Origin of the sequence: Massilia oculi, from assembly GCF_017582745.1 — a bacterium.
GTDB classification, from domain to species: domain Bacteria; phylum Pseudomonadota; class Gammaproteobacteria; order Burkholderiales; family Burkholderiaceae_D; genus Telluria; species Telluria oculi_A.
Genome location: NZ_JAFVIM010000017.1, coordinates 52,705 through 108,188, shown reverse-complemented (window position 1 = coordinate 108,188; position 55,484 = coordinate 52,705). Strand labels below are relative to the sequence as shown.

The 55,484-nt window shown below is 65.5% G+C and carries 55 protein-coding genes (2 of these 55 only partly in view); 15 read left to right on the top strand and 40 right to left on the bottom strand.

What is annotated here, in order from left to right:
• From J3U95_RS19000 to ndk, 18 genes are all read right to left on the bottom strand, one after another.
• Positions 1-280: the start of a PEP-CTERM sorting domain-containing protein gene (locus tag J3U95_RS19000; RefSeq protein ID WP_208280224.1), read on the bottom strand. 353 nt of this gene lie to the left of the window's left edge; the window shows 280 of its 633 coding nt (coding positions 1-280); it begins with the start codon at positions 278-280; its stop codon lies beyond the left edge, outside the window.
• A gap of 120 nt (positions 281-400) precedes the next feature.
• Positions 401-997, bottom strand: a complete 597-nt coding sequence (locus J3U95_RS18995) for a MarC family protein (RefSeq protein WP_005666267.1) — start codon at positions 995-997, stop codon at positions 401-403.
• Positions 998-1,122: 125 nt separating this feature from the next.
• Positions 1,123-1,662 (bottom strand): phosphoribosyltransferase, encoded by a 540-nt coding sequence (locus J3U95_RS18990; RefSeq protein WP_005666264.1) that lies wholly within the window; start codon positions 1,660-1,662, stop codon positions 1,123-1,125.
• A 24-nt stretch (positions 1,663-1,686) separates the two neighbouring features.
• Positions 1,687-3,003, bottom strand: coding sequence for an adenylosuccinate synthase (locus tag J3U95_RS18985; RefSeq protein WP_208280223.1), 1,317 nt, complete (start codon positions 3,001-3,003; stop codon positions 1,687-1,689).
• A 3-nt stretch (positions 3,004-3,006) separates the two neighbouring features.
• On the bottom strand, positions 3,007-4,161 hold the full coding sequence (locus tag J3U95_RS18980; protein ID WP_208280222.1) for an ATP phosphoribosyltransferase regulatory subunit: 1,155 nt from the start codon (positions 4,159-4,161) through the stop codon (positions 3,007-3,009).
• Between the two features lie 253 nt (positions 4,162-4,414).
• Positions 4,415-5,293 (bottom strand): protease modulator HflC, encoded by an 879-nt coding sequence (gene hflC / locus J3U95_RS18975; protein WP_208280221.1) that lies wholly within the window; start codon positions 5,291-5,293, stop codon positions 4,415-4,417.
• Positions 5,293-6,579, bottom strand: a complete 1,287-nt coding sequence (gene hflK / locus J3U95_RS18970) for an FtsH protease activity modulator HflK (protein ID WP_208280220.1) — start codon at positions 6,577-6,579, stop codon at positions 5,293-5,295. The genes hflC and hflK overlap by 1 nt, the downstream gene beginning before the upstream one ends.
• 3 nt (positions 6,580-6,582) lie before the next feature.
• Entirely contained in the window at positions 6,583-7,794 is a 1,212-nt protein-coding gene (hflX, locus tag J3U95_RS18965) for a GTPase HflX (RefSeq protein WP_229519951.1), read from the bottom strand.
• A gap of 32 nt (positions 7,795-7,826) precedes the next feature.
• Positions 7,827-8,066 (bottom strand): RNA chaperone Hfq, encoded by a 240-nt coding sequence (gene hfq, locus J3U95_RS18960; protein ID WP_005666255.1) that lies wholly within the window; start codon positions 8,064-8,066, stop codon positions 7,827-7,829.
• A 157-nt stretch (positions 8,067-8,223) separates the two neighbouring features.
• The gene (gene der, locus J3U95_RS18955) at positions 8,224-9,561 is read right to left on the bottom strand and encodes a ribosome biogenesis GTPase Der (protein ID WP_208280218.1); all 1,338 of its coding nucleotides are present in this window, start codon (positions 9,559-9,561) and stop codon (positions 8,224-8,226) included.
• Between the two features lie 8 nt (positions 9,562-9,569).
• Positions 9,570-10,724 carry an outer membrane protein assembly factor BamB gene (gene bamB, locus J3U95_RS18950; protein WP_208280217.1) on the bottom strand — a complete coding sequence of 385 codons (1,155 nt, stop codon included), beginning with the start codon at positions 10,722-10,724 and terminating at the stop codon, positions 9,570-9,572.
• 84 nt (positions 10,725-10,808) lie between these two features.
• A complete protein-coding gene (locus J3U95_RS18945; RefSeq protein ID WP_208280216.1) occupies positions 10,809-11,489 on the bottom strand; it encodes a YfgM family protein in 681 nt (226 codons plus the stop codon).
• Positions 11,490-11,537: 48 nt separating this feature from the next.
• Positions 11,538-12,890, bottom strand: coding sequence for a histidine--tRNA ligase (gene hisS / locus J3U95_RS18940; RefSeq protein WP_208280215.1), 1,353 nt, complete (start codon positions 12,888-12,890; stop codon positions 11,538-11,540).
• Positions 12,891-12,908: 18 nt separating this feature from the next.
• The gene (ispG, locus tag J3U95_RS18935) at positions 12,909-14,195 is read right to left on the bottom strand and encodes a flavodoxin-dependent (E)-4-hydroxy-3-methylbut-2-enyl-diphosphate synthase (protein WP_208280214.1); all 1,287 of its coding nucleotides are present in this window, start codon (positions 14,193-14,195) and stop codon (positions 12,909-12,911) included.
• 21 nt (positions 14,196-14,216) lie between these two features.
• Positions 14,217-15,275, bottom strand: a complete 1,059-nt coding sequence (locus J3U95_RS18930; RefSeq protein ID WP_208280213.1) for a helix-turn-helix domain-containing protein — start codon at positions 15,273-15,275, stop codon at positions 14,217-14,219.
• Positions 15,276-15,322: 47 nt separating this feature from the next.
• Positions 15,323-16,144: a type IV pilus biogenesis/stability protein PilW gene (pilW, locus tag J3U95_RS18925; RefSeq protein ID WP_208280212.1), complete on the bottom strand. Its 822-nt coding sequence runs from the start codon at positions 16,142-16,144 to the stop codon at positions 15,323-15,325.
• Entirely contained in the window at positions 16,144-17,313 is a 1,170-nt protein-coding gene (gene rlmN, locus J3U95_RS18920) for a dual-specificity RNA methyltransferase RlmN (RefSeq protein ID WP_208280211.1), read from the bottom strand. Before rlmN ends, pilW begins: the two co-directional genes overlap by 1 nt.
• 126 nt (positions 17,314-17,439) lie before the next feature.
• Entirely contained in the window at positions 17,440-17,865 is a 426-nt protein-coding gene (gene ndk, locus J3U95_RS18915) for a nucleoside-diphosphate kinase (protein ID WP_005666240.1), read from the bottom strand.
• Positions 17,866-18,121: 256 nt separating this feature from the next.
• Here ndk and J3U95_RS18910 point away from each other — a divergent pair, with 256 nt between their 5' ends.
• Positions 18,122-18,808, top strand: coding sequence for a Bax inhibitor-1/YccA family protein (locus J3U95_RS18910; protein WP_208280210.1), 687 nt, complete (start codon positions 18,122-18,124; stop codon positions 18,806-18,808).
• Between the two features lie 46 nt (positions 18,809-18,854).
• On the opposite strand, the gene J3U95_RS18905 is transcribed toward J3U95_RS18910, so the two are convergent.
• The 8 genes from J3U95_RS18905 to J3U95_RS18870 all read right to left on the bottom strand — a co-directional run bounded on the left by J3U95_RS18905 (position 18,855) and on the right by J3U95_RS18870 (position 29,147).
• A complete protein-coding gene (locus J3U95_RS18905) occupies positions 18,855-20,447 on the bottom strand; it encodes a PQQ-dependent sugar dehydrogenase (RefSeq protein ID WP_370662085.1) in 1,593 nt (530 codons plus the stop codon).
• Positions 20,448-21,860: a 23S rRNA (uracil(1939)-C(5))-methyltransferase RlmD gene (gene rlmD, locus J3U95_RS18900; RefSeq protein WP_208280209.1), complete on the bottom strand. Its 1,413-nt coding sequence runs from the start codon at positions 21,858-21,860 to the stop codon at positions 20,448-20,450. It lies immediately after the preceding gene.
• A 147-nt stretch (positions 21,861-22,007) separates the two neighbouring features.
• Positions 22,008-23,030 carry an RNA polymerase sigma factor RpoS gene (rpoS, locus tag J3U95_RS18895; protein WP_208280208.1) on the bottom strand — a complete coding sequence of 341 codons (1,023 nt, stop codon included), beginning with the start codon at positions 23,028-23,030 and terminating at the stop codon, positions 22,008-22,010.
• A 7-nt stretch (positions 23,031-23,037) separates the two neighbouring features.
• Positions 23,038-23,907: a peptidoglycan DD-metalloendopeptidase family protein gene (locus tag J3U95_RS18890; RefSeq protein WP_208280207.1), complete on the bottom strand. Its 870-nt coding sequence runs from the start codon at positions 23,905-23,907 to the stop codon at positions 23,038-23,040.
• A gap of 54 nt (positions 23,908-23,961) precedes the next feature.
• Positions 23,962-24,828 carry a protein-L-isoaspartate(D-aspartate) O-methyltransferase gene (locus J3U95_RS18885; protein WP_208280206.1) on the bottom strand — a complete coding sequence of 289 codons (867 nt, stop codon included), beginning with the start codon at positions 24,826-24,828 and terminating at the stop codon, positions 23,962-23,964.
• Entirely contained in the window at positions 24,825-25,574 is a 750-nt protein-coding gene (gene surE / locus J3U95_RS18880; protein ID WP_208280205.1) for a 5'/3'-nucleotidase SurE, read from the bottom strand. The genes J3U95_RS18885 and surE overlap by 4 nt, the downstream gene beginning before the upstream one ends.
• A 424-nt stretch (positions 25,575-25,998) precedes the next feature.
• Positions 25,999-28,530, bottom strand: coding sequence for a tetratricopeptide repeat protein (locus J3U95_RS18875; RefSeq protein WP_208280204.1), 2,532 nt, complete (start codon positions 28,528-28,530; stop codon positions 25,999-26,001).
• Between the two features lie 8 nt (positions 28,531-28,538).
• On the bottom strand, positions 28,539-29,147 hold the full coding sequence (locus J3U95_RS18870; RefSeq protein WP_208280203.1) for a toll/interleukin-1 receptor domain-containing protein: 609 nt from the start codon (positions 29,145-29,147) through the stop codon (positions 28,539-28,541).
• 176 nt (positions 29,148-29,323) lie between these two features.
• On the opposite strand from J3U95_RS18870, the gene J3U95_RS18865 reads away from it, so the two are divergent.
• Entirely contained in the window at positions 29,324-30,298 is a 975-nt protein-coding gene (locus J3U95_RS18865) for an NADPH:quinone oxidoreductase family protein (protein ID WP_208280202.1), read from the top strand.
• Positions 30,299-30,301: 3 nt separating this feature from the next.
• Here the strand turns inward: J3U95_RS18865 and yoaA are convergent, their stop codons facing one another.
• Together yoaA and J3U95_RS18855 are read right to left on the bottom strand one after the other, a co-directional pair.
• Positions 30,302-32,350, bottom strand: coding sequence for a DNA repair helicase YoaA (yoaA, locus tag J3U95_RS18860; protein WP_370662084.1), 2,049 nt, complete (start codon positions 32,348-32,350; stop codon positions 30,302-30,304).
• A gap of 31 nt (positions 32,351-32,381) precedes the next feature.
• Positions 32,382-32,582: a YdcH family protein gene (locus tag J3U95_RS18855; RefSeq protein ID WP_005666222.1), complete on the bottom strand. Its 201-nt coding sequence runs from the start codon at positions 32,580-32,582 to the stop codon at positions 32,382-32,384.
• Positions 32,583-32,763: 181 nt separating this feature from the next.
• On the opposite strand from J3U95_RS18855, the gene J3U95_RS18850 reads away from it, so the two are divergent.
• A complete protein-coding gene (locus J3U95_RS18850; RefSeq protein ID WP_208280201.1) occupies positions 32,764-33,549 on the top strand; it encodes a PP2C family protein-serine/threonine phosphatase in 786 nt (261 codons plus the stop codon).
• A gap of 7 nt (positions 33,550-33,556) precedes the next feature.
• On the opposite strand, the gene J3U95_RS18845 is transcribed toward J3U95_RS18850, so the two are convergent.
• The 6 genes from J3U95_RS18845 to J3U95_RS18820 all read right to left on the bottom strand — a co-directional run bounded on the left by J3U95_RS18845 (position 33,557) and on the right by J3U95_RS18820 (position 41,529).
• The gene (locus J3U95_RS18845) at positions 33,557-34,255 is read right to left on the bottom strand and encodes a hypothetical protein (RefSeq protein ID WP_208280200.1); all 699 of its coding nucleotides are present in this window, start codon (positions 34,253-34,255) and stop codon (positions 33,557-33,559) included.
• A 14-nt stretch (positions 34,256-34,269) separates the two neighbouring features.
• A complete protein-coding gene (zapE, locus tag J3U95_RS18840; protein ID WP_208280199.1) occupies positions 34,270-35,367 on the bottom strand; it encodes a cell division protein ZapE in 1,098 nt (365 codons plus the stop codon).
• Positions 35,368-35,471: 104 nt separating this feature from the next.
• Positions 35,472-36,908, bottom strand: a complete 1,437-nt coding sequence (gene lpdA, locus J3U95_RS18835) for a dihydrolipoyl dehydrogenase (protein WP_208280198.1) — start codon at positions 36,906-36,908, stop codon at positions 35,472-35,474.
• A 15-nt stretch (positions 36,909-36,923) separates the two neighbouring features.
• Complete coding sequence (locus J3U95_RS18830) at positions 36,924-37,277, bottom strand: PspC domain-containing protein (RefSeq protein ID WP_109346952.1); 354 nt, start codon at positions 37,275-37,277, stop codon at positions 36,924-36,926.
• Positions 37,278-37,337: 60 nt separating this feature from the next.
• On the bottom strand, positions 37,338-38,591 hold the full coding sequence (gene odhB / locus J3U95_RS18825) for a 2-oxoglutarate dehydrogenase complex dihydrolipoyllysine-residue succinyltransferase (protein WP_208280197.1): 1,254 nt from the start codon (positions 38,589-38,591) through the stop codon (positions 37,338-37,340).
• An 82-nt stretch (positions 38,592-38,673) separates the two neighbouring features.
• Positions 38,674-41,529 (bottom strand): 2-oxoglutarate dehydrogenase E1 component, encoded by a 2,856-nt coding sequence (locus tag J3U95_RS18820; protein WP_208280196.1) that lies wholly within the window; start codon positions 41,527-41,529, stop codon positions 38,674-38,676.
• Positions 41,530-41,839: 310 nt separating this feature from the next.
• Between J3U95_RS18820 and J3U95_RS18815 the strand changes: the two genes are divergently transcribed.
• Genes J3U95_RS18815 through J3U95_RS18795 form a run of 5 tightly spaced genes read left to right on the top strand, consistent with a single transcriptional unit; the run spans position 41,840 to position 46,245 of the window.
• A complete protein-coding gene (locus J3U95_RS18815) occupies positions 41,840-42,511 on the top strand; it encodes a PepSY-associated TM helix domain-containing protein (RefSeq protein ID WP_208280195.1) in 672 nt (223 codons plus the stop codon).
• A gap of 25 nt (positions 42,512-42,536) precedes the next feature.
• Complete coding sequence (locus J3U95_RS18810) at positions 42,537-43,049, top strand: DUF2271 domain-containing protein (protein ID WP_208280194.1); 513 nt, start codon at positions 42,537-42,539, stop codon at positions 43,047-43,049.
• Between the two features lie 24 nt (positions 43,050-43,073).
• On the top strand, positions 43,074-43,889 hold the full coding sequence (locus J3U95_RS18805) for a DUF4198 domain-containing protein (RefSeq protein WP_208280193.1): 816 nt from the start codon (positions 43,074-43,076) through the stop codon (positions 43,887-43,889).
• Positions 43,890-43,894: 5 nt separating this feature from the next.
• Positions 43,895-44,905 carry an FAD:protein FMN transferase gene (locus J3U95_RS18800; RefSeq protein ID WP_229519940.1) on the top strand — a complete coding sequence of 337 codons (1,011 nt, stop codon included), beginning with the start codon at positions 43,895-43,897 and terminating at the stop codon, positions 44,903-44,905.
• The gene (locus J3U95_RS18795; protein ID WP_208280192.1) at positions 44,902-46,245 is read left to right on the top strand and encodes a sulfite reductase subunit alpha; all 1,344 of its coding nucleotides are present in this window, start codon (positions 44,902-44,904) and stop codon (positions 46,243-46,245) included. The genes J3U95_RS18800 and J3U95_RS18795 overlap by 4 nt, the downstream gene beginning before the upstream one ends.
• A gap of 62 nt (positions 46,246-46,307) precedes the next feature.
• Here the strand turns inward: J3U95_RS18795 and J3U95_RS18790 are convergent, their stop codons facing one another.
• A complete protein-coding gene (locus J3U95_RS18790) occupies positions 46,308-46,652 on the bottom strand; it encodes a KGG domain-containing protein (RefSeq protein ID WP_208280191.1) in 345 nt (114 codons plus the stop codon).
• A gap of 260 nt (positions 46,653-46,912) precedes the next feature.
• Here J3U95_RS18790 and J3U95_RS18785 point away from each other — a divergent pair, with 260 nt between their 5' ends.
• The 6 genes from J3U95_RS18785 (at position 46,913) to J3U95_RS18760 (ending at position 51,038) form a co-directional block, all read left to right on the top strand.
• Positions 46,913-48,409 (top strand): ATP-binding protein, encoded by a 1,497-nt coding sequence (locus tag J3U95_RS18785; RefSeq protein ID WP_208280190.1) that lies wholly within the window; start codon positions 46,913-46,915, stop codon positions 48,407-48,409.
• A complete protein-coding gene (locus tag J3U95_RS18780; RefSeq protein WP_208280189.1) occupies positions 48,406-49,068 on the top strand; it encodes a response regulator in 663 nt (220 codons plus the stop codon). The genes J3U95_RS18785 and J3U95_RS18780 overlap by 4 nt, the downstream gene beginning before the upstream one ends.
• A gap of 63 nt (positions 49,069-49,131) precedes the next feature.
• Entirely contained in the window at positions 49,132-49,542 is a 411-nt protein-coding gene (locus J3U95_RS18775; protein ID WP_208280188.1) for a hypothetical protein, read from the top strand.
• A gap of 41 nt (positions 49,543-49,583) precedes the next feature.
• Positions 49,584-49,757, top strand: coding sequence for an oxidoreductase-like domain-containing protein (locus J3U95_RS18770; protein WP_208280187.1), 174 nt, complete (start codon positions 49,584-49,586; stop codon positions 49,755-49,757).
• A gap of 62 nt (positions 49,758-49,819) precedes the next feature.
• A complete protein-coding gene (locus J3U95_RS18765; protein ID WP_208280186.1) occupies positions 49,820-50,284 on the top strand; it encodes a DUF421 domain-containing protein in 465 nt (154 codons plus the stop codon).
• Between the two features lie 151 nt (positions 50,285-50,435).
• On the top strand, positions 50,436-51,038 hold the full coding sequence (locus tag J3U95_RS18760; RefSeq protein WP_208280185.1) for a CHRD domain-containing protein: 603 nt from the start codon (positions 50,436-50,438) through the stop codon (positions 51,036-51,038).
• Here J3U95_RS18760 and gluQRS read toward each other — a convergent pair.
• From gluQRS to J3U95_RS18740, 4 genes are all read right to left on the bottom strand, one after another.
• Positions 51,010-51,939 (bottom strand): tRNA glutamyl-Q(34) synthetase GluQRS, encoded by a 930-nt coding sequence (gene gluQRS / locus J3U95_RS18755; RefSeq protein ID WP_208280184.1) that lies wholly within the window; start codon positions 51,937-51,939, stop codon positions 51,010-51,012. The two genes, J3U95_RS18760 and gluQRS, sit on opposite strands and share 29 nt — an antisense overlap.
• Before the next feature lie 4 nt (positions 51,940-51,943).
• Entirely contained in the window at positions 51,944-52,435 is a 492-nt protein-coding gene (locus J3U95_RS18750; protein ID WP_208280183.1) for a nuclear transport factor 2 family protein, read from the bottom strand.
• Positions 52,436-52,515: 80 nt separating this feature from the next.
• Positions 52,516-52,923 (bottom strand): nucleoside diphosphate kinase regulator, encoded by a 408-nt coding sequence (gene rnk / locus J3U95_RS18745; RefSeq protein ID WP_005666172.1) that lies wholly within the window; start codon positions 52,921-52,923, stop codon positions 52,516-52,518.
• A gap of 336 nt (positions 52,924-53,259) precedes the next feature.
• Positions 53,260-53,934 (bottom strand): thiol:disulfide interchange protein DsbA/DsbL, encoded by a 675-nt coding sequence (locus J3U95_RS18740; protein ID WP_208280182.1) that lies wholly within the window; start codon positions 53,932-53,934, stop codon positions 53,260-53,262.
• Positions 53,935-54,072: 138 nt separating this feature from the next.
• Here J3U95_RS18740 and J3U95_RS18735 point away from each other — a divergent pair, with 138 nt between their 5' ends.
• Positions 54,073-54,822, top strand: coding sequence for a hypothetical protein (locus tag J3U95_RS18735; RefSeq protein WP_208280181.1), 750 nt, complete (start codon positions 54,073-54,075; stop codon positions 54,820-54,822).
• A 12-nt stretch (positions 54,823-54,834) separates the two neighbouring features.
• On the opposite strand, the gene gltA is transcribed toward J3U95_RS18735, so the two are convergent.
• Positions 54,835-55,484 carry the 3' end of a citrate synthase gene (gene gltA, locus J3U95_RS18730; protein ID WP_208280180.1) on the bottom strand. It continues 652 nt past the right edge of the window, so 650 of the gene's 1,302 nt are visible here — the last part of the coding sequence; its start codon lies beyond the right edge, outside the window; it ends in the stop codon at positions 54,835-54,837.

The following is a 55,484-nucleotide window of genomic DNA, read 5'->3' as shown; positions in this document are numbered from 1 at the left end:
CCGCGTACAGCCAGAAGCTCAGATCGTAGCGCTGGCCGATCGTCGTCGGCAGGACCTGGGTGGCGAAGCAGGAGAACCCGGGCCCGAAGCAACCGGTACTGAGCGAGTTGACGCCGCTGTGCGCACCGCGGCCGGCGTTTCCCAGAAACCAGCCATCGGTGAGCTCCCAGGCGCCATCGTTCAGTTCAAAGCTGCCGTCGCGGACGATATTGGCGCTTGCCGGCACGGCGAGCGCCACCAACAGCAGGATTGCCGCGGCGACACGCATTACGGAATTCATCGAGACCTCCTCTGAGCACATCGGGAAGTTAACGATGATTGATTTTCGCGAGGTCGAAGTCAAGGAAGGCCATCTGACCGGAGTCAATGCGGTGGCGGGCACCTGTCGCCCGCCGCCTGCTCACAGGCTCTGCACGAACTCCCGGATACCGCCCAGCAGCATTTCGATCGACATCGCCGTCAGGATCAGGCCCATCAGGCGCTCGAAGGCGGTCATGACTTGCGGGCCGAGTTTCTGCTGCAGCTTCTCGGCGCTCAGGAACACCGCCAGCCAGACCACGCCCACGGCAGCCAGCGCGGCGACGTGCACCATCGTGTCGGTGAAGCTGGTGGACGAGAACAGCAGCACGGTGGCCAGGGCCGACGGGCCGGCCAGCGCGGGAATCGCCAGCGGCACGATGAAGGGTTCGCCGCCTTCGCTCTTGCCCAGCACGCCGTCCGGGTGCGGGAAGATCATGCGGATCGCGATCATCAACAGGATCACGGCGCCGCCGATGCGCAGCGCGACGGGGCTCAGGTGCAGCGCTTCGAGGAAATGCTTGCCGAAGAACATGAACACCAGCAGCAACAAAAAGGCGATGCCGCATTCGCGGATCACGATCTTGTTGCGGCGCTCGATCGGGGTGTCTTTCAGGGCGGCGGCGAACAGGGGGACGTTGCCGAAGGGATCGGTGACGAGGATGAGCAGGATAAAGGTCTGGAAGAAGCTTTGGGTCATGGCTTGTTATTGTTGGGATGCCAAAAATTTTGGTGACGCAATATTATCAGTTCATCGAAGACCAATAAAAAAAACAGGGAAAGGCTTTCACCCTTCCCTGTCTTGCGCCGATCGTGCCGATCGAATTACTTCTCGAATTTCTTCAGCCACGCCGCCAGCTGATGCGGACGCAGGCCGTCATACTCTTCGAACGGCTGGTGGATCCACGGATTGTGCGGCAGGTCGTCCAGGTAGTAATCAGGACGGATCGACGAGGTGCCCTTGACCCAGATGACGGCCGACTTCACTTCGGTGACGTCCTTGTAGTTCTCGGTCAGGTGCTCGCTGACCTTGCGCAGGGTGACGCCCGAATCGGCCAGGTCGTCGACCAGCAGCACACGGCCGGCCAGCGGGCCCTTGGTCATGGTCATGTACTTCGAGATGTCCAGGTCGCCCTGCTTGGTGCCGGCTTCTTCGCGGTACGAGCTGGTCGACAGGATCGCCAGCGGCACGTCGAAGATGCGCGAGAACACGTCGCCAGGACGCACGCCGCCGCGCGCCAGGCACAGCACCTGGTCGAACTTCCAGCCCGATTCATAGACCTGCAGCGCCAGGCGCTCGATCAGGCGGTGGTATTCATCCCAGGAGACCCACAGGTCCTTGTCGGTCGATACGGGGGTATTCATCTTCTACTCCAGATTCTTCTTGGTTTATGCTGCGAACGGGTGACGCAGGACGATGGTTTCTTCACGGTCCGGACCGGTCGACACCATGTCGATCGGTACGCCAACCAGTTCTTCGATGCGCTTGATGTAGGCGCGGGCATTGGCCGGCAGCTCTTCCATCGACTTGGCGCCGACGGTCGATTCGGTCCAGCCAGGCATTTCTTCGTACACCGGCTCGCACAGCGCGGCTTCTTCGGCGCCGACCGGGAAGATGTCGACCGCGCGGCCGTCGATCTTGTAGCCGGTGCAGAGCTTCAGCGATTCGATGCCGTCCAGCACGTCCAGCTTGGTCAGGCACATGCCCGACACGCCGTTGATCTGGACCGAGCGGCGCAGCAGCGCGGCGTCGAACCAGCCGCAGCGGCGGGCGCGGCCGGTCACGGTGCCGAATTCATGGCCGATGCGCGACAGGTGCTCGCCCACGCCTTCTTCGGTCGACAGTTCGGCCGGGAACGGGCCCGAACCGACGCGGGTGGTGTAGGCCTTGGTGATGCCCAGGATGTAGTGCAGCATGTTCGGGCCGACGCCGGCGCCGGCGGCGGCATTGCCCGCCACGCAGTTCGACGAGGTGACGAACGGATAGGTGCCGTGGTCGACGTCGAGCAGCGAACCCTGCGCGCCTTCGAACAGCAGCTTGCCGCCCTGCTTGTGGGCCGCGTACAGCAGCGACGACACGTCGGCGACCATCGGACGCAGGCGCGGCACCAGTGCCATCGCGTCGTCGTAGGTCTGCTGGAAGTCGATCGCTTCGCCGCCCAGGTAGTTGACCAGCACGTGGTTGTGGTAGTCCAGGTTTTCCTTGAGCTTCTCGGCGAAACGCTCGGCGTTGAGCAGGTCGGCGATACGGATCGCGCGGCGCGCGACCTTGTCTTCGTAGGCCGGGCCGATGCCCTTGCAGGTGGTGCCGATCTTGTTCTCGCCGCGCTTGGCTTCGCGCGCCTTATCGATGGCGACGTGGTACGGCAGGATGATCGGGCAAGCCTCGGAGATCTTCAGGCGCGACACGACTTCGATGCCGGCGGCCTGCAGCTTGTCGATCTCGCGCATCACGTCCGGCACCGAGACCACGACGCCGTTGCCGATGTAGCAGGCCACGCCTTCGCGCATGATGCCCGATGGGATCAGCTGCAGCGCGGTCTTCTGGCCCTTGATCACCAGGGTATGGCCAGCGTTATGGCCGCCCTGGAAACGCACCACGCCAGCGGCGTGGTCGGTGAGCCAGTCGACGATCTTACCTTTGCCTTCATCGCCCCACTGGGTGCCGATGACAACGACGTTCTTTGCCACGTTAGTATTTGACATCACTTAACCTAAGTTTTTGAGAATCCAATTTCCGTTTTCGAGGACGAGCACGCGGTCGCACTCGAACTCGTCCTGAATATTGTCGTGACCAGGCATGCTCTGGATCACGACTTCGCCTGCCTTGCGCAGGTCAGCGATTTTTTCCTTCAGCTCGGGGGCATTGCCCCACGGCGCGCGGATGGAATGCTTGCGCTCGGCCGTCGGCAGCAGCCGGGCCAGTTCGCGCAGGTCGAGCGAAAAGCCGGTCGCCGGACGCGCGCGTCCGAAGGCCTCGCCCACATGATCATAGCGGCCGCCACGGGCGACGGCGTTCGGCAGGCCCGGCACGTACAGCGCGAACATGGCGCCGCTTTCGTACTGGTAGCCGCGCAGGTCGGCCAGGTCGATCGCGACGTCGGCGCGGCCAATGGCGCCGGCGGCCAGCGCGGCCAGCTCGGCCAGCGCCCGCTGAATGCCCGGCAGCGCCGGCAGCTGTTCGCGCGCCTTGGCCAGCACCTCGACGTCGCCGTACAGGTGCGGCAGCGCCAGCAGCGCCTGGCGGGTCTGCGGATAGTAATTCTTCGAGATCTCGTCCAGGCCCGGCGCATCCTTGGCGCGCAGCAGGCAATAGAGCTGGGTCTCGTCGCGCTTGGCGGCCGGGTCTTCGTTCAGCAGTGCGCGCAGCACGCCGACGTGGGCCAGGTCCAGGCGCACATTGGTAAAGCCCGCCAGGGCCAGCGAACCGAGGGCCAGCTCCTGGATCTCGGCGTCAGCTTCCAGGCCGGCATGGCCATAGATCTCGGCGCCGATCTGCACCGGCTCGCGGGTGGCGTGCAGGCCCGAGGGACGGGTATGCAGCACGCTGCCGGCATAGCACAGGCGCGTGATCGATTCGCGGTTCAGCAGGTGGGCGTCGATGCGCGCCACCTGGGTCGTCATGTCGGCGCGCAGGCCGAGCAGGCGGCCCGACAGCGGGTCGACCACCTTGAAGGTCTTGAGGTCGGTATCTTCGCCGGCGCCTGCCAGCAGCGACTCGGTGTATTCGAGCAGCGGCGGCATCACCAGCTCGTAGCCGTAGAGCCGGAAGTTATCGAGCATTAGGCGGCGCAGCTCTTCGATCTTGCGCGCTTCGGACGGCAAGACATCGGCAATATTCTCAGGCAATAGCCAGTTCGGCATGGGCAACAGATGGGAGTTGGGATAATTAGTTGCGACTGGCAAGGGCGACGACGGGCGTGCCAGCGCATGGCGCGAACGCCGAATCGGTGATTTTACCCGAAAACAGCGCGGGTGAGGCATGGAATGCTGGTTCGACAGCTTGCCGGGTTAACAATCTGCCACGCCCGGCATGCCTATACAAGCCGGCAAATCCCATGAAAAACGGGCTCCCGTTTTGCGGGAGCCCGTCCTGGGCAACGCCTGGAGGGTCGACTTAACGCCCCGACGCCGCCGGCTGCTTCATGTACTTGAAGAACTCCGAGCTCGGATCCACCACCAGCACGTCGCTGCGGTCCTTGAAGCTGGCGCGGTAGGCTTCCAGCGAACGGTAGTAGCGGGCGAACTCCGGGTTTTTGCCGAAGGCTTCGGCGTAGATGGCCGATGCTTTCGCGTCGCCGTCACCCTTGACCTTCTCTGCGTCGCGGAAGGCTTCGGCGATGATCACGGTGCGCTGGCGGTCGGCATCTGCGCGGATCTGCTCGGACTCGGCGGCGCCGGTCGAACGCAGCTCGTTGGCGACGCGGACACGCTCGGCGCGCATGCGTTCGTACACCGAGTTGTTGATCTGCTCGATGTAATCCACACGCTTGAGGCGCACGTCGACGATGCCGACGCCGATCTCTTTTGCTTCCGCCACGACCTTGGCCTGCACCGCCGCCATCACCGCGGCGCGCTCGCCGGAAATCACTTCGCGCACGGTGCGCTTGGTGATCTCGTCGTTCAGCGCCGCCTTGATGATCTGCGACATGCGATCGCGCGCACGGCTTTCATCACCGCCGAAGCTGACGTAGTACAGGCGCGGATCTTCGATACGCCATTTCATGAAGGCATCCACCAGGATGTTCTTCTTCTCGGCCGTGATGAAGCGGTCGGCGTCAGGCGTGTCCAGCGTCAGGATGCGCTTGTCCAGGTAGATCACGTTCTGGAACGGCGGCGGCAGCTTGAAGTGCAGGCCCGGCGTCGAAATCACTTCCTTCACCTGGCCGAGCGCGAACACGATCGCGAAGCGGCGCTGGTCGACGACGAAGATCGTGGACGACAGCAGCATCAGTGCGATGAAGCCCGCGACGAAAATAGTTACGAGGCGGTTCATCAGCGGGTCTCCCTGTCACGTGAGGAATCGCGGCTGCGCTCGTCTCGCTGGCGCACCGCTTCCATGGCCTGGGTCACTTCGGCCGGCTGGCCGGACTGCGGCAGTTGCACCGGGCCGGACTTGCTGCCGATCTGGGCGTCGTTGGCTGCCTGCTGCTGCATCAGCTTGTCGAGCGGCAGGTACAGCATATTGTTGTTGGCGCGCGAATCGATCATCACCTTGGTGGTGCTGGTGAAGATCTGCTGCATGGTGTCGATGTACATGCGGTCGCGGGTCACGGCCGGGGCGCGCGAATAGGCAGCCACCACCTGGTCGAAGCGGGCGGCGTTACCGGTCGCGTTCTCGACCACCATCGAGCGATATGCTTCGGCGTCCTGCTGCAGGCGGAAGGCCTGGCCGCGCGCAGCCGGGATGATCTGGTTCGCATACGCCTCACCCTCGTTGCGGGCGCGGGCGCGGTCTTGCCCTGCGCGCACGGCGTCGTCGAAGGCGCTCTGCACCTGCTCCGGCGGCTGCACACCCTGCATGGTGACGTTGGTGATCAGGGCGCCCAGCGCATAGCGGTCGCCGATCGCCTGCATCATCGAATGCACGTCGGCGGCGACCTTCTCGCGGCCCTCGTACAGGACGAAGTCCATCTTGTTGCGGCCGACCACTTCGCGGATCGCGGTCTCGGCGATCTGGCGCACGCTGTCGTCCTGGTCGCGGTTGTTGAACAGCCAGGCGACCGGGTCTTTCAGCGTGTACTGCACCGCGAACTGGATGTCGATGATGTTTTCGTCATCGGTCAGCATCAGCGATTCTTGCGGCTGCTTGTTGCGCACGTTGGCGCGGTAGCCGATCTCGGCAGTACGGATCTGCGAGGTATTGACGGTCTCGTGGGCCTGGAACGGATACGGCCAGCGCCAGTTGAAACCCGGCGTGGTCGAGTGGCTGTACTTGCCGAAGGTGGTCACGACGCCGACCTGGCCCTCTTGCACGATGAAGGCGCCGCTGGCGAGCCAGATGAAGCCGACGATGATGGCGATCACGCCGGCGCCGATGCCGGCGCCGCGCATTTCGCCGCGCGGGCCGCCATTGTCGCCGCCGCCGTTATTGTTGCCGCGGCCGCCGAACATGCGGTTCAGGCGCGCATTGAAATCGCGCCACATCTGGTCGAGGTCGGGAGGACCGTCACCGGGGCGGCGACCATCCTGGGCCTTGCGGTCGTCTTCGGGGTTGCGTCCCCAGCGTGGGTCGTTCAGCGACAGTTTGACGCCGAATCTTTTTAGTAGAGAAACAAGCATAGGCTAGTTGGGCCTGACATGGGTGGAAGTTGGCATATTGTCGGCAAGACCGCCGGGGTGCGCGTCCACCGACGCGTCGTCCTCGGCGAGCCCGAAGGCTTCGTCGTGCTCTTCGTTTTCTGGGTTGCTGTACCCGCCTGGGCCGGGCGCGGAGCTGGCCGCCTCGGCGATTGCCGAACGCAGCAGATCCAGGCCGGCGCCACTGTGGGCGCTGATGAAAACCCGGTTGATCTTATCATACTCATCACGCTCGACCCCAGGTTCCAGCCCGGCGGCATCGATCTTGTTCCATACCAAAATTTGCGGAACATGATCTGCGCCAATCTCGCGCAAGACTTCATTGACCTGTTCGACCTGTTCCATGCGCGTCGGGGAAGCGCTGTCGACCACGTGCAGCAAGAGGTCGGCATGGATGGTTTCTTCCAGCGTGGCGCGGAACGCCGCCACCAGTTGGTGCGGCAGTTCGCGCACGAAACCGACGGTGTCCGAGATGACGACGCTGCCCACCTCGTCGCCCAGGTACATGCGGCGGCTGGTGGTATCCAGGGTCGCGAACAGCTGGTTCGCCACATACACGCCGGCTTTCGTCAGCGTGTTGAACAGGGTCGACTTGCCGGCATTGGTATAACCGACGAGCGACACCGAGAAGGTCTTGTTGCGGCCGCGCTGGCGGCGCTGGGTCTCGTGCTGCTTGCGCAGCTTGCCGAGGCGCGCGCGCAGCATCTTGACCCGTTCGCCGATCAGTCGGCGGTCGGTCTCGAGCTGGGTTTCACCCGGACCGCGCAGGCCGATACCGCCTTTTTGACGTTCCAGGTGGGTCCAGCCGCGGATCAGGCGCGTGGCCAGGTGCTGCAGTTGAGCCAGCTCAACCTGAAGCTTGCCCTCGTGGCTCTTGGCGCGCTGGGCGAAGATGTCGAGGATCAGGCTGGTGCGGTCGATCACGCGCAGCTGGAGGCGACGCTCCAGGTTGCGCTGCTGGGCAGGAGAGAGAGCGTGATTGAAAATGACGATCTCGGCGCCAAGGGCCTTGGCGTCGAGGGCGATTTCGTCGGCCTTGCCGCTGCCGACGAAATGCGCGGGGTCCGGGCTGCTGCGCTTCGCCGTGATCGTGGTGATCGGATCGGCGCCGGCGGAGCGCGCAAGCAGTGACAGCTCATCGAGACTGGCGGCAAAGTCGCCAGTCCCGAAGTCGATGCCGACCAGCGCTGCGCGCAGGGTTGGAGTGCCGGGGGCGTCAGCCATCGGCCTTACTCGGCTTCGTTGGAGTCGAGGTTAAGGTTGACGGCACGTGCCGGCACGACGGTGGAAATGGCATGCTTGTAGACCATCTGGGTCACGGTATTACGAAGCAAGACGACGTATTGATCGAAGGATTCGATATGACCCTGGAGTTTGATACCGTTGACGAGGTAGATGGAGACAGGGACGTGTTCCTTGCGCAAGGCGTTGAGGAATGGGTCTTGTAACAGTTGCCCTTTGTTGCTCATAACAGCTCCGTAATGTTGTTGTAGTTAAAAGTTTGAGGCGATTTGCCGGTTTTCAAGTAGCTAGAGCCATATTCTGCGTAAGCGAATGCAGCCCTAAGCCTACTGTAACCTGTTTTGCCGCTTTTTGTCGTACTGCTACTGTCCTGGATATGTAATTTCAATCCTTGGCAAACGGGTTTTTCCCGCTGCGCAGCTCGATCCGCAGCGGCGTGCCGACGAGATTGAACGTGTCACGGAAGTGCTTTTCCAGATACCGCTTATAGGGTTCCGTGATTCCCTCCAAAGCATTACCGTGGATGACGATGATCGGCGGATTCTGGCCGCCTTGGTGGGCGTAGCGCATCTTCGGACGCGAGGTGCCCTTGCGCTTCGGCTCCTGCTTCTCGACCGCCTCTTGCAGCGCGCGCGTCAGGCGCGGCGTCGACAGGTTGGCGGTGGCGGCGGCATAGGCAGACTCCACCGACTTGAGCAGCTGGCTGATGCCGGTGCCGCGCAGCGCCGAGACGAAATGGGTCTTGGCGAAGCCCAGGAAGTCCAGCTTGCGGTCGAGGTCGTTCTTGACCTGGTCGCGCTGGTCCGATTGCAGGCCGTCCCACTTGTTGACGGCCACCACCAGCGCCCTGCCCGACTCCAGGATGAAGCCGGCGATGTGGGCATCCTGCTCCGAGATGTCTTGCTGGGCATCGAGCAGCAGGATGACGACGTTGGCGTCCGAGATCGACTGCATGGTCTTGACCACCGAGAACTTCTCGATGGCTTCGAAAATCTTGCCGCGGCGGCGGATGCCGGCGGTGTCGATCAGCGTGTACTTCTTGCCGTCGCGCTCGAACGGCACTTCGATCGCATCGCGGGTGGTGCCCGGCATGTCGAAGGCGATCACGCGCTGCTCGCCGACCAGGGTGTTGATCAATGTGGACTTACCAACATTGGGACGGCCGACGATGGCGATCTTGAAGCCGTGGTCGGCCGGCTCGAGTTCTTCCGGCTCGTCGGGACGCTGGGCGAAGGCGATGTCGAGCGCCTCGTTGACCAGGTCGTGCACGCCGTCGCCATGGGCGGCGGAGATCACGTAGGGGTCGCCCATGCCGAGTTCATAGAAATCGGCAGTGACCGAGGTGTACTTCATGCCTTCCGACTTGTTCACCACCAGCATGACCTTGCGGCCACTCTTGCGCAGGTAGTCGGTGATCGTTTTGTCATGCGGAGTCAGGCCCTGGCGGCCGTCTACGATGAACACGACCACGTCGGCCTCGGCCACGGCCTGGCGCGTCTGCAGCGCCATTTCATGCATGATGCCTTCTTTGGCGACCGGCTCGAAACCGCCCGTGTCGATGACCAGGAATGGCCGTTCGCCAATCCGGCCTTCGCCATAGTGGCGGTCGCGCGTCAGGCCAGGGAGGTCGGCCACCAGCGCGTCACGCGAACGGGTCAGGCGGTTAAATAAGGTCGATTTCCCGACGTTGGGACGACCTACGAGTGCGATTACCGGCTTCATGTTTTATTCTATTCGACCGCGATGGCGGTCACAGTTCCATTTTGTGTTTGAAAAATCAGGTTCGTGCCGGCCACCAGCGGCGTACCCATGATCGGGCTGCCATCGGTCGCTGCGCGCGCCAGGAAAGATCCGTCCTCGCGCGACAGGAAGTGCACATAGCCTTCGAAGTCGCCGACCGCGACGGCGCGGCCATACGACAGCGGGGTCGAGAGGCGGCGGAAGGCCAGCTTGTCGTTCTTCCAGCTGGAAGAACCCGTGTCGCGGGTGAAGGCATGCAGGGCGCCCTTGTCGTCCGGTGCGAACACGTACAGCTGGTCGACGGCGACACCGGCATCCGACGACAGGTCACGGGTCCACTTGGCCGAACCGGTGACCAGGTCGAAGCAGCCTACGCGGCCCTGGTAGGACACGGCGCACACCTCGTTTTCGAACAGCACCGGCGCCCCGCCGATATCGGTCACACGCTCCAGTTCGGTGGCGCCGCGCGAGACGCCCACCTCGACGTCCCAGCGCGGTGCGCCGGTAGCCAGGATCATCGACGACAGCTTGCCGCCCGGCTGGGCCACGATGACGTCGGTCCCGGCCACGATCATGCCCGGCGCATTGCGCAAGGTGAGCGGCGGCGCGACTTTTTGCACGGTCCACTTCGTCTTGCCGTTGGCGGCATCGATGCCGACGATGCGGTTGTCGATCGAGCGCGCCACGACGATGCCCTGCGACACCACCGGCGCCGACAGGATCTCGCTCGACAGCTGGCTGTTCCACAGTTTCTTGCCATCCATGTCGAAGGCCAGCAGCTGGCCCTTGTCGGCGCCGACCACGATCAGGTTGCCGTCGGTGCCGACGCCGGCCGACAGTTCGGTGTCGGCCTTGATGCGCCACAGCTGCTTGCCGCTCTCGGCTTCGACGCGCGCGATGGCGCCGTCGGCGCCGGCCACGACCACGGTGTTGCCGGTCAGCGCAGGCGAGAAGGTGTAGCCGCGCGCCTTGCCGATATCAAGTTTCCATGCAGTACGCACGGCCATGCTGCCTTTCAGCTCGACCAGCTTGGCCGGCTGGTCGCCCTTCTTTTCCGACGCGAATGGATTGAGCGAATTGAGGGTCGAGCAACCCGTCATCAGGGCCAGTACGCCGACACCAACAAGCTTGCTGCAAATACGCATTTTGTTCTACCTTGTTCCTGGACTATAGAGGACGCAAGGCCCGCGCCGCCGTCAGGCGTGCGCGGGCCCTCTCATGGGGGAGGTTTACGCGGCTGCCTTTTGCTCGGCAGCTGCTTCCGATTTCTTGTCGGCCGGCACGGTGCCGCCGATCGCTTCCAGCTTGATCTGCACCAGCTGGCGGCCAGGCGCGTTCGGATCCATGGCGGCGATCGCCGCGACATAGGCCGCGCGCGCTTCGTTCAGCTTGTTCTGCGCGACCAGCACGTCGCCCTTGCGGTCGTTCACTTCCGAGGTGAACTGCGGCAGGAACTTGCCGTTCAAGACCTTCAGCGCTTCGTCGAATGCCTTCTCGTCCAGCAGCACGCCGGCCAGGCGCAGGTTGGCGATCGACTTGTATTCGTCGTTGCCGTGCTCGGCCGCCCACTGCAGGTGCGTCTTGGCGGTCTTGAGGTCGTTGGCTTCGAAGGCGGTCTTGGCCGCGGCCAGGGCTGCCATCGGGGCATAGGCCGACGATTCGTACTTGGCGCGGATATCGCCCGCGACGCGCTGCACCTTGGCATTGTCGTTCGCCAGCAGCGAGGTCTGCAGCTCGTCATACAGCGCCGACGCCTCGACCGACTTGTTGCGCTGGTGGGTTTTCCAGTAGTTCCAGCCGGCGTAGGAGCCGAGCGCGAGAATCAGGACCCAGATGATGATGTTGCCGTACTGCGACCAGAACGCCTTGAAGGAATCAAGCTGTTCCTGTTCCTGGTGATCGTATGCCATGTGCGTATTCTTGTAGTGAGTGGTTCGAAAATGTGGCCAGTGCCGGGATCAATGCCGGTGCACGTGGTCGTGGTCGTGGTCGCAATCGGGGCCGTGAACATGTCCACCGACGATCTGGTCGACCAGGTAGTCGACCACTTCCTCGAACGGTACGCTGGCCTGCTGCTGTTCGCCAATCTCGCCGCGCATTGTTTTCACTTGCGCGGCATTGTTCGCGATCTCGTCCTGGCCGATGATGACGGCAAAGGCGGCGCCGCTGCCATCGGCCTTCTTCATCTGGCTCTTGAAGCTGCCCGCACCCGTTGGCGTTGCGCAATGTAACACAACATCCAGGCCGGCATCCCGAATCCGCTCGGCCAGGATGAAGGACTGCAGCTGCGCTTCTTCACCCTGGTGGACCATGTAGACGTCGCACACGTTCGGCTCGGCCGGCTCGCCCAGTCCCTTCATGAGCTCGATGATGCGTTCCATGCCCATCGCGAAACCGACCGCCGGGGTCGGCTTGCCGCCGAAGGTCTCGATCAGCGGATCGTAGCGGCCGCCGGCGCAGATCGTGCCCTGGGCGCCCAGCTCGTCGGTGACCCACTCGAACACGGTGCGGTTGTAGTAATCCAGGCCGCGCACCAGGCGCGGGTTGACGGTGTACTGCACCGCATTCTTGTCCAGCAGCGCCTTGACGCCGTTGAAGTGGGCCAGCGATTCCTCGCCCAGGTAGTCCAGCAGGCGCGGGGCGGCGTTGACCATCTCCTGCATCGCCGGGTTCTTGGTGTCCAGGATGCGCAGCGGATTGCTGTGCAGGCGGCGCTTGGCCTCAAGGTCGAGGATGTCCTCGTGTTTTTCCAGGTAGGCGATCAGGTCGGCGCGGTGGCGGTTGCGCTCTTCGGCATTGCCGATCGAGTTCAGCTCCAGGCGCACGTTCTGCAGGCCCAGGTCATCCCACAGGCGGCGCGACATCATGATCATCTCGGCGTCGATGTCCGGGCCCGAGAAGCCGATCGCTTCGGCGCCGAACTGGAAGAACTGGCGGTAGCGGCCGCGCTGCGGACGCTCGTGGCGGAACATCGGGCCCTTGTACCACAGGCGGCGCGGGCCGTCGTAGACCAGGTTGTGCTCGAGCACGGCGCGCACGACGCTGGCCGTGCCTTCCGGACGCAGGGTCAGCTGGTCGCCGTTCATCGAGTCTTCGAAGGAATACATCTCCTTCTCGACGATGTCGGTGACGGCGCCGATGGCGCGCGAGAACAGGCCCGTCTGCTCGACGATCGGGGTCACGATCTTCTGGTAGCCGTAGCTCTTGAGGATCGTTTCGGTGGTGTTCTCGAACAGCTCCCACAGCGGCGCGTCTTGCGGCAGGATGTCGTTCATGCCTTTGATGGCGACGATTTTTTCTGGTTTGGACATTTTGATTAACTCTTCGACTTATTCCGTCACCGCTTCGCGGCTATAGTTCTTCTTCACATAATCGAGCACGATGGTCTTGAACTCATCGACGATGCGCTCGCCGCGCAGGGTCGCGAATTTCTGGCCGTCGACGAACACCGGCGCTGCCGGCGATTCGCCGGTGCCGGGCAGGCTGATGCCGATGTTCGCGTGCTTCGATTCGCCTGGGCCGTTGACGATGCAGCCCATCACGGCCACGTTCATCGCCTCCACGCCCGGATACGTTTTCTTCCATTCCGGCATCTGCTCGCGCAGGAAACTCTGGATGTTATCCGCCAGCTCCTGGAACACGGTCGAGGTCGTACGACCGCAGCCCGGGCAGGCGATCACCATCGGGGTGAACTTGCGCAGGCCCATGGTCTGCAGGATTTCCTGGCCCACCACCACCTCGCGGGTGCGGTCGCCGCCCGGTTCAGGCGTGAGCGAGATGCGGATGGTGTCGCCGATGCCCTCTTGCAGCAGCACCGACAGCGCCGCGGTCGAGGCGACGATGCCCTTGCTGCCCATGCCGGCCTCGGTCAGGCCAAGGTGCAGCGGGTAGTCGCAGCGGCGCGCCAGTTCGCGGTAGACCGCGATCAGGTCCTGCACGCCCGACACCTTGCACGACAGGATGATCTTGTCGCGCGCCAGGCCGACTTCTTCGGCGCGCACGGCGTTTTCGATCGCCGACGTGATCAGGGCTTCGTACATCACCGCCTGGGCGCTCCACGGATTGGCGCGCGCGGCATTTTCGTCCATGATGCGGGCCAGCAGCGACTGGTCCAGACTGCCCCAGTTGACGCCGATGCGGACCGGCTTGTCGTACCTGGCGGCGATCTCGATCATCTGGGCGAACTGGGTGTCGCGCTTGGCGCCCTGCCCCACATTGCCCGGATTGATGCGGTATTTCGACAGCGCCTGCGCGCATTCCGGATAGTCGCGCAGCAGCAGGTGGCCGTTGTAGTGGAAGTCGCCGACCAGCGGCACGTCGACTTCCATGCGGTCGAGCTGTTCGCGAATCGCCGGCACGGCGGCCGCCGCGGCCGGGGTGTCGACCGTGATGCGCACGATTTCGGAACCGGCGCGCGCCAGGTCCTTGACCTGGATCGCGGTGCCGATCGCGTCGGCGGTATCGGTATTGGTCATCGACTGCACCACCACCGGGGCGTCGCCGCCCACCCATACCGTGCGGGCGCCGTGCGAGACGGCGACCTTGCGGCTGGCGCGGCGCGCCAGCGGGCCGGAGGGAATTGCTTCTGGAGTGCAGGCTTCGTTCAACGAATTCATTTGGTGTATTCCAGCTTCAGCTTATTTCAGCGCCACGCGCGCGATGGTGCGGCCCGGCTGCTGCGGCAGCGCGACGTCGGCGCCGCGCAGGGTCGCGGTCACGCCGCCAGGGGCCCCGACCACCAGGGTCGCCGGGCCGGACAGCTCGATCGACTCGGTGCTGCCGCCCTTGACCAGGCGCGAGATCAGCGGACGGCCGCCGGCGCTCGGGCGTACTTCGATCCAGGAATCCTCGCGCACGTTCAGCACCAGGGTATTGGCGCCGGCGGTGGGCGCCACGGCGGTGACCGGTGCGGCGGCGGTCGAGACGGTTGGAGCCGGGGTTGCGCCAGGCGCGGCGGCGGTCGGCGTTCCCGCTGCGGGTGCCGGCGCGCCGGCCGGCGGCGGCACGGCCGGCACCGGTGCGGTCGGGGTGGCCGGCGCCGCGCCCGGCGTCGAACCTGGGGCGGCCGCCGGCGGCGCGCTTTCGCCGGCCGGCGCCGGCACCGAGATCAACGGCACCGATGGATTGATCAGGCCTTGCGGAGCAGCATGCGCAGGCGCCGAGCCCGGCGCAACGACGCCGGCGGCAGGGTTTTCCAGCACCGTGGCGTCGCCCGCCTGGCCATCGCGCTGCAGGTTCGGAATCAGGTCGAACTGCCAGGCCGCGACGGCGGCGCCGGCCACTACCACGGCGGCGGCGATCCAGCCCAGCGGCAGGCGGTTGCGTTTGCCGCCCATGGGAAAGCGGGTCTCGGAGAACGTGGCCGGACGCTGTTCGCGGCGCACGGCGCCGGCATTGATGGGAGCGCCGGCCTGGGCTTCCGGTGGCATGTTCAGTTCGATCATCGACACCAGCGGCGCGGCGTCGATCTTGAGCAGCTTGGCATAGGCGCGCACGAAGCCGCGAGTCACGGCCGGGCTAGGCAGCGCAGCGTAATCGCCCGCTTCCAGCGCCACCACCTGGCGCGGGGCCAGCTTGAGCTGGTCCGCCACCTGTTCCACACTCCAGCCCATCGCTTCGCGCTGGGATTGCAGGGTCTTGCCAGGGATGCCGGGCTGGTTGCCCGGCGTAGCCGGCTGATCTGCTTGCTCGTTCATTGTCCTCGTCCTTGTCCGTGTGAGCTTCTAGTTGAGCTTGTTTTTGTTTACTCGTCGAAAGCGCCGCGCTCGAACGCCGCGTATTCGGGCGAACCGGGGAAACGCCGCCGCAGCTGGGCCGCAAGCGTCGCCTCGTGGGTCCGGTCGCCCAGCTTGCGCTGTACGCGCAGCGCGAGCCAGAGCGCATCGGCCGGCAGTGTCTCGATACTTGCCGTCTCGATCAGGCGATTCACGAAAAAACCGGCGCGCTGCATGTCGCGCCGCTCGTAGTACACCCGCGCCAGGCCGGCATTCACGGCCGGCAGCGACGGGCTCAAGCGCAGGGCCTCGAGCAGGTAGCGCTCGGCCGCGTCGATATTCCCGTTCTTGATGCTGCACGCGCCCGCATTGATCAGCGCGGAAAGCGGCGTCTGATAGGCGGGATTCTTGAGCGCGGCATCGAAATAACGCAAGGCCTCGACTGGCTTGTTCACCGACTGGCACAGGAAGGTGCCGTAGTTGTTCGCGAATTCGGGATTACCCGGTTCGAGTCGCAACGCGTGGCGATGGTTCTCGTCGGCCAGCGGGAACTGCCCCATCGAGGTATAGATCAGAGCCCGCAGGCCGTAGGCGTCGGCGTAGTTCGGATCGGCCGCCAGCGCCTGCTTGACTTCGTCGAGGGCGATCTCGTGCTTGCCCTCCTGGTAGTAGCCGACCGCCAGCTGCACCCGGATCGAGGCGCGCTTTTCCAGCGCGGTCTGGTCCGAGGCGGTCTTGAGTTCGCCGTCGCGCGTGGTCGCCGCGCCGCCCGACCCCGTGCCGGCGCAACCGGCCAGCAAAGCGAGGGACAGGGTCGATGCGAATGCGAGCCAGCCGGCGGCGAATTTCATCAGGTCGGGATCTCCACGATACGGCCGAAATCGGCGCCGAACTTCTTCTGGTATTCGGCCATCTTTTCCATCCGCTCGGCCACGCGGGTGCGGTCCTTGACCTCGCCCGCCAGCTGGCCGCAGGCGGCGTCGATGTCGTCGCCGCGCGTCTTGCGCACGGTGGTCACGATGCCGGCGTTCATCAGCACTTCGGCGAAGGCCTTGATGCGCGGATTCTTGGAGCGGAACAGGCCCGACTCGGGGAACGGGTTGAACGGGATCAGGTTGAACTTGCAGTTCACGCCGACCACCGGATCGTTCACCAGCGCGATCAGTTCTCGCGCGTGCTCGTCGCTGTCGTTGAAGCCGTCGAGCATGCAGTACTCGAAAGTGATGAAGTCGCGCGGCGCGAACTCGAGATAGCGCTTGCAGGCGGCCATCAGCTCGCGCAGCGGATATTTTCTGTTCAGCGGCACTAATACATCGCGCAGCGCATCGTTCGAGGCGTGCAGCGACACGGCCATGGCCACCGGCACGTCTTGCGACAGCTTGTCGATATTCGGCACCACGCCCGAGGTCGACAGGGTCACGCGGCGGCGCGACAGGCCGTAGGCGTTATCGTCGAGCATCATCTTGAGCGCGGTGACGGTCGGCTCGTAGTTCAGCAGCGGCTCGCCCATGCCCATCATCACGACGTTGGTGATCTGGCGCTCGCCTTTCGGGCCGGGCTCGATGCCCTTGGTGCGGCGCAGCTCGAACTCGGCCATCCACAGCTGGCCGATGATTTCGGCGACCGTCAGGTTGCGGTTGAAGCCCTGCTTGCCGGTCGAGCAGAAACGGCAGTTGACGGCGCAGCCCGCCTGCGTGGAGATGCACAGCGTGCCGCGGTTTTCTTCCGGGATGAACACGGTCTCGACCGCGTTGCCGTTGCCGACGTCGACCAGCCATTTGCGGGTGCCGTCGCTGGCCGTCTTGTCGCTCACGATGGCCGGCGCACGCACTTCGGCGCGCGACTTCAGCTTTTCGCGCAGCGACTTGGCCAGGTCGGTCATGCTGTCGAAGTCGCTTGCTCCGAACTGGTGTATCCAGCGTTGCAGTTGCTTGGCGCGGAACGGTTTCTCACCCAAGTCGGCGCAGTAGGCGACGAGTTGCGCGGGATCAAAATCCAGCAGGTTGGTGAGAGTTGTCATGGCTAAATTCCTATATTTCCGAACCTGCTCGCATCGCCCCGCGGGCGCAGGCGAGCAGGTTACTCATTTAAATTAGTCCGGGGGAATCGATCCGGGGAACGCCCGGACTGCGCTCCCCCTTACTAATTAACGCGAGTAGACGTTCAGTGCTGGGAAGTAGTAAGCGATTTCCACAGCGGCGGTTTCGGCAGCGTCCGAACCGTGAACGGCGTTGGCGTCGATCGAATCAGCGAAGTCGGCGCGGATGGTGCCGGCGTCGGCTTTCTTCGGATCGGTAGCGCCCATCAGGTCGCGGTTTTTCAGGATCGCGCCTTCGCCTTCCAGCACCTGGATCATCACCGGACCCGAGATCATGAAGTCGACCAGGTCCTTGAAGAACGGACGCGCAGCGTGCACTGCGTAGAAGCCTTCGGCTTCAGCGCGCGACAGTTGCACCATGCGGGCAGCCACGATCTTCAGGCCGGCTTCTTCGAAACGGCTATAGATTTTGCCGATCACGTTTTTTGCAACTGCGTCCGGCTTGATGATGGACAGGGTGCGTTCGATTGCCATGAGAAAACTCCAATAAAAGTAAGGTTTTGAACTGAGAAATTCGTTTGAACTTTGGGACTCAATCAACCTTTAATTTTACCATACCTGCCCCAGATATCCGATATTGCGGTCGTGGCAAGCATGGTGTTACAGTGGCGGCAAAAGTCCGTCCAATGTGAGCCTTTCTTCATCTTCAGTTAAGAAAGATGCGATAGGATCAAGGTGACGTACCTCGCGCAGCACTCGCACGTACCATTTATCTAACCGGAGGCACTATATGTACCCTAGTACCCAACAGCAAAGTACCATCGACCTGAGCAAAGGTGGTCAGGCCACGCGTAACAAAGTGTTACGTAACACGTATTGGCTGCTGGCGCTGTCGATGATCCCGACCGTCCTGGGCGCCGTTGCCGGCATGTCCTTCGGCATCGCCTTCACTGGCATCATGGGCTTCGTGATCTTCCTCGCGGTTGCCTTCGGCTTCATGTGGGCCATCGAAAAGAACAAGGATTCCGGCCTGGGCGTCGCCCTGCTGCTCGGCTTCACCTTCTTCATGGGCATGATGCTGGCCCCGTTGCTGACCCACACGCTCAATTACTCGAACGGCGCCAGCCTGATCATGACCGCCTTCGGCGGCACCGCCGTCGTGTTCGCCGTGATGGCCAGCATCGCCACCACCACCAAGCGCGACTTCTCGGGCATGGGCAGCTGGCTGATGGCCGGCGTCGTCGTCCTGCTGCTGGCGGTTGTCGCCAACATCTTCCTGCAGATGTCGGCGCTGTCGATCGTGATCTCGGTCCTGGCGATCGGTATCTTCTCGGCCTTCATCCTGTATGACGTGCAGCGCATCGTCAACGGCGGCGAGACCAATTACGTCACCGCCACCCTGTCGATCTACCTGAACGTGTTCAACATCTTCAGCAGCCTGCTGCGCCTGCTGGGCATCGTGGGCGGCGACGACTGATCGATCGCTGTTTCTCGACAAGAAACCGGCCTGCGGGCCGGTTTTTTCATGGGCGCGTCAAACGCAGCAGGCTGGCATCGACGCCATCCGTAAGGACATAGATCGCGCCGTCCGGGCCGACCTTGACGTCGCGCATGCGCTGATTCAGTTCTGCCAGCAGCGTCTGCTGGCCGACGATCCTGCCGCCATCGCGCACGACGCGGTGCACGGCGCGACCGCGCAGCGCCGGCACCAGCAGGTCGCCGCGCCACTCGGGGAACTGGTCGCCGCGATAGACCGCCAGTCCGGCCGGTGCGATCGACGGGGTCCATTCCAGCAGCGGCGCTTCGAAGCCGGCCAGGCGGCTGAATGGCGTCACGCGGCCGAACGGATAATCGATGCCGGCCGTGACGAGCGGCCAGCCGTAGTTCTTGCCTGCCACGATGCGGTTGATCTCGTCGCCGCCGCGTGCGCCTTGTTCGGTGAGCAGCAGCTCGCCCGTAACGGGATCGACGGCGATGCCCTGCGGGTTGCGGTGACCGAGACTATAGATCTCGGGCGCGGCGTCGGGACGCTTGACGAAGGGATTGTCGGGCGGCGCCTTGCCGTCGCGGTCGAGCCGGACGACGGTGCCGAGGTGATTGCCGACGTTTTGCGCCTCTTCGCGGCGCCAGTTGCCGTCGCCGACCGTCAGCACCAGCGTCTGATCCGGCAGGAAAGCGATGCGGCCGCCGTTATTGCCGGCGCGCGGCTTCGGCGTGGAACTGAACAGGACCCGGACGTCCTCCAGCCGGTCATTCTCCAGCCTGGCCCGCACCAGGCGCGTGCCATTGGCGCCCTCCTCCCCATGACCCATCGTCAGGTAGAGCAAGTCATTGCGCTCGAATGCGGGGTCGATGGCGACATCCATCAGGCCGATGGTGCCGCCGCGCTGGAACACGGGCGGCAGGCCGCCGGTGGCGATCGGCTTCTTCGCGCCATCTTCACCGATGGCGACCAGGCGCCCGGCCATCTCGGTGACGAGCAGGCGGCCATCCGGCAGGAAGGCCAGCGACCATGGCCGATCGAGCCCTTGCGCCACGGTCTCGATCCGGTACGTGGTGGGATCGACCGCATCGAGCTTGTCGGCCGCGCCGGGCGAGGTAACGAGGAAGAGCGCCGCCGGAACCAGGGCCATCAGCGCCGCCGCCAGCACCTGGCGACGCGGCTCCGTGGCCTGCCGCGCCGGCGATATCATGCGGGCATAGACCAGGCCGCCGGCAATCCCGCTCAGGGCCATCAGCGCGTGCTCGAGCCCACCGCGGGTCGCGGCGATCGCCGGCATGGGAATGACGTTGAGCATCAGCCAGAATGCCGCCCACAGGCCGGCGGCGGCGGCCGCGGCGAACAACGGCGCGCGGCGCGCCGGCCCGGCCGCACGTCCAATCGCGTGCGCGGCCAGCATCGCGGGCAGCAACGCGGCGAAGGAGATGCCGATCATGACCGGGCCGAAGCCCGCCAGGTCTTGCAGCGTGGTCCAGGCCCGCAGCGACAGCGGAATCGACGCGCCGAGCGCGGTGAGTTCGCCGAGATTGACCTGGGTTTGCACCAGGCTGGCGACCATCCCGGTCGCGACGGCGGCGGCCAGCAGGGCTGCCGCGTGGCGACCGAGCTGCTTCACTCAGGCCGCCGCATCAGTTGCCGGCACGTCGGCCAGTACATAGGTGGCGCCATCGGCTGCCGGCGCCGGCCTGGCGCCCAGCTCGAACACGCCGATCGATTCGACGTGCGAGGTGTGCGGGAACATGTTCACCACGCCCGCCTTCTTCATCACATAGCCCGCCTTGTGCACCAGGATGCCGGCGTCGCGCGCCAGGGTCGATGGGCTGCACGAGACGTAGACGATGCGCTGCGGCATCAGGTCTTCATTGGTCTCGCGCAGCTCGGCCAGCGCCAGCGCCAGCGCCATGGCGCCGTCGCGCGGCGGGTCGATCAGCATGCGATCGAATTTGCCCAGCGCTACCAGGTCGTCCTTGGTGACTTCGAACAGGTTGCGGGTCGAGAACGAGGTCTTCTCCGCCAGGCCGTTCGCCTTCGCATTGTCCAGCGCGCGCGTGGTGAGCGCCGTGCTGCCCTCGATGCCGACCACCTCACGCGCCTGGGTCGCCAGCGGCAGGGTGAAGTTGCCCAGGCCGCAGAACAGGTCGGCCACGCGGTCGTCCTTCTGTACTTCCAGCAGGCGCAGCGCCTTCGACACCAGCACGCGGTTGATGTGGTGGTTCACCTGGGTGAAGTCGGTGGGCTTGAACGGCATGCGGATGCCGAACTCGGGCAGCGTGTAGTACAACTCCTTGCCCAGTGGGTAGAACGGATAGGCGGTGTCCGGACCCTTCGGCTGCAGCCACCACTGGATCTCCCATTTGTCGGCAAAGGCCTTGACCAGCACCTCGTCGGCCGGCGTGAGCGGCGCCATGATGCGCAGCACCAGCACCGTCGTCTCTTCGCCGATCGCCACCTCGATCTGCGGCATCTGGTTGTAGATCGACAGGCCGCCGACCAGCTCGCGCAGCGGCACCAGCAGGCGCGCGACGTGGTCCGGCAGGATCTCGCAGGTGGTGATGTCGGCCACGTAGGACGAGGCGCGCTCGTGGAAGCCCACCAGGACGCCGCCCTTCTTCGCCACGTGGCGCACCGACAGGCGCGCGCGGTAGCGATAGTCCCACGTCGGGCCATACATCGGGCGCATGATCATCTCGGCCTTCACTTTGCCGAGGTGCCACAGGTTATCTTCCAGCACGCGGCCCTTCATGGCCACCTGCGCGCTCGGCTCCAGGTGCTGCATCGAGCAGCCGCCGCAATAGCCGAAATGCTGGCACTTCGGCTCGACCCGCATCGACGAGGCGCGCTGCAGGGTGACCATGCGGCCCGCTTCCCAGTTCTTTTTCTTGCGCGTCGTCTCGAAGCTGACGCGTTCGCCCGGCAGCGCGCCTTCGACGAAGATCACCTTGCCTGGCGAGCCGTCCTCGTTCTCGAGGTGGCCCACGCCGCGGCCGTCCATGTCGAGGGATTTGATGTCGATGAAGATTTCTTGCATGGTGATGAGAAAGTGGGGTGAAGGCAGGGAGCTGGCCCTGGCCGGCGGCGCATGCTTCAACGGCCGCGCAAAAAGAAAAAATGGCCGAAACGGCCCGGCGGGCATCATAGCAAGGAATCGAAGTGGACGCTACCGGAGGGATTGTCGTTACAACAAGGAGTCGCGCACCACACCCCGCGCCGCCATCGCGCGCTTGAGCTTGACCAGCGCTTCCTGCTGGATCTGGCGTACCCGCTCGCGCGTCACGCCCATCTCTTCGGCCAGGGTTTCCAGGGTGGCCGGATCGTCGTTGTCGAGGCCGAAACGGCGGGTGACGACCAGGCGCTGCTTGTCCGGCAGCCGGGTCAGCCAGTCGCGCACCAGCACCGCTACCTCTTGCTGCTCGGCGTGGGCGTCGGGACTGCCTTCGCCGTCGTCGGGCAGCATGTCCATCAGGCTCGACTGCGGATCGTTGTCGAGCGGCGCATCGAGCGAGGTCGCGTGCTCGGACAAGGTCAGTATGTCTTGCACTTCCTCCACCGGACGCCCGACCAGGCTGGCGATGTCCTCGCTCGAGGCTTCCTTGCCGTCGTGCTTCTGGGCCTCGAGGTGGTATTTGGCGCGCAGCACGCCGTTGAGCTCGCGCACCATGTGCACCGGCAGGCGCACGGTGCGGGCCTGATTCATGATGGCGCGCTCGATGCTCTGGCGGATCCACCAGGTGGCATAGGTCGAGAAGCGAAAGCCGCGCTCGGGCTCGAACTTGTCGATGGCGCGCATCAGGCCGATATTACCTTCCTCGATCAGGTCGAGCAGGACCACGCCGCGGTTGATGTAGTGCTTGGCGATCGAGACGACCAGGCGCAGGTTATGCTCGATCATCTTCTGGCGCGCGCCGAAGTCGCCGGCCTTGGCCAGGGTGGCGTAGTGGACTTCCTCGCCGGCCGTGAGAAGCGGCCTGGCGCCGATCTGGTTCAGGTAGTGCTGGGTGGTATCGGTCGCGAGCTCGGCCTGCAAGACCTTGCGCAGCTCGTCGACCGTGTCGACGCTGGCGTGGCGCGCGAGCCCTTCTTCGCCCGCCGCGCCGTCGGCACGGTCGATATCGTCATCAGCATGCACGCGCTCGCTTTCCGGCTCATCCGGAAACTCATCCGTATCGTCCTGGTCCAGCGAGTGCGGCGGCTGCGTCATACCGTTCCTAACGAACTGGCAAGAACCTCGTCGGGTCGACCGGCTTGCCCTGCTGACGAATCTCGAAGTGCAACTTGACCGCATCGGCGTCGGAGTCGCCCATCTCTGCGATCACCTGGCCACGGCTCACGTTGTCGCCCTCCTTGACCACGATCTTGCGGTTGTGGGCATAGGCGGACAACAGGCTGTTGCTGTGCTTGACGATGACGAGATTACCATAACCGCGGATGCCGCTGCCAGCATACATTACCTTGCCCGAACCGGCGGCGACGACTGGCTGGCCCATCTTGCCGGCGATGTCGATGCCCTTGTTGCGGCCATCGTCGAAGGTGGCGATGACGCGCCCTTCCGACGGCCACATCCAGCTCAGGCGTGCTTCGTCGCTGGCAGCCGGGGCGGCGGGTGCGGCCGGCGTGGCAGGCACAGTGGTGGCCGGTGGCGTGGTGGTGGCCACCTTGCCGTCGCTGTAAGGGGTCTTGTCGGCGCGCGGCTCGGTCTTGCGCGGCACGCTGGCCGACGGCGGCATCGGCACCGGCTGGGTCTGGATATTGGCGGTGCGCTCGCCGCCCGGCTGGCTCACGCGCAGCACTTGGCCGACCTTGATGTCGTCCGGATTGGCGAGGTTGTTCCAGGCCACCAGGTCGCGGTAGTTTTCGCCGAAGTCAAGTGCGATGCGCAGCAGGGTGTCGCCCTTGCGCACGGTGTACATGCCGCGCTCGTCCTGTTTCGGCGCTTCTTCGACCTTGGCCGGGGCGGGACGGACCGGGGCGGCGGTGACGGGACGCTCGACGACCGGCGCCTGGCGGGTAGTGGTGGAACAACCGGCCACGAGGCCGATGAGGATCGTCAGGAGGGCTAAACGCGGTGCTTGTGTCATTGGCATTCTATTGTCTTATCGGCGTACGGCGGGCCTGGCGGCCCTTCTTGGGTTTTAGATGGTGCCTGGGCGCAGCGGCACGAAGTGGCACGCTTCCAGCGTTTCGCTGGTCCACTCGGATTTGCCGGTGCGGGTAATACGGTGCAGGTGCTGCACCTGGGCGCCGACCGGCGCCACGAGATGCGCGCCGATGGCCAGCTGCTCGAGCAGGGCCCGGGGCACCTCGAGTCCGGCGGCGGCGAGGATGATGCCATCGAAAGGCGCGACCTGCGGCAAGCCTAGCATACCATCCCCATACTGCAAACGCAGGTTCGATATCCGCAGCGGCCGCAGATTGGTCTTGGCGAGCTCGTGCAAGGGCTTGATGCGCTCGATCGAATACACCTCTTTTGCCACGAAGGACAGGACCGCGGCCTGGTAGCCGCAGCCGGTGCCGATCTCGAGCACCTTACCCAGCGCGCCGCCGGCCTGCCTTGATCCATTCATGGCTTCGATCATGCGGGCGACGATATAGGGCTGTGAGATCGTCTGGTTATGGCCGATCGGCAGCGAGGCGTCGATATACGCCTGGCCCGACATGGCCGGTTCGATGAACAGGTGGCGCGGCACGGTTTCCATCGCCATCAAGACCTGCGGGTCGCTCACGCCCTGGCGCGCGACGCGGCTCACCATCGCGCGGCGCACCGCCTCGGTCGCCGCCAGGTCGGAACGCTGGGCCGCCGGGGCGCTGCTGGCCACCTGCACATAGCTCGGCGTTCGTGGCGCCGGGCTCGGGGACGGCGGCGTCCTGGCGCCGGTATAGGTGGTGGCATTGCGGGTGGCGGTCTGCGGCGTCTGCACCGGCGCCGGCGTGCCGGGCTTGCGCACGCCGCTCGTCACCGACGACAGCGGCAGCGGGAAATTCGGGCGCGCATCCTTCATGCCAGCCCTCCCGCCAGCAGCGCCAGCTGGGTCTTGTGGGTCAGGTCGATCTGCAGCGGCGTGATCGACACGCGGCCTTGCGCGGTCGCATGGAAGTCGGTGCCCTCGCCCGCATCGCGGCAGGCGCCGGGGGCGCCGATCCAGAAGATCTCGCGGCCGCGCGGATCCTGCGCGCGGATCACCGGCTCGGCCTGGTGCCGGCGTCCGAGGCGGGTCGGCGTCAGCGGGCCGATGTCCTCGTACGGCAGGTTCGGGATGTTCACGTTCAGCAGGAAGGGCTTGGGCAGCATGTCGAAGCCGCCGGCGGCGAAACGCTCGACGATGTCGCGCGCCACCCGGGCGGCCGAATCGACATGGGCCCAGCCGCCGTGCACCTGCGAGAAGGCGATCGCCGGCAGGCCGAACAGGAAGGCTTCGGTGGCGGCGGCGACGGTGCCGGAATACAGGGTATCGTCGCCCATATTCTGGCCATTATTGATGCCAGAAACCACCAAGTCGGGCGGCGCATCGGACATGCCGGTCAGGGCGATGTGCACGCAATCGGTCGGCGTGCCATTGGTGAAATAGAAGCCGTTGGCCGATTTGAAGACCGACAGCGGCCGGTCGAGGGTCAGCGAATTCGAGGCGCCCGAGCGATTGCTGTCGGGTGCGACGACGACGATGTCGGCGATCGGCGCGAGCGCGTCCGCCAGCGCCTGCAGTCCAGGCGCCAGATAACCGTCATCGTTACTGATCAAGATTCGCATGGCGGAGATTTTACCTGAAGCAACGCCCGTATCGACGCCCGGCAGCAGAAATTCACGCCCGGATTTCATAATCCGGGACGTTCGATGGACCGTCTGATAACAGTGCAGCGACCATGCGACAGTTTACTGGACAGGCTGACAAGCTCGACCGGAATCGGCCAATGCCGTCCTGGCAAGTTGCTTGTCACGGGATCAAGTCGCTGCGCCGCACGGTTGGTGGCGGTCCAATGCTGGCAGGTTGGCAGGCTGGCGGATTGGCGGCCAGCGATCGGGCGTGAGCATACGGGCGTCGGCGTACGGGCGCCGGCATACGGGCGCCGGCATACGGGCGCCGGCATACGGGCGCCGGCATACGAGCGCCGGCGCAAGCACCTGCCCGAAGGGCGCCGGGCATCAAGGCTGGCGCGGCGCCGGCGCCATGGCTTCAGCGCAGCGCCATCGGATTGTCGCGGGCTGCCTCGACCAATGCCCCTTCGAGCAGCGACACTTCGTCCTGGGTGAAGGACAGCAGCGCGTCCTTGTCGCCCTCTTGCAGATAGACCTGCTTGATCATGGCGGCGCCGCGCCGGCGCAGCGGATGGGCGGCGCTGGGCCTCAGCACCGAGGTGCGCAGGCTGTCTGCCAGCGCCCTGGCTTCCTCGGGACTGCGGCTGTCGATCAGGTTCTGCAACTGGGTGAGCTTGTGGCCCAGGTTGTCGGCCGCATGACTGGCTTCGACGTGCTCGCGCGGCGCCACGAGTTCATGCTGGCCGTGCGCTGCGATGCCGTCCGCCGCAGGCAGGCCCGCGCCCGGCGGCGGCGCGGTCGTTGGCAGGCCGGGCGCCCCGCCGCCCAGCGACAGGCCGGCAAAGCCTGCCCCGGTCTGCGCCCGCATCTGTTCCCGCATCTCGTCCACCCTCTGCGCCTGCACGGCATCGTCAAGGGCGCCGCCGGGCGCCGGCGCGCCTTCGACTTCGCGCAAGTGCTGGCGCAGCTCGGCCACCTGTTCGCGCAGGCGGCGCGCGGCTTCGGCCTCGCCCTGCTGGCCCAGGGTCGAGGCCAGCCGCAGCTGCATATTGAGCGTTTCGGGATGCCCGGCCCCGAGGTGGCGCTCGCGCGTGCGCGCCAGCGATTCCTGGATGCTGCGCACCGCCGCCAGGTCGCCCTGGGCGGCCAGGATCTCGGCCAGCGCCTCGCGCGCCGACAGCGTGCCGGCGGCGTCCAGGCCGTCGTGCCGCTCATGGGCCCGCAATACCGATTCGAGCATGCGCCGCGCGTTGCCCAGCTCGCCCGTCTCGCCCAGCAGCAGCGCCAGCCGCTGGCCGCAGCGCAGGGTATCGGCATGCTCGCTGCCCTGGCGCTGGCGACGGGCGTCGAGCACCCGTTCGACCACGATGCGGGCGCGTTCGAGTTCGCGCTGCTGCACCAGGCTGTGGGCCAGGTCTTCGAGGCAGTCGAGCGTGACCAGGTGTTCGGCGCCGAGCGCGCGCTCGCAGGTGGACACCACCTGCTCGTGCAGCGCCAGCGCCCGCTCGCCCTCGCCCAGCGCGGCCAGCACCCGCGCCAGCTGCGAACGCGCCGCCAGCGTCTCGGCGGCTTCCGCGCCGGCCTTGCGCGCGCAGGCCTGGACCAGCAGGTCGTAGTGGCGGCGCGCCTCTTGCACGGCGCCGCTGTCGAGCAGGAGCGCGGCCAGCGCGGCGCGGCCCTGGCGCGTGGCCGCGTGGTCGTCGCCGAGCAGGCGCTCGCGCAGGACCAGGCTTTCTTCGAAACAGGCGCGGGCTTCGTCGCGGCGCCGCTCGCGGCGGCACAGCTCGCCCAGGCCGGCGAGGTGTTCGGCCAGCTGCGGTGAACCGATCTCGTCGTCGCCGCCCAGCCGGCGTGCCTGCGCGACCGCGGCGCGCAGGCGCACCTCAAGCAGCGATTGCCAGGGGAAGCGGCCCGGCGCCAGCCATTCGGCCAGCAGCGCCGCATGGCGCGCCAGGGCACGGCGGTCGCCGGCCGGACCGGCGGTGGACAGGGCGTCGGCCAGCGCCAGCTGGGTCTCGTCGAACCAGCTGTCGAGGTTGACGCGCGACCAGCCATAGCTGGCGCGCAGCAGCGCCTCGAAGCGTGGCTGGTAGCCAGGCAAGCCATGGCGCACGTCGCCGCGCCGCCAGCGCGCATGCGGATCGCTGCGCGCGCCGTCGACGCTGCAGGCCAGCGGGTAGAGCAGCAGCGGACGCTGTTCGTCTTCATGGGTGCAGCGGTAATCGATTGCACGCCGCAGCACGCCCTCGATGCCTTCGATGCTGCCCGGCGCCGGCGTGAACAGGCCCACCAGGCAGTCGGGCAAGAGGGTCGAGCACACGCTGACGGCGGCCGAGCGCCCGCCGGCGGTGGCGACCAGCACGTGGCCGAAATGCTGCGCCAGGCGCGCCGCGAAGCGGCGGAACAGCGCCGGGCAGGCGTCGAACAGGGCCGGGTAGTCGAGCCGGCCGGCGCGTTCGGCATAGCTGCCGTCGAAGCGTCCGGCGCGCATCAGGTAGAGCGGGCGGCGGCCGTCGGCGCGTTCGAGATAGGCCTGCCAGCCGACGCCGTCGATCACGCGGTCGGCCAGCTCCTCGCCGCGGCCGGCGGTATTGCGCAGCCGTGCACGGCAGGCCTCGAGGAATTCGAGCAGCCCGGGCCGGGCCGCGTCGCCCGCTTCGTCGTCGAATGCATGCGCGACCGCAAGCGACGCCACGGGTGCGGACGCCGGCGCGGCGACCGGCATGACGGCAAGCGGTTCGTCGGCCGGCACGGCGAAATGACGGTGCAGCGCGGGCGCCTCGAGATCCCAGTCGATCACCAGCACCGGCGCCTCGGCGTCCCCACCCGCCAGCTGCAGCGCCAGCGCCGCCAGCACGGCATTGCGCGCCGCGCCGCCCTCGTAGGCATAGAAGCTCGTCACCGCGCCGGGCATGGCCAGCGGCTGGAGCGAGATACCTTGTTGGTCCATATGGCTCCTCATTCTTTTGGAAACGTCAGTTCTGGAACATCGCGCCATTCTGGTGGGACAGCGGGAAGCACGAATTGGTTGCAGTCGTGGTCGAGCGGGGTATGCTTTTTTTGACACGCATAATGGGCTGCAATCCGCTTGACCATCTTGTCAATGTCCGGCAAGAAGTCTGGATTCGACATCAGATCGGGCGTGGCCATCGTGTAATGCGAGAAGTCGACGTAGAAGCGCGCATCGCTGATCTGGGGCGGCAGCGATTCGGGGTGGCGCGTCATGACGACCGGGATGATCAGGCGGCTCGGCAGCGTGTACCACTTGCCGCGCTCGGCCTCGATCAGGCGCATGGCCTCGTACTCGCGCCGCGTGTAGGCGTGGGCCTCGTACTTGGGCGTGTAGATGAGGATCATGCAGACGCTCTCGCACATGGCGCGTGCGATCTTGTGGTCGAGATCGTCGCCGCCGCCCAGTTGCTCGGTATCGATAAACAGTTCGTCTTCGTTGTCGAAGTAGGGTTCGAGATAGCAGCGCAGGGCGTCGGCCAGGGCCGACTTGAAGCGCTGCATCAGCGCGTGTCGGCCGTGGGCATAACTGAAGAAACAACCGTAACGGATTGCCATGCTTGTCCTCTTGTGCTGGGCGCGCGCAGCGTCCACATCCCAAGACTCTAGCGCGCGGCCCCCTACCGGCTTTGCGGACGGACAAGCGGACACGGGCCTTGCGGACGAAGATTCGCTCTCTTTCTTAGGGCATAATTCGCCCCGCCAATAAACCCGCCATAAACTGTGAGGAAGCAATGAAAGCCGTACGCTGCACCGCTTGGGGACCGCCAGACAGCCTGGTGCTCGACAACTTGCCGGAGCCGATCGCCGGCCCCGGCGACGTCGTGGTGGACGTGAAGGCCGCCGGCGTCAACTTCCCCGACGTGCTGACGGTCCAGGGCAAGTACCAGGTGCGTCCGCCCCTTCCCTTCACGCCGGGCAACGAGTTCGCGGGCGTGGTGCGCGCGATCGGCGCGGGCGTGGACGGCTTCATTCCCGGCCAGCGCGTGATCGGCTTCACCCGCACCGGCGCCTTCGCCGAGCGGGCCGTGGCGCCAGCGAGCGCCTTCCTCCCCATGCCCGACGACATGGACTTCGACGTCGCCGCCGCCATCACGCTCACCTACGGCACCTCGTACCACGCGGTCGTCGACCGCGGCGCCTTGCAGCCGGGCGAAACGATGCTGGTGCTGGGCGCGGCCGGCGGCGTGGGGCTGGCGGCGATCGAGATCGGCAAGGCCCTCGGCGCGCGCGTGATCGCGGCCGCTTCCAGCGACGAAAAACTGGCGGCGTGCAAGGCGCACGGCGCAGACGTGCTGATCAATTATGAGGCCGAGGACTTGCGCGAAGCGATCCGCGCCGCCACCGACGGCAACGGCCCGGACGTCATCTACGATCCGGTCGGCGGCAAGTACAGCGAGCCGGCGCTGCGCTCGATCGCCTGGCGCGGTCGCCACCTGGTGGTGGGCTTCGCGGCCGGCGAGATCCCGCGCCTGCCGTGGAACCTGATGCTGCTGAAAGGAGCGTCGGTGGTGGGCGTGTTCTGGGGCGACTTCACGCGCAAGGAACGGGATGCGCACCTGGCGGCGATGGCGCGCATCACCGGCTGGATCACGGAAGGAAAACTGAAACCGCTGGTGTCGGCACGCTACCGCCTCGCCGACACCGCGCAGGCGCTGCAGGACATGGCGGCGCGCAAGGTCATCGGCAAGGTCGTCATCGTGCCCTGACGATCAGGCGGCGCTCTCGTCCGCCACTTCGACCGGCCGGAAGAACTGGATCACTTCTTCCTGCACCCGGGTGCGCTTGAAAGACGGCAGGCTCTGCCAGATGCGGCGACCATACGGCTTGGTGATGATGCGCGGATCGCAGATCATCAGCACGCCGCGGTCGTCGACGTCGCGGATCAGGCGTCCGGCGCCCTGCTTCAGGGTGATGATCGCCTCGGGCAGCTGGTGGTGCATGAAGCCGTTCATGCCCTGCTTTTCCATCACCTCGATGCGCGCGGCCAGCACCGGATCGTCGGGCGGCGCGAACGGCAGCTTGTCGATGATGACCAGCGACAGCGCCTCGCCGCGCACGTCGACGCCTTCCCAGAAGCTCTGGCTGCCGACCAGCACCGCATTGCCGGCATTGCGGAAGGAATCGAGCAGTTCGGTGCGGCCGCGCTCGCCCTGCACGAACAGCGGGAAATCCCAGCCGCGTTCGGCGAATTCGGTGCGCAGGCGTTCGGCCACTTTATTGACCGCGCGGATCGTCGTGCATAGGAAGAAGGTGCGGCCACCGGCCGCCTCGATCACCGGCAAGGCGGCATCGACCACGGCGTCGGTGTACACGGCGGCTTGCGGCTCGGGCAAGCCGGTCGGCACGTACAGGATGCCCTGGTTCTGGTAGTCGAAGGGGCTGGGCCAGGTCTTGGCCGGCTCGCCCGTCAGTCCCAGCTGGTCCGAGAAATGCTTGAAGTCGTTCTTCACCGCCAGCGTGGCCGAGGTGAAGATCCAGCTGCGCGGCGTGCCCTCTCTCTGGCTGGCGAAGATCGGCGCGATCGACAGCGGCGTCTTGTGCAGTTGCAGCGAGGACGAGAAGGCCTCGGCCCACAGCACCGCCTGCTCGTTGGCCGGCGCCTTGTGGTCGGGCTTCCAGGCGTCGAAGGAAGCAGCCAGCTCGTGCGCGCGCACGCGGCAGGCTTCGATCGTCTCGGCGCGCGCGGAGTTTTCTTCGAGCACCGTGATCATGCCGGCAATCTCTTCCTTGAGCTTTTCAAGTGCCGGGAAGAACTGCGAAGTCGGCATGATCTGCGGCAGCGACAGGCGCAGGTTGCCGTCGCCGAAGGACAGGCGCAGGTCGCGCGCGGCCTTCTCGACCACGGTCACCACCTTGGCCCAGTCCGGACCACCGCGCGCATGGGCCAGGCCTTCGGCCAGCACGTCGCGGCACAGTTCCAGCACTTGCGATGTCGAGACCGACTGGCCGAAGAACAGGGTCGCGACGTCGGGCAGCTGGTGCGCCTCGTCGAAGATGATGGTGTTGGCCGACGGCAGCAGCTCGGCCACGCCGGTATCCTTCAGCGCCACGTCGGCGAAGAACAGGTGGTGGTTGACCACCACCACATCCGCCTGCTGCGCTTCCCTGCGCGCCTTCATGACGAAGCAGTCCTGGTAGTACTGGCACTCGGCGCCCATGCAGGTGTCGCGGGTCGACGTGACCAGGTTCCACACTGTGGCGGTCTCGGGCACCTTGGCCAGCTCGGCCTTGTCGCCCGAACTCGTCATCTTGATGAAGCGCGAGATCTCGCGCAGGTGGCCGACGTCGTCGCGCGAGGTCAGGCGCCCGTTCTGCAGGGTGCGTTCGAGATGGAAATGGCAGACATAGTTCGACCGGCCCTTGAGCAGGGCGACCGAGACCGGCGCGCGCAGGGCCGCGCGCACGGTCGGGATATCGCGCAGGAACAATTGGTCTTGCAAGTTCTTGGTGCCGGTCGAGACGATGGTCTTGCCGCCCCACAGCAGCGCCGGCACCAGGTAGGCGAAGGTCTTGCCCGTGCCCGTGCCGGCTTCGGCCATGAGCACTTGCTGGTCGGCGATGGCCTGGGCGACGGCCTTGGCCATCTCGGTCTGCGACTGGCGCGGCTTGAAGGTGCCGACGGCGGGCGCGAGCGGGCCGCCCGCACCGAACAGGCGATCGACGTCGGCGTCGTATTTGCCGGCGGGAGCCTGGATTGCCGGGTCTGCGGGAGCAATGGGCTCCACCGCATCCGGAGAAGCAGAAAGTTGGTCGGTCAAAATACGTGGTTTCGTTGGGCCTGGGAATGAATCAGGCGGGGATATCGGGTACCAGCTGCATCTTCAGCAGCGTAATATGATCTTTGAGCTGCAGTTTACGCTTCTTGAGGCGGCGCAGTTGTAACTGGTCGGCATGACCGTCCGCCGTCAACAGGGAGATTACCGCGTCGAGGTCGCGGTGTTCCACATCGAGTTCGATAATACGGCGCTGGATGTCCTGGACGTCGGTCATATTGGATGCAGTTACGGGAAAGAATGGCGAAAAGCGCCGGCTAGGACGGGCGCTCGGGATTTTGCTATATTGTTGCTACAAGATTAACTTGCAAGCTGGTGGCTTCTCAGTGCATAGTTTAATCGAGGCGGAGGTTGCCGCCAACAAAGATTGGCGTTAGCGTCCTGGAAAACACGGATTTATGACTTCTTACAAGATCGAAGCGGGCACTGCGCAACACATCGGGAACCGCCCCCAGCAGAACGACCGCGCCGCCCTGTTCACCGGCGCCCGCGCCCCCGGCTACGTGCTGGCGGTGCTGTCGGACGGGGTCGCCAGCCCGGCCGGGGCCGACCAGGTGCTGCATACGGCGCGCCAGGTCTTCGACGAATTCAAGCCCGGCGACCGCCCCGGCATCGAGCGCCTGGCCCAGCTGCTGCACGAGATGATCAGCGAGACCCATACGGTGATCAAGATGAACGCCGTGGCCACGCAGGCCGAGATCCACGCCAGCTTCGTCGGCCTCCTGATCAGCCCGCACGGCGAAGCGGTCTGGGCCCACGTAGGCGATTCGCGCCTCTACCGCTTCGAGCACGGCAAGTGCGCGGTCCGTACCAGCGATGCCGCCTACGTCGAGCACCTGGTCGCCAGCGACCGCCTGCCGCCGGAGGCGGCGCGCAACCACCGCCGCTCCAAGCTCTTGCTCAATGTATTGGGAAACAGCCGCAAGGAACCCTTCGTCACGACCGGCAGCCACACCGGGCTGGCGGCCGGCGACAGTTTTTTGCTGTGCTCGGACGGCCTCTGGCATTTCTTCACCGACGCCGAATTGGCGGCCGTGACCGCCAGGACGACGCCGCGCCAGGCGTCCGAAATGCTCATCAACAAGGCCACCGAACGCTCGCAAGGCAAAGGCGGCAATTGCACGATGGCCATCGTCAAGCTGGTCAAGCCGGCGCAGGACGGGTCCTTCGCCAGCCCGAGGTGATCGAGCCTCAGTTGGTCGGCGCCGGCCCGTTGCCGTTCGCGCGCCTGGCCTCGTCGGCCGCGCGCTGGGCCGCCTTGGCTTCGCGTTCGGCCACGCGGCGCGCCACTTCCTTCTGGCGCTCTTCCGACTTGCGGCGGCGCTCTTCATAGGCCGCGACATTGGCCGCGCGCTCGGCCGCTTCCTTCTCGGCGTCCGCCGCCCTTTCCTGGGCGCGCTGCTGGCTGCGCACCACGCGCGATTCGCCCGGCTTGGTGCGCGGCGGCGGCAGCGCGGTGCTGGCCGGCTCCTTCACCGGCGGTGGTTCGGCCGCCAGCTTGGCTTCTTCTTCCGCATAGGCGGCGTCGGCCTCGGCGATCGCCTTGTCGCGTTCCTCGACCTTCAGGCGGCGCAGGTAGTGCGAGGCTTCGATCTCGATCGCGCGCTGCGTCACGAGGGCCGCGCGCCGCACCTCGCGGGCTTCATCCAGGCAGCGGTTGACGAAGAATTTGTCGTAGCAAACCACCTCGCGCTCGGCAAAACGGCTCTCGATCGCGGCTCGTTCGGCGGCGACCGCCGCCAGGCGCTGTTCGGCCTGCTCGGGCGACGTGGTCGGCGCCGGCGGCGCTTCTTCCTGCGCCAACTCGGTGTTCGAGCAGGCGCCCAGCAGCAGCGTCAGGGAGATGGAGGCGGCGATTGCGGTGAGGCGCAGCATCGGTTGTCTTGTCATGGTGTTCCTTTCGATCATGCAATGGCGTCGGCCGCGCCGCGCCGTTCGGCGAGCAGGTACTCGCGCGACTGCATCTCGATGATACGCGATACGGTCCGGTGGAATTCGTTCGCCAGCTGGCCCGTGGTGTACAGCTCTTCCGGCTCGACCGCCGCCGACATGATCAGCTTGACCTTGTGGTCGTAGAACACGTCGATCAGCCAGGTGAAGCGGCGCGCCTCCGACGACTGGGCCGCCGACATCGCCGGGATGCCGGACAGGATCACGGTATGGAACTGGCTGGCCAGTTCCAGGTAGTCGTTCTGCGAGCGCGGCCCGCCGCACAGGGTGGCGAAGTCGAACCAGATCACGCCGCCGGCGCGGCGCAGCGCGCGGATCTCGCGCTTTTCGATGGTCACCACCGGCGTTTCATCGGCGGTATCGGCCACCTTGGCATAGGCGTCGCGCAGCGCCTTGTCGGACGCCGCATCGAGCGGCATGTAATAGGCCTCGACCTGTTCCAGCGCACGCTTGCGGTAGTCGTTGCCGGCGTCGACGTTCAGCACATCCAGTTTCTGCTGCAGCAGCGCGATGGTGGGCAGCATGCGGTCGCGGTGCAGGCCATCCGGATACAGGGTCGACGGCTCGTAGTTGGAGGTCATCACGAAGCTCACGCCGTTGTCGAACAAGGCCTTGAGCAGGTTGTACAGGATCATCGCGTCGGCGATGTCCGAGACATGGAATTCGTCGAAGCAGATCAGGCGATACTTCTTGGCGATGCGCTTGGCCACTTCGTCGAGCGGATCGGCGACGCCCTTCAGTTCATCCAGCTGGCCGTGCACGGCGCGCATGAACTCGTGGAAGTGCAGGCGCGTCTTGCGCACCACCGGCACCACCAGGTAGAACGAATCCATCAGGAAGGACTTGCCGCGCCCCACCCCGCCCCACATGTACACGCCCCTGGGCACGTCGGGACGGTTGATCAGGCGCTTGAAAGCGGACGACCGCTGGGCCTTGTAGTGGACCCAGTCGTCGTACGCCTGTTGCAGGCGGTCGACCGCCATCTGTTGCGCCGGGTCGGACTTGAAGCCGCGCTCGTTCAGCGCGTGCTGGTAATACTCTTGGACATTCATATTCTTACCGCTGTAAACGTAATGTGGGCGGGGAAACCCGCCCACATTACGGGATACCGTTCGCCGGCGTCGCGTACACGGCGCCGGCGAATGCTCCTGTTTGCTTAGAAGTTCAGCGAACGCTTGTCCACCGCCAGCGCGGCTTCCTTGGTCGCTTCCGACAGCGACGGGTGCGCGTGGCAGATGCGGGCGATGTCTTCCGACGAGGCCTTGAACTCCATCGCGACCACGGCTTCCGAGATCAGCTCGGAGGCCATCGGGCCGACGATGTGCACGCCCAGGATTTCATCGGTCGTGGCATCGGCCAGGAACTTGACCATGCCCGAGGTGTCGCCCAGCGCGCGCGCTCGGCCGTTGGCCATGAACGGGAAGGTGCCGGCCTTGTACTGCACGCCTTCTGCCTTCAGCTGCTGTTCGGTCTTGCCAACCCACGCAATCTCTGGCGAGGTGTAGATGACCCAAGGGATGGTGTTGAAGTTCACGTGGCCGTGCTGGCCGGCGATGCGTTCGGCAACCGCCACGCCTTCTTCCTCGGCCTTGTGCGCCAGCATCGGGCCGCGCACGACGTCGCCCACCGCCCACACGCCCGGCAGGCTGGTGCGGCATTCGTCGTCGACCACCACGAAGCCGCGCTCATCCAACTGCAGGCCGACGGTCTCGATGCCGAGGCCGTTGGTGTTCGGCACGCGGCCGATCGAGATGATCAGGCGGTCGAAGGTGGCCGTCGAGGCGGCGCCGGTCGAATCGGCGTATTCGACGGTGACGTCGTTGGCGCCCTTGGTGATCGCGCCGATCTTGCAGCCCAGGTTGATCTTCAGGCCCTGCTTGGTGAACAGCTTGTGGGCTTCCTTGGCGATCTGCTCGTCGACCGCGCCCAGGAAGGTCGGCAGGCCTTCCAGCACCGTGACGTCGGCGCCGACACGGCGCCACACGCTGCCCATTTCCAGGCCGATGACGCCGGCGCCGATCACGCCGAGCTTGCCCGGCACGGCGTCGATCGCCAGTGCGCCGGTGTTCGACAGGATCAGTTTCTCGTCGAATTCAGCGCCCGGCAGCTGGCGTGCGTTCGAACCGGTCGCGACGACCACGTTCTTGGCGGTGATGGTGTCGGTGGTCGGGCCGCTGACGTTGATGGTGTAGCCCGCATCGCCTTCCGCCTTGCCGGCGAAGGCGCCGCGGCCGTGGAAGAAGGTGACCTTGTTCTTCTTGAACAGGAACAGGATGCCGTCGTTGTTCTGCTTGACGATGGTGTCCTTGCGCTTGAGCATGGTCGGCAGGTCGAGTTCGAGGCCCGAGACCTTGATGCCGTGGTCGGCGAAGGCGTGGCCGGCGTGCTCGAAGTGTTCCGACGATTGCAGCAGCGCCTTCGACGGGATGCAGCCGACGTTGGTGCAGGTGCCGCCCGGGGCAGGCTTGCCGGCGGCGTTGCTCCACTCGTCGATGCAGGCGGTCTTGAAGCCCAGCTGGGCCGCGCGGATGGCGGCGATGTAGCCGCCAGGACCGCCGCCGATCACGACGACGTCAAATTGTTTATCGCTCATTACTTTGATTCCTTTTTATTCTTCCGGAATGAATACCCACAGCAGCAGGTATATCAGGATGCCGAAGCCGAACGTCAGGACGAACAGCACGAAGATCAGGCGCCAGACCCACGATTCGAGACCGTAGGTGCGCGCCAGGCCGCCGCACACGCCGCCCAGCCAGCGGTCAAGCCGCGAACGGCGCAGGCCGCTCAGCAGGTCGTCGCGGTGCTGGTCGAAGGAAATCCGCTCGGTAGTCGGCGGCTCCTTGCTGAGGCTGACGGTCGACGCACCCGACAGGATGCGCGCCTTGGCCTGCTCGAACTCGGCATCCGACAGCGCGCCGGCCTGGTGCAGCTCGTGCAGCCGCTTGATTTCGTCTGACAACATGGCGTTCTCCGGCAAACAGCAAGCCGGCGCCGCCATGGCGGCGCCGGCACGTGACGAGAATTACAGGTCCAGCAGCAGGCGGGCCGGATCTTCCAGCGCGTCCTTCATCGCGACCAGGCCCAGCACGGCTTCGCGGCCGTCGATGATGCGGTGGTCGTACGACATCGCCAGGTAGTTCATCGGACGGATGACGATCTGGCCGTTCTCGACGACGGCGCGGTCCTTGGTCGCGTGCACGCCCAGGATCGCCGACTGCGGTGGGTTGATGATCGGGGTCGACAGCATCGAGCCGAACACGCCGCCGTTCGAGATCGAGAAGGTACCGCCCGACAGGTCGTCCAGGGTCAGCTTGCCGTCCTTGGCTTTCTGGCCGAATTCACCGATCTTCTTCTCGATTTCGGCGATCGACATCTGGTCGGCGTTGCGCAGGATCGGCACCACCAGGCCACGTGGCGAACCGACGGCGATGCCGATGTCGAAGTAGCCGTGGTAGATGATGTCGTTGCCGTCGACCGAGGCGTTCAGGATCGGGTATTTCTTCAGCGCGGCAACGGCGGCCTTGACGAAGAAGGACATGAAGCCCAGCTTGACGCCGTGTTCTTTCTCGAACTTGTCCTTGTACTTGTTACGCAGTTCCATGACCGGAGCCATGTTCACTTCGTTGAAGGTGGTCAGGATGGCGTTGGTCGATTGCGATTGCAGCAGGCGCTCGGCGATACGGGCGCGCAGGCGGCTCATCGGCACGCGCTCTTCCGGACGGTCGCCCAGGTTGGCCGGCGCAGGGGCAGCGACTTGCTGCAGGGCTGCCTTCGGTGCGGCGGCAGGCGCGGCGGCTGGCTTGCCGGCAACGGCGGCCAGGGCATCGCCCTTGGTCACGCGGCCATCGCGGCCCGAGCCTTCGACGTTCGAGGCGCTCATATTGTTGTCGGCCAGGATCTTGGCGGCGGCCGGCATGGCCACGCCCGCTTTCGACTGGTCTGCGGCTGGCGCGGCGGCTGCCGGCGCGGCGATCGGCGCGTTCGGCGCTGCCGATGGAACGGCCTTGACGGCGATCGGGCTGGTCTGCGCCGATGCTTCGGTATCGATGATCGCGATGACTTCGTTGGCGACGACGGTATCGCCATCGGCTTTCAGCAGTTGCACGATCACGCCGGCGCTTGGCGCTGGCAGTTCCAGGACCACCTTGTCGGTCTCGATGTCGATCATGTTTTCGTCGCGCGAGACGGATTCGCCGACTTTCTTGTGCCACGACAGCAGGGTTGCTTCAGCAACGGATTCCGACAGAACAGGTACCTTGACTTCGATTTGTGCCATTTTTTAAAACTCCAGTAATTATTCTTTGCAAGTACCCCCGCGCACGGGACGCGGGGGCCGTGGTTTTACCTTACGTGACCGATTATTTGGTCAGGATGAAACCCTTGAGCTTCGAGAACGCGGTCTCCAGCAGTTCTTTTTGCTGAGCGATGTGCTTGTCCGCATAACCCACCGCCGGCGATGCCGACGCGGCGCGACCGGCATAGGCCAGGCGCTGGCCATCTTCCATGCCTTCGAAGATGTTGTGCTGGATCTGGAACCATGGACCCTGGTTCTGCGGCTCGTCCTGCGCCCACACCACTTCGGTCGCGTTCGGGAACTTTTTCAGTTCGGCGGCGAACGACTTGTGCGGGAACGGGTACATCTGCTCGATACGGATGATCGCGGTGTCGGCGCTGTTGCGTGCCTTGCGTGCATTGACCAGGTCGTAATACACCTTGCCCGAGCAAACGATCACGCGCTTGACCTTGCCTGCGTCGATCTTGTCGTCGCATTCGCCGATGACGGTCTGGAAGCCGCCCTTGGTCAGGTCGGTCAGCGACGAACCTGCGTCCTTATTACGCAGCAGCGACTTCGGCGTGAAGATCACCAGCGGCTTGCGGAACTGGCGCACCATCTGGCGGCGCAGCAGGTGGAAGATCTGGGCAGCCGTGGTCGGCTGGACCACTTGCATATTGTTGTCGGCGCACAGTTGCAGGAAGCGCTCGATGCGGGCCGACGAGTGCTCCGGACCCTGGCCTTCGTAGCCGTGCGGCAGCATCATGACCAGGCCCGAGGCGCGGCCCCATTTCACTTCGCCCGAGGCGATGAACTGGTCGATGACGACTTGCGCGCCGTTGACGAAGTCGCCGAACTGGGCTTCCCAGATGGTCAGGGTGTTCGGTTCGGCGGTCGAGAAGCCGTATTCGAAGCCCAGCACCGCTTCTTCGGACAGCACCGAGTCGATCACGGTGAAGTCGGCCTGGTTGTCGGAGACATTGGCCAGTGGCAGGTAGATGCCCTGGTCCCAGCGCTCGCGGTTCTGGTCGTGCAGCACGGCGTGGCGGTGCACGAAGGTGCCGCGGCCGGCGTCCTGGCCCGACAGGCGGATCGCATAGCCCGAAGCCAGCAGCGAGGCGAAGGCCAGGTGCTCGCCCATGCCCCAGTCGAGGTTGATTTCGCCACGGCCCATGGCGGCGCGGTCGGCCAGCACTTTTTCGACCAGCGAGTGTGGTTTGAAACCTTCAGGCACCTTGGTGATGCGTTCGGCCAGGCGCTTCAGTTCGGTGACCGGCACGGCGGTGTCGGCGGCATCGGTCCACTTCTTGTTCAGGAACGGCGCCCAGTCGACGGCGTACTTGCCCTTGAAGTTGGTCAGCACCGGATCGACCGTGTGCTTGCCGGCGTCCATGGCGTCGCGGTAGGCCGCGACCAGCTTGTCGCCGCCGTCGGCTTCGATGGTGCCCTGCGCGGCCAGCTTCTCGGCGTACAGCTTGCGGGTGCCAGGGTGCTTGGCGATCTTCTTGTACATCAGCGGCTGGGTCAGCGCTGGGGTGTCCTGCTCGTTGTGGCCCAGCTTGCGGTAGCAGATGATGTCGACCACGACGTCCTTGCCGAACTCGGCGCGGTAGTCGAGGGCGATCTGGCTGGCCAGCACGACGGCTTCAGGATCGTCGGCGTTCACGTGCAGCACCGGCGCTTCGATCATCTTGACGACGTCCGAGCAGTACAGGGTCGAACGCGCGTCGCGCGGATCCGAGGTGGTGAAGCCGATCTGGTTGTTGATGACGATGTGGACGGTGCCGCCGGTGCCGTAGCCGCGGGTCTGCGCCAGGTTCAGGGTTTCCATGACCACGCCCTGGCCGGCGAACGCAGCGTCGCCGTGCACCAGGATCGGCAGCACTTCCTTGCCCTTCTTGTCGCCGCGACGCATCATGCGCGCCTTGACCGAGCCTTCGACGACCGGGTTGACGATCTCGAGGTGGGATGGGTTGAACGCCAGCGACAGGTGGACCGGGCCGCCCGGGGTCGAGATGTCGCTCGAGAAGCCCTGGTGGTATTTCACGTCGCCTGCCGGCAGGTCGTCGGCGTGCTTGCCTTCGAATTCTTCGAACAGGTCGGCCGGGCTCTTGCCCAGGGTGTTGACCAGGACGTTCAGGCGGCCGCGGTGGGCCATACCGATCACGATTTCCTGGATGCCTTTTTCACCAGCGCGCTGGATCACTTCGTCGATCGAGGCGATGAACGATTCGCCGCCTTCCAGCGAGAAGCGCTTGGCGCCGACGTACTTGGTATGCAGATAGCGTTCCAGGCCTTCGGCCGCGGTCAGGCGCTCGAGGATGTGCTTTTTCTTCTCGGCACTGAAGGTCGGGGTCGAGCGGATCGATTCCAGGCGCTCTTGCAGCCAGCGCTTTTCGGTCGGATCGCTGATGTACATGAATTCGGCGCCGATCGAACGGGTATAGGTATCACGCAACATGTTCAGGATGTCGCGCAGTGGCGCGGTTTCCTGACCAAAATAGGTGTTGCTGATATTGAAAACGGTGTCGAGATCGGCTTCGGTGAAGCCGTAGAAGGCGGGGTCGAGCTCTGGGAGGGGTGGGCGTTCCTGGCGCTGCAGCGGGTCCAGGTTCGCCCAGCGCGAACCGAGGTAGCGGTAGGCGGCGGTGATCTGGGTGACGGCGACGCGCTTGCGGCCCAGTTCGGAGTCGGCCGAAGCGACGACGGTACGGATCGGACCCTGCTTGGCGCGCTCCGCGAACGAGGCCACCACCGAGGAGTGCACCACGTCGGGGCGGTTCGAGCCGTCGACTGCCGGCACGTGTTGCATCTGGTCGAAGTAGGCGCGCCAGTTTTCGGGCACCGCCGTCGGATTATCCAGATAGGCCTCGTACAACTCTTCCACGTACGGGGCATTGCCGCCGAACAGGTAGGAGTTGGCGTTATATTGTTGCATCATTCTTGCTCACCTTTCTTTTCGCGCTTCGCGAGGTTTGGGCGGGTTGTTTAAAACCTTCCGCGACACGGCCTGACCGGTTAGCGGATTGCACTTCAAGACATCAAGTTGTGGGGGAAGGACTGTTCGGTACCAAAATACGTGTGCAAAATCCTGCCAATTTGCGCACATTATTGTAACGCATGATCTTGACCAAGGCAGACCCTGGTCCAAGAAATTATTTATTACAAAATGTGTTTTTCTGTGTCGCACTTTTGGCATTTAATCCCACTGCCGAGTTGACCCTGTAAATGATAATCGTTATCATTTAAAGATGTCTTCTTCCGCAACTACCCTCAAGAATAAAGCCGCGACCGATAGCGCCCTGCCCGGCGCGAGCCGCGCCATGTGGCTCAAGCAGCTGCACCAGTGGCATTGGATCAGTTCGGCCATCTGCCTGATGGCCATGCTGCTGTTCAGTTTTACCGGCCTGACCCTGAATAACGCAACCCTGATCGAGGCCAAGCCCGTCGTGACGCGCCTGAAGGCGACGCTCCCCGAGCCGCTGCGTGCCCAGTTGCAAGCCTATGCCGAAGACCACGTGGACGCCGAAGTGCCGCTGCCGAGCGAGATCGCGGACTGGACCAATGGCGTCTTCCCGGTCGACGTGCGCGGCAAGCGCGCCGAATGGAGCGAGGAAGACGCCTACGTCGCCCTGCCCCGCCCCGGCGGCGACGCCTGGCTGCGCATCGCCGTCGACGGCAGCGCCGAGTTCGAAAAGACCGACCGCGGCTGGATCTCGTGGCTCAACGATATGCACAAGGGCCGCAACACGGGCGCGGTGTGGAGCTGGTTCATCGACATCTTCGCCATCGCCTGCGTGGTGTTCTGCATTACCGGCTTTTTGATCCTGAAGTACCACGCGGCCAAGCGGCCGTCGACCTGGCCGGTGGTCGGATTCGGCATCGTGCTGCCGATCGTGCTGGCCCTCCTGTTCGTCCACTGATCCATCAACCGAGAGAAGACCAAGAATGAAACTGTCCCATTCGCTCGCCCTCACCCTCCCGCTCGCGTCGAGCTGGGCCATGGGCGCCGACCTGTCCGTCAAGTTCGACGTGCCGCAGCTGAACGTGGCCGAATACCACAAGCCCTATGTGGCGATCTGGATCGAGAATGCCGACCAGGGCATCGCGTCCAACCTGGCCGTGCTGTACGACGTCAAGATGAAGGACAAGGGCGGCGAGAAATGGGTCAAGGACTTGCGCACCTGGTGGCGCAAGGCGGGCCGCGACGCCACCCTGCCGATCGACGGCGTCAGCGGCGCCACCCGCGCGCCCGGCACCCACACCATGAAGTTCGACGGCGCCAAGTTCGGCATCGACAAGCTGGCGGCCGGCGAATACAAGCTGGTGGTGGAAGCGGCGCGCGAGGCGGGCGGACGCGAAGTGGTCAAGGTGCCGTTCACCTGGACGGGCAAAGGCAAGCTGGCGGCGAACGCGGCGGGCAAGGAAGAACTGGGCGCCGTGTCGCTCCAGATCCAATAACGACAATACAATCAGGAGAACCCCATGCAACAGAATAAATTCTACAAGGCCGCCATCGTCGGCCTGATGCTCGCCGGCGCCTCGATGACGGCCCAGGCCCACCGCGCCTGGATCCTGCCGAATACCGCCATGGTCGATTCGAAGGAAGCCTGGGTCACGATCGATGCCGCGATCTCGAACGAAGTGTTCGAGTTCAACCACCATCCGCTGCGCCTGGACAATCTGGTGATCACCGATCCGGACGGCGTGCAGGCCAAGGCCGAGGGCGCCGTGGTCGGCAAGTACCGCAGCACGCTCGACCTGCGCCTGCCGAAGGGCGGCACCTATCGCCTGGCGATCGTCAACAATAACCTGATGGGCAGCTACAAGCTGAACGGCGAGACCAAGCGCTTCCGCGGCGCCGCCGGCAGCCCGGCGGTCGCGATTCCCGCCGGCGCCACCGAGGTGCAGACCACGGCCGTCCACTCGCGCAACGAAACCTTCGTCTCGGCCAACAAGCTCAGCGACACGGCGCTGAAGCCGGTCGGCGAAGGCCTGGAAATGATCCCGCTGACCAACCCGTCCGACCTGCGCGTGGGCGAACCGATCCGCGTGCGCTTCCACCTCGACGGCAAGCCGGTCGCCAACCTGCCGTTCAGCATCGTGCAGGGCACCGTCAAATACCGTGGCTCCTCGGGCGAGCAGCGCCTGACGACCGATGCCAAGGGCGAAGCCTCGTTCACCGTCCCGGCGGCGAATATGTACTGGCTCAGCGCCGGCTTCCCGTTCGGTGAAGGCAAGCCGCAGCCGGGCGCCAAGCGCTACAGCTACGCGGCCACGCTCGAAGTCCTGCCGCAATAAGTACGATGCGCGACGTTCTCGTTCCGCTGGAAGTCGACATGGCGCTGCCGCCCGGCGGCAGCACCTTGTACACGGCTGCCGGCACCGCGATGGGCACCGGCTGGTCGGCGCGGCTGATGCTGCCGCCCGGCGCCGACGGCGCCGCCCTGACGCTTGCCCTGCAGGGTGAACTGGACGAGATCGTCGCGCAGATGAGTCATTGGGAGCCCGACTCCCTGCTGTCGCGCTACAACCATGCCCCGGCCGGCAGCTGGCATGCGCTGCCGCCGCAATTCTTCGAGGTCGCCGACTACGCGCTGCGGGTGCATGAAGACAGCTGCGGCGCCTACGATCCCGCCGGCGGGCAGCTGGTGAACCTGTGGGGCTTCGGCGCCACCCGGCGCTACGACCAGGCCGGCTTTTATGCGCCGGACGCAGCCGCGATCGGCGCCGCGCTGGCGCAGCGCGGCGCCAGTCAACCTGTGCTCGACCGCGCCACGCGCCGCCTGCTGCAGCCGGGCGGCGCCCTGCTCGATTTTTCTTCCGTCGCCAAGGGCTATGCGGTCGACTGCATGGCGCGCTGCCTGGAACAGCGCAGCGTGCGCCACTACGTGGTCGAGGCCGGCGGCGAGCTGCGCGGCGCGGGCGCCAAGGCCAATGGCGAGCCGTGGTGGGTGGAGATCGAAGGGGTGCCGGATGCCGACGGCTCGGCCATGCAGGCCGTGGTCGCCCTGCATGGCCTGGCGATCGCCACCTCGGGCGACTACCGCCGCTATTTTCAGCATGGCTCCCGGCGCGCGGTGCACACCCTCGATCCGCGCAGCGGCTATCCGGTTGCGGGCGGCGTCGCCTCGGTGACCGTGCTGGCGTCCACCTGCATGGCGGCCGACGCCCTGTCCACCGCGCTCACCGTGCTGGGTCCCGACGACGGCCTCGCCTTCGCCGAGGCGCGCGGCATCGCGGCGCGCTTCCTGGTGCGCGCACCTGGCGGCCTGCTCGAGACCACGTCCGGCGCCTGGCGCGCTTTACTGCAATGATGTTGACGATCGAACCCCTGCGCTGGGGCGGCGCCCTCGCGCTGTCCGGCGCCTATCTCGCCATGTGCCTCGGCATCTGGCGCACCCGCCTGGCGCGCACCCGCGCCGCGGGCGGCGCGGCCGACTGGCTCGTGGTCCACGCCAGCCAGACCGGTAGCGCCGAATTCCTGGCCGAACGCACCGCCGCCACCCTGGCCCTCGGCGGCCTCGACGCGCGCGCCGCCTGCATGTCGACCGTGGACGCCGCGCAGCTGGCCGCGGCCTCGCGCGTGCTGTTCATCTGCAGCACCTATGGCGAAGGCGATGCGCCGGATACCGGCGCGCGCTTCGCCGGCCACACGATGGGCGAAACGCTCGACCTGTCGCAGCTGCACTATGGCGTGCTGGCGCTGGGCGATGCGACCTACACCAATTACTGCGGCTTCGGCCGCGCATTGGACGCCTGGCTGCGCGAGCGCGGCGCCACGCCGCTGTTCGACCGGATCGACGTCGACCGCGGCGCGCCCGAGGCCCTGGACGCCTGGCAGCACCACCTGAGCCACCTGGCCGGCACCAGCGACGCGCCGGACTGGGACGCGCCGGCCTACGGCGAGTGGCGCATCGCCAGCCGCGTCCAGCTGAACCCCGGCAGCGCCGGCGCGCCGCTGTACCGTATCGCCCTGGTGCCGCGCGATGGCCTGCTGCCCGCGTGGGAGGCAGGCGACCTGGCCCAGGTCAGCGCGCCACTCGACCCGGACCATCCGCGCGAGTATTCGATCGCTTCGGTGCCGGGCGAAGGCCGGCTCGAACTGCTGGTGCGTTTGCAGACGCGCGAGGACGGTACGCCAGGCGCGGCGTCCGGCTGGCTGTGCGTGTGCGCGGACCCGGACGACACGATCCGCCTGCGCGTGCGCGCCCATGCGCGTTTCCGGCTGGGCACGAATGCGGGACGCCCCCTGATCGCGATCGGCAACGGCAGCGGCCTGGCAGGTTTGCGTTCGCTGCTCAAGGCGCGCATCGATGCGGGGACGTACCGCAGCTGGCTGCTGTTCGGCGAGCGCAATGCCGCCCACGACTATCTATGCCGCGAGGAACTGGAAGCGTGGCGCGATGCCGGCATGCTGGCGCGGCTCGACCTGGCGTTTTCTCGCGACGGGGGTCAGGCGCGCTACGTGCAGCACCTGGTGAATGCACACCAGGAAGAGCTGCGCCGCTGGGTCGCGGATGGCGCGGCGATCTATGTCTGCGGCAGCCTGCAAGGCATGGCCGGCGGCGTGCATGATGCGCTCGTGTCGGCGCTCGGACCCGATACGGTCGAGGACATGATGGCCAACGGGCGCTACCGGCGCGATGTGTATTAAATAAAGCAGAACCGCCGGCAAATGCCGGCGGTATCGATCAACCTAGCTGAATTGAAACAGCGTTAGCGGTTGTCGTTCTTGTGGCTTTGACGCCCTGCTTCGGCGTGCTGTTCCGGCGTACCGCCCTGGACGCCCTTCTGCTGGCTGCCCTGGCTACGACCGCTTTGCTGGCTGCCCTGGCCGCGGCCGCTCTGCTGGCTGCCCTGGTTCAGATTGCTCTGCTGGTTGCTCGAACCGTGCGAAGCACGGCCGCCCTCGCTGGCGATTTCACGCTGGCGCTCCGGATCCATCGACGCAAAACCTTGCTTGCCGCTCCCCTGGTTGCCCTGGTTGCCGCTCTGGCTATTGCCTTGCTGCGAGTACTGGTTGTTGCCCTGCGGGTTGTTGTTACGCGAATTGTTTGCCATGATTGACTCCTTTTCATCGTACACAAATGTCAGCGGTGCTGACTCGAAGGACTCCATCGTAGCCATCTAGAAGCGCGCTGGACACCAAAAACAGGCAGTGATCCTGTAGGACATTGCCCCACTGGCCCATGCGTCTGGACTGGCATATTGAAAGAAAAATGAGATATGAATTTGCCAGTTTGTAGAATGATAATTGTTAAAATAGAAGCGCTGCGAAAGAAATTAGCTACGTCGAGACATCCTTATCTCCTTGCGGCAATATGAAGATCGGCATCGGGCACCGTCTTTTCATCGCCGTCCTGCTCGCCATTCTCACGGTGGCCGGCGCAGGCGTTTTATTACTTCGGCACAAGGTCCTGGGCAGTTTCGGCGACTACGCCGTCGGTATCGAACTCGACCGGCTGGACGGCTTGTCGAACGCCGTGGCGCGCCAGTACCGGGACCATAACGGCTGGACTTTCGTGCCTGGCGGCGATGCGCGACGCGGCTGGATCACGCAGGAACTGGCGCACCTGCAGACGAGCCGTGTGGCCGCACCGGTCATGCCGGTCGCGCCGGCGCCGCCAGCGCCGCCCGCCATGCCGGCGGCGCCGGTCCCTCCCGCACCACCGGCGCCGCCGCTTCCCCCGCTGCCGCCACCCGCGCCGACCGGCGCCACCCAGGACCTGCACGCTCGCATCACCCTGTTCGACGCCGCCGGCGGCTACCTGGCCGGGCGCCTCCCCGGCACGCTGCCGCTGGCGCGGCGCCCGATCGAGGTAGATGGCCGCACCGTCGGCTACCTCGGCGTGGCGCGCAGCCACCGGCCGAGCGATGCCATGGCTTACGCCTTCCTGTCCGAGCTGCAGCACAGCCTATGGCTGATCGGCGCCGTCGCCGTCGTGCTGAGCGCCCTGGCGGCGATCCTGCTGGCGCGCCACTTCCGTCATCCGATCGACCAACTCGCGCGCGGCGCCGCCACGCTTGCCGCCGGCGACTACGGGGTGCGCCTGCCGGACGCGCGCAGCGACGAACTGGGCGCGCTGGCGCGCCATTTCAATGTGCTGGCCGAGCGCCTCGACGGCGCCGAAACGGCGCGCCGCCAGTGGGTGGCCGATACCTCGCACGAGTTGCGCACCCCGCTGGCCGTGCTGCGCGCCCAACTGGAAGCGATCCAGGACGGTGTGCGCCAGGCCTCGCCGGAAGCCATCGACGCCATGGGGCGCCAGGTGAGGTCCCTGACCAGGCTGATCGACGAGCTGTACGCGCTGGCGCGCGCCGACGTCGGCGCGCTCGAGTGCCGGCGCGAAGCGCTCGACCTGTGGGCGCTGGCGACCAGCGAAGCTGGCGCCTTCGCCGCGCGCTTCCAGGCAGCCGGGATTGCGCTCGACATTGCCGCTGCGCCCACGGAGTCACGGGTGCTGGCCGACCCGGACCGCATGCGCCAGGTATTCGCCAACCTGTTCGAGAACAGCCTGCGCTATACCGCGGCTGGTGGCGCGGTGCGCCTCACCGCGCATGCAGACGCCGGCCGCCTGCATCTGCTGCTCGATGACAGCGCGCCTGGCGTGCCGGATGAAGCGCTGGCCCGGCTGTCCGAGCGCTTCTACCGGGTCGACGCCTCGCGCAGCCGTGAACATGGCGGCGCCGGACTCGGGCTGGCCCTGTGCCGGCAGTTGCTGGAGGCGCAGGGCGCCGCCCTCGCCTTCGCCCATTCGCCGCTTGGCGGCCTGCGCGTGACCATGTCGCTCCCTTTGGACGGAAAGGAAAACGCATGAGCGTCGCCCTCATGATCGTCGAGGACGAGCCCGAACTGGCATCCGTCATCGCCGACTACGCGCAGGCTGCGGGCTATGCGCCGGCCGTGTTCGGCGACGGTGCGCAGGCGCTGGCCGCGATCCGGCGCGCACCGCCCGCCCTGGTTGTGCTCGATCTGATGCTGCCGGGAATGGACGGTCTGGCGCTGTGTCGCGCGGTGCGCGCCTTCTCCAGCGTGCCGATCGTGATGGTGACGGCGCGGGTGGAAGAAGTCGACCGCCTGCTGGGCCTGGAAACGGGCGCCGACGATTACCTGTGCAAACCGTTCAGCCCGCGCGAGCTGATGGCGCGCATCAAGGCCATCCTGCGCCGCAGCGGGGCGCAGGAGGCTGCGCCCGTGTTGGCCCTGGACGAAGCCGCGCGCCGCGTCGCTCTCCACGGCCAGGCGCTCGAACTGACGCCGAGCGAGTACGCGATCCTGGCCGCCCTGGCGCGCCGTCCCGGCCAGGTGCTGTCGCGCGCGCAGTTGCTCGACGCGGCCAGGGCCGACCACCTCGACGCCACCGACCGCGCGATCGACAGCCACGTCAAGAACCTTCGGCGCAAGATCGACGCCGTCGCCCCTGGCCTGGAACCGATCCGCTCGATCTACGGGCTCGGTTATCGCTGCGATCTCTAGCCTCCATTTTTTCTCCACATTCGGTAGGCACGATGGTGTTCATCGCCACCGAGGAGAACAACCATGCAAAGAACCATCCCGCTGATCCTGGCCGCCCTGCTCGCGCTGGGCGCTACCACCGCCGACGCCGGCATCCACTATGTGTGCGAGGCGGCGCGCGGCAAGTGCCCCAAGCCGCCAGTGCCGCCTGCGCCTCCCGCGCCTCCCGCCCCACCCGCGCCACCGGCCCCGCCGACGATCGACGGCCAGGCGGCGCCAGCCATTCCCGCGAGGCCCGCTCCACCGGCGCCTCCCGCGCCGCCGGAAATCGACCTGCCCGAGATTCCCGCCGCCTTCCACGCGGCCTGCCAAGGCAAGCATGACGGCACCCGGCTGAACCTGACCATGCGCCCCGGCGAAGGCATGGGCGGCGTGTGCGAGGATGAAGGCGGCAAGATGGTGTTCCACCTGCGCAGCTACCATCGCGCGGATTGAGTACGGTCGACGCCAGGCCCGGCATCCTCTATGCTGGGGCCATGACGCCCGCCGCCCCGACCAGCCCCCGCCCCGAACCGCCCGTCGCGCCCGAACTCGAGGATTGCTGCCGCAGCGGCTGCGTGCCTTGCGTGTTCGACCTGTATGAAGACGAACTGGCGCGCTATGAAGCCGCGCTCGCGGCATGGGAAGCAGCGCAGGCGACACGCAAATGAAAGTCATTGTGTTAGTAAATTGATTACAATGAGCTGAATCGTGTCATGCCTGTGGAGGGCTCATGCTCGACCTCGATCTTCCATGGTGGGAACTGATTGCGCGTGGCGCGATCGTGTATTGCGCGCTGCTCATCATGATGCGCCTGTCCGGCCGCCGCACCGTCGGCCAGTTCACGCCGTTCGACCTGCTGGTGGTGATGCTGCTGTCGGAGGCGGTATCCAACTCGATGACCGGCGGCGACGAATCGCTGTTCGGTGGCCTGATCATCGCTGCGACGCTGGTCGCGCTGACCGTGCTGTTCGCCTTCCTCACTTCACGCAGCAAGAAGCTCGAGGAGCTCATCGAGGGCAGCCCCGTGCTGATCGGCCGCGACGGCGTGTTCTTCGACAAGGTCATGAAGCGCTGCCGTCTCTCCGACAGCGACGTCGAGGAAGCGCTGCGCGAGGCCGACTGCCCCCGCCCCGAGATGAAGTGCGCCTTCCTCGAAGCGGACGGGCGGATCAGCATCCTGCGTAATCCTCAATAGCCTCATCGCTCTTGCTCGAACTGCCGAGATTTCTCAGCAGCCTTTGACCACCCGTATGGTGTGGGCGGGCCGCTCTTGCTGTGCTAATTTTTTGGGCACCGCTGCCAGTCCGGCGGCGCGATTGGTTTCTTTCCTGATCAGGAGGTCTACCATGAAACGAGCCCTCACCGTATTAGCGCTGGCCGCGTCGACCCTGGTCGCCGCCACCAGCCAGGCCGCGCCGGTCTACTACCGCGCGGTTGCCAGCGGCCCCGCCGAAGACATTCCCAACGGTTCGCCTGGATCGAGCGTATCGAGCTTCGAGATCGACGACCTCACCCTGCGCGCCGAGGTGCCGTTCCGCGACCTGTCCAGCCCGACCATCAGCGCCCACATCCATTGCTGCACGGTGGACGCCTTCCGTGGCGTGGGGCCGGTCGCCATTCCCTTCACCGACTTCCCGCTGCAGGTCACGGCCGGCGCCTACGCGGCCACTTTCGACCTGGGCGACCCCGCGGTCTACGATCCCGACTTCCTGGCCGCTAACGGCGGCACGCCGCAGCTGGCCAGTGGCGCGCTGATCGATGCGTTCAACGGCAACCAGGCCTACGTCAACATCCATACCGAGCGCTATACGGGCGGAGAAATCCGCGGCTTCGCGGTCGCGGCCCCTATTCCGGAACCGCACACCTGGGCGATGATGGGGATGGGCCTGGGCATGCTGGCGCTGCTGGCGCGGCGCCGTTTCACTCCGCAGCCGCGCCTGGCGAAGTAGTTTCCGCGGCTGCGCGACGCGCCAGCAGGCGGCCCCAGGCCGGGATCGCCGCCTGCCAGAAGTCCTGGCGCGAGCGTGGCTGCGCGCCTTCCAGTTCGAGATCGAGGAAGCGGGCCGATGCCAGTAACGCACCGACGGCGGCGGGTTCGTCCCCCGCCGTCACCGCCAGCGCGCCAGTCTGCTTCGACAGTTTCTCGCCGTTCTCGTTGCGCACCACCGGCACGTGCAGGTAGCGCGGCGTCGGCACGCCCAGCAGGCGCTGCAGGAAGATCTGGCGCGGCGTCGAATCGAGCAGGTCGGCGCCGCGCACGACGTCGGTCACGCCCTGCTCGGCATCGTCCACCACCACCGCCAGCTGATAGGCCCAGAATCCGTCGGCCCGCTTCAGCAGGAAGTCGCCCGAGTCGCGCGCCAGGTGCTGCGTGACCTTGCCCGCGAAGCGGTCGATGAAGGTGATCTCATCAAGGCCGGCCTCGGGCACGCGCACGCGCAGGCTGCGCATGCTGCGGCCCGGCCCCAGGCCATGGCGGCAGGTGCCGGCATAGATCGCCGCGCCGTCGGGCGCGAAGCCCAGGCGCGAATCGGCGATCTCGCGCCGGTTGCAGCCGCAGGGATAGGTGTCTTGCGCGATTCGCTCGGCCGCCGCCTGGTACAGGTCCTTGCGCCGGCTCTGCCAGACGATCTCGCCATCGGCATGCATGCCCAGCGCATCGAGCAAAGCGAGGATGCCCTCGGCGGCGCCGGCCACGCTGCGGCCTTCGTCGATGTCTTCGATGCGCACCAGCCAGGTGCCGCCATGCCAGCGCGCGTCGAGGTAGCTGGCCAGCGCCGCCACCAGCGAACCGGCGTGCAAAGGGCCGGTGGGCGATGGGGCGAAACGGCCGATATAGGGTTGGCTCACTGGCTTATTTCTTGGCCTTCTTTTCGTGCCCGGAGATGATGCCGGTGACCTGGTCGATCACCTCGTTCGGCACCGCCAGCGAGAGCTGGTAATGGACGATCTCGAAGCCCTTCGCGGTCTTGCGGATCACGCCGCTGGCCATCGCATGACCCATGTTCTTGGTGTCGAGCAATTCGTCGAACCAGATCAGCGACTTGTCGGCGGAAGCATAGACGTTACGGCGGGTCGCCTTGAAAGTCCAGGCCGACTTGGCATCGAAGTACTTCTTCGACCAGGCCTTGAATTCGTCGCGGGTCCACAGCTCGCTACGGTCGGTGCCGATATAGACACCGTCCTTGGCGATCTTGTCGAAATAGGCCATCCGCGTGTTCGCCGCGTCGTCATGCCAGCCGTCGACGAAGGCGTTGACCTGCTTCGTCAGTTCGGCATCGGTGGCGGCGTTGGCGGCGCCAATCAGGCCCAGGCACAGGAAGCAGGCGGTCAGGAAGCGTTTCACAAAAAGTCCCTTCGATAGAGTTTGAGCGCAGTTATTGTACACATGCAAATGTGCAAGCAACACACCACGCTCACGCCCTGTTATCGGTGCAGCTCCCCTGCCCGCTCCGGCTGGTAGTCGATGTCGAGCACGGTAGCCTCGAAGGTACCGCCGCCCGGGCGTTGCCAGGTGATGCTGGCGCCGACGCGCAGGCCCAGCAGCGCCGTGCCGACCGGCGTCAGCACCGACAATTGCTCGCCGCTGTCCTTCATGTCCTTCGGATAGCTCAGGGTCATGGTCACGTCTTCGTCCGAGCCTGCGAAGCGGAAGCGCACGCGCGAATTCATGGTGACGACGTCGGGCGGCATGTCCCACGGCTCGACCATTTCAGCACGCTCGAGTTCGCTCAGCAGGGCGTCGCGCGCATTGGCTTGCGCGGCGGGAAGGCGGTCGAGGATACGTTCGAGACGCTCGAGGTCGAGCCAGGATACGACGATGGAAGGTTTCATGTGTACTCCACAAAATGACCGGATAAGGTCAAGAATGATGACGGCGCCGCATGGTCGATGCGGCGATTCAGGAATGGAGGCGGCCCGGGAGGATGGACAGGCGCTGGCCCGCCGTGTTCCTCACCGAGCCCGGGAAAGCCGGGCGAGGTCGAGGCTGGAAAGGTGCGCCGCTCGGCGCGATGCCACGCACACGCGCACGCCGCCAGCGCCCAGTGGCGATGCGGTGTCAAGCGGTGGCAGGCAAAATGGATTCATGGCGGGCGGCTGGGACGATTAGCGCAGTATAGCCCGCTTTGTCGTCCAGTCAACCGGCCGCTGATCTGGACGATGGCTTATTTACTTGCTGGCAGCGGCCTTGCTCACGAGGGCGTCGAGCACCTGGCCGGTCGCCGTCATCAGCTGGCCCACGTCCTGGATCTTGTTGGCTTGCCGCACCGCATCGGGCGACACGACGTACTTGCCGTCGATGACCACGGTCGGCGTGCCGCTCACCTTGTAGGCGTTGGCGATCTGCGACAGGCGCTTGAGCTTGGTCTGCACGCCGAACGAGTTCCACGCTTCCATGAATTTCGCCTTGTCCAGGCCAGCGGCCGCTGCCCAGGCGATGATGTCGTCGTCCTTCATCAGGCGCTTGCGTTCGACGTGCACGGCGCGGAACACGCGGTGGTGGTATTCATCGAGCTTGCCCATCGCTTCCAGCGTCAGGAACAGGCGCGCTTCCGGGTCGAGCGGCCCCTGGAACGGCAGCGGAATGCGGCGCATGACGATATTGTCGCCCTGCTTCTTCGTCCAGTTGACGAGAGTCGGCTCGAATGCATTGCAGGCGCCGCAGTGGTAGGCGAAGAACTCGATCACTTCGACCTTCTTGCCGGTGGCTTGGGTGGCCTGCGGCATAGCCAGGGTCGTGAATTCGGCGCCGTTGCGCGGGTCTGTGGGCGACGCGTTTGCGACACCAGCCGCCATTGCGGCCGCAATCAAGACAAAATACGGGGCAAAACGCATGAGACGCATACCTTTCCTTCGGCAAATAATCGGTGATGGCGACATTACCACTTTTTCACGCGTTGGCTTGCGCTAGCGCACGACGATGCCATTGCTCCATCCTACAGTGAAGCGGCACGTCTTGTGCATGAGCCAAAGGGAAACTCTATGTCGACCCATACCTGGATTGCCGCCCTGGTCCTGGGAGCCCTGCCTTTATGCGCTTTTGCAGAACCGCTGGGCGTGAACACGCATACGTCCGGAAGGATCACCTCAATTGAAAACAGTTTCCATGAACTTGGCGGCGCCCTGCAGCCGGGCATGCCCATCCACATCGATTTCGATCACGAGACAAATACCTCGTTCTCCACGCTGGAATCCGGCACATGGGCGACCATGCCCGCCTCGGGTTTTTTTCAATTCGGCGTGACGGTCGGCGCGGCCTACCTGGGTTTGCGCTCGCCCGACACCTCCGGTGACCCGAATCTGTTCAACCAGTTCCGGCTGCGTGACGACGTTCGCAACGCCGCGGGCGACCTGGTCGACGTGTTCGAGCTGACCGCCCGCGCCCATGCCCAATACGATAGCGTGACCTACACCTTCAGCGCGAACCTGGAATTCGCTCCGAGTACCTTCGACGATCTCGACAACTGGTCAATCCTGGCCTTGAAAGACGCCTTGCCGCTGGCTGGAACAATGCACCTGAACCGGGTCGCCGAAGGCTGGGACGGCACGCTCGTGGTCAGCGACCTGTTTGCTGACCTGAGCGGGTTCGACGCGCGGTTCGAGGGCCCTGGCGCGGTGGTGCCGGTGGCGGAACCCGCGCAGTACGCGTTGCTGCTCGCCGGCCTCATGGCCATGGCCGGTTCAGGCGCGGCGCGGCAAAAAAAAAGCGGGCCGAAGCCCGCTTTCCGATGACGCGCGTCTTGATTAACGCTTGTCGATGCTCGGCACATCGCGCACCGGCGAACCGATGAACAGCTGACGTGGACGGCCGATCTTCTGCTCCGGATCGGCGATCATTTCGTTCCACTGGGCGATCCAGCCGATGGTACGGGCCATGGCGAAGATACCGGTGAACATCGAGGTCGGGATGCCCAGGGCCGATTGCACGATGCCCGAGTAGAAGTCGACGTTCGGGTACAGCTTGCGCGAGACGAAGTATTCGTCGTTCAGGGCGATCTTTTCCAGTTCCATTGCCAGCTTGAACAGCGGGTCGTCCTGCAGGCCCAGCTCGTTCAGCACTTCGTGGCAGGTTTCGCGCATCAGCTTGGCGCGTGGGTCGAAGTTCTTGTACACGCGGTGACCGAAGCCCATCAGCTTGACGCCCGAGTTCTTGTCCTTGACCTTCTCGATGAAGGCAGGGATGTTCTCGACCGAACCGATCTCTTTCAGCATGTTCAGTGCCGCTTCGTTGGCGCCGCCGTGGGCAGGGCCCCACAGGCAGGCGATGCCGGCTGCGATACAGGCGAACGGGTTGGCGCCCGACGAACCGGCCAGGCGGACGGTCGAGGTCGATGCGTTCTGCTCGTGGTCCGCGTGCAGGATCAGGATACGGTCCAGGGCGCGCACGAGCACGT

What these genes read in the sequence shown, in the direction of transcription:
- J3U95_RS18995 (WP_005666267.1), bottom strand. Translation starts at nt 997, where the DNA reads ATGACCCAAAGCTTCTTCCAGACCTTTATCCTGCTCATCCTCGTCACC.
- J3U95_RS18990 (WP_005666264.1), bottom strand. Translation starts at nt 1,662, where the DNA reads ATGAATACCCCCGTATCGACCGACAAGGACCTGTGGGTCTCCTGGGAT.
- J3U95_RS18985 (WP_208280223.1), bottom strand. Translation starts at nt 3,003, where the DNA reads ATGTCAAATACTAACGTGGCAAAGAACGTCGTTGTCATCGGCACCCAG.
- J3U95_RS18980 (WP_208280222.1), bottom strand. Translation starts at nt 4,161, where the DNA reads ATGCCGAACTGGCTATTGCCTGAGAATATTGCCGATGTCTTGCCGTCC.
- hflC (WP_208280221.1), bottom strand. Translation starts at nt 5,293, where the DNA reads ATGAACCGCCTCGTAACTATTTTCGTCGCGGGCTTCATCGCACTGATG.
- hflK (WP_208280220.1), bottom strand. Translation starts at nt 6,579, where the DNA reads ATGCTTGTTTCTCTACTAAAAAGATTCGGCGTCAAACTGTCGCTGAAC.
- hfq (WP_005666255.1), bottom strand. Translation starts at nt 8,066, where the DNA reads ATGAGCAACAAAGGGCAACTGTTACAAGACCCATTCCTCAACGCCTTG.
- der (WP_208280218.1), bottom strand. Translation starts at nt 9,561, where the DNA reads ATGAAGCCGGTAATCGCACTCGTAGGTCGTCCCAACGTCGGGAAATCG.
- bamB (WP_208280217.1), bottom strand. Translation starts at nt 10,724, where the DNA reads ATGCGTATTTGCAGCAAGCTTGTTGGTGTCGGCGTACTGGCCCTGATG.
- J3U95_RS18945 (WP_208280216.1), bottom strand. Translation starts at nt 11,489, where the DNA reads ATGGCATACGATCACCAGGAACAGGAACAGCTTGATTCCTTCAAGGCG.
- hisS (WP_208280215.1), bottom strand. Translation starts at nt 12,890, where the DNA reads ATGTCCAAACCAGAAAAAATCGTCGCCATCAAAGGCATGAACGACATC.
- ispG (WP_208280214.1), bottom strand. Translation starts at nt 14,195, where the DNA reads ATGAATTCGTTGAACGAAGCCTGCACTCCAGAAGCAATTCCCTCCGGC.
- J3U95_RS18930 (WP_208280213.1), bottom strand. Translation starts at nt 15,275, where the DNA reads ATGAACGAGCAAGCAGATCAGCCGGCTACGCCGGGCAACCAGCCCGGC.
- pilW (WP_208280212.1), bottom strand. Translation starts at nt 16,144, where the DNA reads ATGAAATTCGCCGCCGGCTGGCTCGCATTCGCATCGACCCTGTCCCTC.
- rlmN (WP_208280211.1), bottom strand. Translation starts at nt 17,313, where the DNA reads ATGACAACTCTCACCAACCTGCTGGATTTTGATCCCGCGCAACTCGTC.
- ndk (WP_005666240.1), bottom strand. Translation starts at nt 17,865, where the DNA reads ATGGCAATCGAACGCACCCTGTCCATCATCAAGCCGGACGCAGTTGCA.
- J3U95_RS18910 (WP_208280210.1), top strand. Translation starts at nt 18,122, where the DNA reads ATGTACCCTAGTACCCAACAGCAAAGTACCATCGACCTGAGCAAAGGT.
- rlmD (WP_208280209.1), bottom strand. Translation starts at nt 21,860, where the DNA reads ATGCAAGAAATCTTCATCGACATCAAATCCCTCGACATGGACGGCCGC.
- rpoS (WP_208280208.1), bottom strand. Translation starts at nt 23,030, where the DNA reads ATGACGCAGCCGCCGCACTCGCTGGACCAGGACGATACGGATGAGTTT.
- J3U95_RS18890 (WP_208280207.1), bottom strand. Translation starts at nt 23,907, where the DNA reads ATGACACAAGCACCGCGTTTAGCCCTCCTGACGATCCTCATCGGCCTC.
- J3U95_RS18885 (WP_208280206.1), bottom strand. Translation starts at nt 24,828, where the DNA reads ATGAAGGATGCGCGCCCGAATTTCCCGCTGCCGCTGTCGTCGGTGACG.
- surE (WP_208280205.1), bottom strand. Translation starts at nt 25,574, where the DNA reads ATGCGAATCTTGATCAGTAACGATGACGGTTATCTGGCGCCTGGACTG.
- J3U95_RS18875 (WP_208280204.1), bottom strand. Translation starts at nt 28,530, where the DNA reads ATGGACCAACAAGGTATCTCGCTCCAGCCGCTGGCCATGCCCGGCGCG.
- J3U95_RS18870 (WP_208280203.1), bottom strand. Translation starts at nt 29,147, where the DNA reads ATGGCAATCCGTTACGGTTGTTTCTTCAGTTATGCCCACGGCCGACAC.
- J3U95_RS18865 (WP_208280202.1), top strand. Translation starts at nt 29,324, where the DNA reads ATGAAAGCCGTACGCTGCACCGCTTGGGGACCGCCAGACAGCCTGGTG.
- J3U95_RS18855 (WP_005666222.1), bottom strand. Translation starts at nt 32,582, where the DNA reads ATGACCGACGTCCAGGACATCCAGCGCCGTATTATCGAACTCGATGTG.
- J3U95_RS18850 (WP_208280201.1), top strand. Translation starts at nt 32,764, where the DNA reads ATGACTTCTTACAAGATCGAAGCGGGCACTGCGCAACACATCGGGAAC.
- J3U95_RS18845 (WP_208280200.1), bottom strand. Translation starts at nt 34,255, where the DNA reads ATGACAAGACAACCGATGCTGCGCCTCACCGCAATCGCCGCCTCCATC.
- zapE (WP_208280199.1), bottom strand. Translation starts at nt 35,367, where the DNA reads ATGAATGTCCAAGAGTATTACCAGCACGCGCTGAACGAGCGCGGCTTC.
- lpdA (WP_208280198.1), bottom strand. Translation starts at nt 36,908, where the DNA reads ATGAGCGATAAACAATTTGACGTCGTCGTGATCGGCGGCGGTCCTGGC.
- J3U95_RS18830 (WP_109346952.1), bottom strand. Translation starts at nt 37,277, where the DNA reads ATGTTGTCAGACGAAATCAAGCGGCTGCACGAGCTGCACCAGGCCGGC.
- odhB (WP_208280197.1), bottom strand. Translation starts at nt 38,591, where the DNA reads ATGGCACAAATCGAAGTCAAGGTACCTGTTCTGTCGGAATCCGTTGCT.
- J3U95_RS18820 (WP_208280196.1), bottom strand. Translation starts at nt 41,529, where the DNA reads ATGATGCAACAATATAACGCCAACTCCTACCTGTTCGGCGGCAATGCC.
- J3U95_RS18815 (WP_208280195.1), top strand. Translation starts at nt 41,840, where the DNA reads ATGTCTTCTTCCGCAACTACCCTCAAGAATAAAGCCGCGACCGATAGC.
- J3U95_RS18810 (WP_208280194.1), top strand. Translation starts at nt 42,537, where the DNA reads ATGAAACTGTCCCATTCGCTCGCCCTCACCCTCCCGCTCGCGTCGAGC.
- J3U95_RS18805 (WP_208280193.1), top strand. Translation starts at nt 43,074, where the DNA reads ATGCAACAGAATAAATTCTACAAGGCCGCCATCGTCGGCCTGATGCTC.
- J3U95_RS18800 (WP_229519940.1), top strand. Translation starts at nt 43,895, where the DNA reads ATGCGCGACGTTCTCGTTCCGCTGGAAGTCGACATGGCGCTGCCGCCC.
- J3U95_RS18795 (WP_208280192.1), top strand. Translation starts at nt 44,902, where the DNA reads ATGATGTTGACGATCGAACCCCTGCGCTGGGGCGGCGCCCTCGCGCTG.
- J3U95_RS18790 (WP_208280191.1), bottom strand. Translation starts at nt 46,652, where the DNA reads ATGGCAAACAATTCGCGTAACAACAACCCGCAGGGCAACAACCAGTAC.
- J3U95_RS18785 (WP_208280190.1), top strand. Translation starts at nt 46,913, where the DNA reads ATGAAGATCGGCATCGGGCACCGTCTTTTCATCGCCGTCCTGCTCGCC.
- J3U95_RS18780 (WP_208280189.1), top strand. Translation starts at nt 48,406, where the DNA reads ATGAGCGTCGCCCTCATGATCGTCGAGGACGAGCCCGAACTGGCATCC.
- J3U95_RS18775 (WP_208280188.1), top strand. Translation starts at nt 49,132, where the DNA reads ATGCAAAGAACCATCCCGCTGATCCTGGCCGCCCTGCTCGCGCTGGGC.
- J3U95_RS18770 (WP_208280187.1), top strand. Translation starts at nt 49,584, where the DNA reads ATGACGCCCGCCGCCCCGACCAGCCCCCGCCCCGAACCGCCCGTCGCG.
- J3U95_RS18765 (WP_208280186.1), top strand. Translation starts at nt 49,820, where the DNA reads ATGCTCGACCTCGATCTTCCATGGTGGGAACTGATTGCGCGTGGCGCG.
- J3U95_RS18760 (WP_208280185.1), top strand. Translation starts at nt 50,436, where the DNA reads ATGAAACGAGCCCTCACCGTATTAGCGCTGGCCGCGTCGACCCTGGTC.
- rnk (WP_005666172.1), bottom strand. Translation starts at nt 52,923, where the DNA reads ATGAAACCTTCCATCGTCGTATCCTGGCTCGACCTCGAGCGTCTCGAA.
- J3U95_RS18740 (WP_208280182.1), bottom strand. Translation starts at nt 53,934, where the DNA reads ATGCGTCTCATGCGTTTTGCCCCGTATTTTGTCTTGATTGCGGCCGCA.
- J3U95_RS18735 (WP_208280181.1), top strand. Translation starts at nt 54,073, where the DNA reads ATGTCGACCCATACCTGGATTGCCGCCCTGGTCCTGGGAGCCCTGCCT.